Annotated in this window: 55 protein-coding genes and 9 pseudogenes (1 of these 64 cut by a window edge); 31 read left to right on the top strand and 33 right to left on the bottom strand. The window is 69.8% G+C overall.

Annotated features, from left to right (window positions below; all coding sequences use genetic code 11):
* Positions 1-972: 972 nt before the first annotated feature.
* On the bottom strand, positions 973-1305 hold the full coding sequence (locus tag ACZ60B_RS09980; RefSeq protein WP_469385513.1) for a hypothetical protein: 333 nt from the start codon (positions 1303-1305) through the stop codon (positions 973-975).
* A 320-nt stretch (positions 1306-1625) separates the two neighbouring features.
* On the opposite strand from ACZ60B_RS09980, the gene ACZ60B_RS09975 reads away from it, so the two are divergent.
* Positions 1626-1763 (top strand): transposase, encoded by a 138-nt coding sequence (locus tag ACZ60B_RS09975; RefSeq protein ID WP_469385512.1) that lies wholly within the window; start codon positions 1626-1628, stop codon positions 1761-1763.
* Here the strand turns inward: ACZ60B_RS09975 and ACZ60B_RS09970 are convergent.
* Positions 1708-1845, bottom strand: a complete 138-nt coding sequence (locus ACZ60B_RS09970; RefSeq protein WP_469385563.1) for a hypothetical protein — start codon at positions 1843-1845, stop codon at positions 1708-1710. The two genes, ACZ60B_RS09975 and ACZ60B_RS09970, sit on opposite strands and share 56 nt — an antisense overlap.
* Positions 1846-1879: 34 nt before the next feature.
* Here ACZ60B_RS09970 and ACZ60B_RS09965 point away from each other — a divergent pair, with 34 nt between their 5' ends.
* Positions 1880-3001, top strand: coding sequence for an NADAR family protein (locus tag ACZ60B_RS09965; RefSeq protein ID WP_469385560.1), 1122 nt, complete (start codon positions 1880-1882; stop codon positions 2999-3001).
* 285 nt (positions 3002-3286) lie between these two features.
* On the opposite strand, the pseudogene ACZ60B_RS09960 reads toward ACZ60B_RS09965, so the two are convergent.
* The 4 genes and pseudogenes from ACZ60B_RS09960 to ACZ60B_RS09945 form a co-directional block, all read right to left on the bottom strand.
* Positions 3287-3670: pseudogene (locus tag ACZ60B_RS09960) on the bottom strand (ankyrin repeat domain-containing protein); the annotation flags it as partial.
* Positions 3671-4027: 357 nt separating this feature from the next.
* On the bottom strand, positions 4028-6175 hold the full coding sequence (locus ACZ60B_RS09955) for a SpoIIE family protein phosphatase (RefSeq protein ID WP_469385511.1): 2148 nt from the start codon (positions 6173-6175) through the stop codon (positions 4028-4030).
* A 154-nt stretch (positions 6176-6329) separates the two neighbouring features.
* Complete coding sequence (locus tag ACZ60B_RS09950) at positions 6330-6752, bottom strand: tautomerase family protein (protein WP_469385510.1); 423 nt, start codon at positions 6750-6752, stop codon at positions 6330-6332.
* A 63-nt stretch (positions 6753-6815) separates the two neighbouring features.
* Positions 6816-8534, bottom strand: a complete 1719-nt coding sequence (locus ACZ60B_RS09945; RefSeq protein WP_469385509.1) for a PP2C family protein-serine/threonine phosphatase — start codon at positions 8532-8534, stop codon at positions 6816-6818.
* A 456-nt stretch (positions 8535-8990) separates the two neighbouring features.
* Between ACZ60B_RS09945 and ACZ60B_RS09940 the strand changes: the two genes are divergently transcribed.
* Positions 8991-9416: an SRPBCC family protein gene (locus tag ACZ60B_RS09940; protein WP_469385508.1), complete on the top strand. Its 426-nt coding sequence runs from the start codon at positions 8991-8993 to the stop codon at positions 9414-9416.
* A 374-nt stretch (positions 9417-9790) separates the two neighbouring features.
* Here ACZ60B_RS09940 and ACZ60B_RS09935 read toward each other — a convergent pair whose 3' ends face one another.
* Complete coding sequence (locus tag ACZ60B_RS09935; RefSeq protein WP_469385507.1) at positions 9791-10609, bottom strand: hypothetical protein; 819 nt, start codon at positions 10607-10609, stop codon at positions 9791-9793.
* Positions 10609-11172 (bottom strand): TetR/AcrR family transcriptional regulator, encoded by a 564-nt coding sequence (locus ACZ60B_RS09930; RefSeq protein WP_469385506.1) that lies wholly within the window; start codon positions 11170-11172, stop codon positions 10609-10611. Before ACZ60B_RS09930 ends, ACZ60B_RS09935 begins: the two co-directional genes overlap by 1 nt.
* Before the next feature lie 76 nt (positions 11173-11248).
* Here ACZ60B_RS09930 and ACZ60B_RS09925 point away from each other — a divergent pair, with 76 nt between their 5' ends.
* Positions 11249-12418: an FAD-dependent monooxygenase gene (locus ACZ60B_RS09925; protein ID WP_469385505.1), complete on the top strand. Its 1170-nt coding sequence runs from the start codon at positions 11249-11251 to the stop codon at positions 12416-12418.
* Positions 12419-12455: 37 nt separating this feature from the next.
* Positions 12456-13069 (top strand): annotated as a pseudogene (locus ACZ60B_RS09920) (transposase family protein); the annotation flags it as partial.
* 356 nt (positions 13070-13425) lie between these two features.
* On the opposite strand, the gene ACZ60B_RS09915 reads toward ACZ60B_RS09920, so the two are convergent.
* Positions 13426-13791, bottom strand: a complete 366-nt coding sequence (locus ACZ60B_RS09915; protein WP_469385504.1) for a DoxX family protein — start codon at positions 13789-13791, stop codon at positions 13426-13428.
* Between the two features lie 60 nt (positions 13792-13851).
* On the opposite strand from ACZ60B_RS09915, the gene ACZ60B_RS09910 reads away from it, so the two are divergent.
* Both ACZ60B_RS09910 and ACZ60B_RS09905 read left to right on the top strand, forming a co-directional pair.
* Positions 13852-14733, top strand: coding sequence for a LysR family transcriptional regulator (locus tag ACZ60B_RS09910; protein ID WP_469385503.1), 882 nt, complete (start codon positions 13852-13854; stop codon positions 14731-14733).
* 106 nt (positions 14734-14839) lie between these two features.
* The gene (locus tag ACZ60B_RS09905; protein WP_469385502.1) at positions 14840-15568 is read left to right on the top strand and encodes a DUF4253 domain-containing protein; all 729 of its coding nucleotides are present in this window, start codon (positions 14840-14842) and stop codon (positions 15566-15568) included.
* 250 nt (positions 15569-15818) lie between these two features.
* On the opposite strand, the gene ACZ60B_RS09900 is transcribed toward ACZ60B_RS09905, so the two are convergent.
* From ACZ60B_RS09900 to ACZ60B_RS09880, 5 genes and pseudogenes are all read right to left on the bottom strand, one after another.
* Positions 15819-16463, bottom strand: coding sequence for a hypothetical protein (locus tag ACZ60B_RS09900; RefSeq protein WP_469385501.1), 645 nt, complete (start codon positions 16461-16463; stop codon positions 15819-15821).
* Positions 16464-16989: 526 nt separating this feature from the next.
* The gene (locus tag ACZ60B_RS09895; RefSeq protein WP_469385500.1) at positions 16990-18399 is read right to left on the bottom strand and encodes a nucleobase:cation symporter-2 family protein; all 1410 of its coding nucleotides are present in this window, start codon (positions 18397-18399) and stop codon (positions 16990-16992) included.
* A gap of 229 nt (positions 18400-18628) precedes the next feature.
* Positions 18629-18964: a hypothetical protein gene (locus ACZ60B_RS09890; protein WP_469385562.1), complete on the bottom strand. Its 336-nt coding sequence runs from the start codon at positions 18962-18964 to the stop codon at positions 18629-18631.
* 66 nt (positions 18965-19030) lie between these two features.
* Positions 19031-19326, bottom strand: a pseudogene (locus ACZ60B_RS09885) (IS5/IS1182 family transposase); the annotation flags it as partial.
* Between the two features lie 262 nt (positions 19327-19588).
* A complete protein-coding gene (locus ACZ60B_RS09880; RefSeq protein WP_469385499.1) occupies positions 19589-20116 on the bottom strand; it encodes an SRPBCC family protein in 528 nt (175 codons plus the stop codon).
* 188 nt (positions 20117-20304) lie between these two features.
* On the opposite strand from ACZ60B_RS09880, the gene ACZ60B_RS09875 reads away from it, so the two are divergent.
* Positions 20305-21252: a LysR family transcriptional regulator gene (locus ACZ60B_RS09875; protein ID WP_469385498.1), complete on the top strand. Its 948-nt coding sequence runs from the start codon at positions 20305-20307 to the stop codon at positions 21250-21252.
* 192 nt (positions 21253-21444) lie between these two features.
* Here ACZ60B_RS09875 and ACZ60B_RS09870 read toward each other — a convergent pair whose 3' ends face one another.
* Positions 21445-21969 (bottom strand): MarR family winged helix-turn-helix transcriptional regulator, encoded by a 525-nt coding sequence (locus ACZ60B_RS09870; protein WP_469385497.1) that lies wholly within the window; start codon positions 21967-21969, stop codon positions 21445-21447.
* A 51-nt stretch (positions 21970-22020) separates the two neighbouring features.
* Here ACZ60B_RS09870 and ACZ60B_RS09865 point away from each other — a divergent pair, with 51 nt between their 5' ends.
* Entirely contained in the window at positions 22021-22941 is a 921-nt protein-coding gene (locus ACZ60B_RS09865; RefSeq protein WP_469385496.1) for a DMT family transporter, read from the top strand.
* Between the two features lie 114 nt (positions 22942-23055).
* Here ACZ60B_RS09865 and ACZ60B_RS09860 read toward each other — a convergent pair whose 3' ends face one another.
* Both ACZ60B_RS09860 and ACZ60B_RS09855 read right to left on the bottom strand, forming a co-directional pair.
* Positions 23056-23679, bottom strand: a complete 624-nt coding sequence (locus tag ACZ60B_RS09860; protein ID WP_469385495.1) for a DUF6000 family protein — start codon at positions 23677-23679, stop codon at positions 23056-23058.
* A 270-nt stretch (positions 23680-23949) separates the two neighbouring features.
* The gene (locus ACZ60B_RS09855; protein ID WP_469385494.1) at positions 23950-24771 is read right to left on the bottom strand and encodes a hypothetical protein; all 822 of its coding nucleotides are present in this window, start codon (positions 24769-24771) and stop codon (positions 23950-23952) included.
* 826 nt (positions 24772-25597) lie between these two features.
* On the opposite strand from ACZ60B_RS09855, the pseudogene ACZ60B_RS09850 reads away from it, so the two are divergent.
* Positions 25598-25747, top strand: a pseudogene (locus ACZ60B_RS09850) (IS3-like element ISRhosp5 family transposase); the annotation flags it as partial.
* 613 nt (positions 25748-26360) lie between these two features.
* Here the strand turns inward: ACZ60B_RS09850 and ACZ60B_RS09845 are convergent.
* A pseudogene (locus ACZ60B_RS09845) lies at positions 26361-26531 on the bottom strand (transposase); the annotation flags it as partial.
* Between the two features lie 8 nt (positions 26532-26539).
* On the opposite strand from ACZ60B_RS09845, the gene ACZ60B_RS09840 reads away from it, so the two are divergent.
* The 7 genes from ACZ60B_RS09840 (at position 26540) to ACZ60B_RS09810 (ending at position 33351) form a co-directional block, all read left to right on the top strand.
* On the top strand, positions 26540-27709 hold the full coding sequence (locus ACZ60B_RS09840; protein ID WP_469385493.1) for an RNA-guided endonuclease InsQ/TnpB family protein: 1170 nt from the start codon (positions 26540-26542) through the stop codon (positions 27707-27709).
* 204 nt (positions 27710-27913) lie between these two features.
* A complete protein-coding gene (locus tag ACZ60B_RS09835) occupies positions 27914-28792 on the top strand; it encodes a lysostaphin resistance A-like protein (protein WP_469385492.1) in 879 nt (292 codons plus the stop codon).
* A gap of 28 nt (positions 28793-28820) precedes the next feature.
* A complete protein-coding gene (locus ACZ60B_RS09830) occupies positions 28821-30038 on the top strand; it encodes a sensor histidine kinase (RefSeq protein WP_469385491.1) in 1218 nt (405 codons plus the stop codon).
* 4 nt (positions 30039-30042) lie between these two features.
* Positions 30043-30735, top strand: a complete 693-nt coding sequence (locus ACZ60B_RS09825) for a response regulator (RefSeq protein ID WP_469385490.1) — start codon at positions 30043-30045, stop codon at positions 30733-30735.
* A gap of 96 nt (positions 30736-30831) precedes the next feature.
* A complete protein-coding gene (locus ACZ60B_RS09820) occupies positions 30832-31041 on the top strand; it encodes a hypothetical protein (protein WP_469385489.1) in 210 nt (69 codons plus the stop codon).
* Between the two features lie 478 nt (positions 31042-31519).
* Complete coding sequence (locus tag ACZ60B_RS09815; RefSeq protein WP_469385488.1) at positions 31520-32059, top strand: ArsR/SmtB family transcription factor; 540 nt, start codon at positions 31520-31522, stop codon at positions 32057-32059.
* Positions 32056-33351, top strand: a complete 1296-nt coding sequence (locus tag ACZ60B_RS09810; RefSeq protein ID WP_469385487.1) for an MFS transporter — start codon at positions 32056-32058, stop codon at positions 33349-33351. The genes ACZ60B_RS09815 and ACZ60B_RS09810 overlap by 4 nt, the downstream gene beginning before the upstream one ends.
* Before the next feature lie 23 nt (positions 33352-33374).
* On the opposite strand, the pseudogene ACZ60B_RS09805 reads toward ACZ60B_RS09810, so the two are convergent.
* The 3 genes and pseudogenes from ACZ60B_RS09805 to ACZ60B_RS09795 all read right to left on the bottom strand — a co-directional run.
* Positions 33375-33667 (bottom strand): annotated as a pseudogene (locus ACZ60B_RS09805) (Tn3 family transposase); the annotation flags it as partial.
* Between the two features lie 63 nt (positions 33668-33730).
* A complete protein-coding gene (locus tag ACZ60B_RS09800) occupies positions 33731-34429 on the bottom strand; it encodes an alpha/beta hydrolase (RefSeq protein WP_469385486.1) in 699 nt (232 codons plus the stop codon).
* Between the two features lie 47 nt (positions 34430-34476).
* Positions 34477-36099, bottom strand: coding sequence for an alpha/beta fold hydrolase (locus ACZ60B_RS09795; RefSeq protein WP_469385485.1), 1623 nt, complete (start codon positions 36097-36099; stop codon positions 34477-34479).
* A 62-nt stretch (positions 36100-36161) separates the two neighbouring features.
* Between ACZ60B_RS09795 and ACZ60B_RS09790 the strand changes: the two are divergent.
* Positions 36162-36242: pseudogene (locus ACZ60B_RS09790) on the top strand (AAA family ATPase); the annotation flags it as partial.
* A gap of 130 nt (positions 36243-36372) precedes the next feature.
* On the opposite strand, the gene ACZ60B_RS09785 reads toward ACZ60B_RS09790, so the two are convergent.
* On the bottom strand, positions 36373-36540 hold the full coding sequence (locus ACZ60B_RS09785; RefSeq protein WP_469385484.1) for a hypothetical protein: 168 nt from the start codon (positions 36538-36540) through the stop codon (positions 36373-36375).
* Positions 36541-36699: 159 nt separating this feature from the next.
* Between ACZ60B_RS09785 and ACZ60B_RS09780 the strand changes: the two genes are divergently transcribed.
* From ACZ60B_RS09780 to ACZ60B_RS09765, 4 genes are all read left to right on the top strand, one after another.
* A complete protein-coding gene (locus ACZ60B_RS09780; RefSeq protein WP_469385483.1) occupies positions 36700-37098 on the top strand; it encodes an OsmC family protein in 399 nt (132 codons plus the stop codon).
* A gap of 392 nt (positions 37099-37490) precedes the next feature.
* Positions 37491-38057 (top strand): TetR/AcrR family transcriptional regulator, encoded by a 567-nt coding sequence (locus ACZ60B_RS09775; RefSeq protein ID WP_469385482.1) that lies wholly within the window; start codon positions 37491-37493, stop codon positions 38055-38057.
* A complete protein-coding gene (locus tag ACZ60B_RS09770) occupies positions 38054-38350 on the top strand; it encodes a YciI family protein (protein WP_469385481.1) in 297 nt (98 codons plus the stop codon). The genes ACZ60B_RS09775 and ACZ60B_RS09770 overlap by 4 nt, the downstream gene beginning before the upstream one ends.
* Entirely contained in the window at positions 38347-38628 is a 282-nt protein-coding gene (locus tag ACZ60B_RS09765; RefSeq protein WP_469385480.1) for a DNA-3-methyladenine glycosylase I, read from the top strand. The genes ACZ60B_RS09770 and ACZ60B_RS09765 overlap by 4 nt, the downstream gene beginning before the upstream one ends.
* A gap of 9 nt (positions 38629-38637) precedes the next feature.
* On the opposite strand, the gene ACZ60B_RS09760 is transcribed toward ACZ60B_RS09765, so the two are convergent.
* Positions 38638-39273: a hypothetical protein gene (locus tag ACZ60B_RS09760; RefSeq protein ID WP_469385479.1), complete on the bottom strand. Its 636-nt coding sequence runs from the start codon at positions 39271-39273 to the stop codon at positions 38638-38640.
* A gap of 216 nt (positions 39274-39489) precedes the next feature.
* Positions 39490-40017 carry a GNAT family N-acetyltransferase gene (locus ACZ60B_RS09755; RefSeq protein ID WP_469385478.1) on the bottom strand — a complete coding sequence of 176 codons (528 nt, stop codon included), beginning with the start codon at positions 40015-40017 and terminating at the stop codon, positions 39490-39492.
* Positions 40018-40089: 72 nt separating this feature from the next.
* Here ACZ60B_RS09755 and ACZ60B_RS09750 point away from each other — a divergent pair, with 72 nt between their 5' ends.
* Together ACZ60B_RS09750 and ACZ60B_RS09745 are read left to right on the top strand one after the other, a co-directional pair.
* The gene (locus ACZ60B_RS09750) at positions 40090-40686 is read left to right on the top strand and encodes a TetR/AcrR family transcriptional regulator (protein WP_469385477.1); all 597 of its coding nucleotides are present in this window, start codon (positions 40090-40092) and stop codon (positions 40684-40686) included.
* A 340-nt stretch (positions 40687-41026) separates the two neighbouring features.
* Positions 41027-41421 (top strand): annotated as a pseudogene (locus ACZ60B_RS09745) (aminoglycoside phosphotransferase family protein); the annotation flags it as partial.
* A gap of 160 nt (positions 41422-41581) precedes the next feature.
* Here ACZ60B_RS09745 and ACZ60B_RS09740 read toward each other — a convergent pair.
* On the bottom strand, positions 41582-42034 hold the full coding sequence (locus ACZ60B_RS09740; protein WP_469385476.1) for a VOC family protein: 453 nt from the start codon (positions 42032-42034) through the stop codon (positions 41582-41584).
* A 706-nt stretch (positions 42035-42740) separates the two neighbouring features.
* Between ACZ60B_RS09740 and ACZ60B_RS09735 the strand changes: the two genes are divergently transcribed.
* Both ACZ60B_RS09735 and ACZ60B_RS09730 read left to right on the top strand, forming a co-directional pair.
* The gene (locus ACZ60B_RS09735) at positions 42741-42947 is read left to right on the top strand and encodes an SMI1/KNR4 family protein (RefSeq protein WP_469385475.1); all 207 of its coding nucleotides are present in this window, start codon (positions 42741-42743) and stop codon (positions 42945-42947) included.
* A gap of 73 nt (positions 42948-43020) precedes the next feature.
* Positions 43021-43305: pseudogene (locus tag ACZ60B_RS09730) on the top strand (hypothetical protein); the annotation flags it as partial.
* A gap of 377 nt (positions 43306-43682) precedes the next feature.
* On the opposite strand, the gene ACZ60B_RS09725 reads toward ACZ60B_RS09730, so the two are convergent.
* Positions 43683-44279 (bottom strand): hypothetical protein, encoded by a 597-nt coding sequence (locus tag ACZ60B_RS09725; RefSeq protein WP_469385474.1) that lies wholly within the window; start codon positions 44277-44279, stop codon positions 43683-43685.
* A gap of 355 nt (positions 44280-44634) precedes the next feature.
* On the opposite strand from ACZ60B_RS09725, the gene ACZ60B_RS09720 reads away from it, so the two are divergent.
* A complete protein-coding gene (locus tag ACZ60B_RS09720) occupies positions 44635-45150 on the top strand; it encodes a hypothetical protein (RefSeq protein ID WP_469385473.1) in 516 nt (171 codons plus the stop codon).
* Positions 45151-45260: 110 nt separating this feature from the next.
* Here the strand turns inward: ACZ60B_RS09720 and ACZ60B_RS09715 are convergent, their stop codons facing one another.
* Positions 45261-45527: a hypothetical protein gene (locus ACZ60B_RS09715; RefSeq protein WP_469385472.1), complete on the bottom strand. Its 267-nt coding sequence runs from the start codon at positions 45525-45527 to the stop codon at positions 45261-45263.
* A gap of 526 nt (positions 45528-46053) precedes the next feature.
* Between ACZ60B_RS09715 and ACZ60B_RS09710 the strand changes: the two genes are divergently transcribed.
* The 4 genes from ACZ60B_RS09710 (at position 46054) to ACZ60B_RS09695 (ending at position 49136) form a co-directional block, all read left to right on the top strand.
* Entirely contained in the window at positions 46054-46491 is a 438-nt protein-coding gene (locus ACZ60B_RS09710) for a nucleotidyltransferase domain-containing protein (protein WP_469385471.1), read from the top strand.
* A gap of 776 nt (positions 46492-47267) precedes the next feature.
* On the top strand, positions 47268-47528 hold the full coding sequence (locus ACZ60B_RS09705) for a hypothetical protein (RefSeq protein WP_469385470.1): 261 nt from the start codon (positions 47268-47270) through the stop codon (positions 47526-47528).
* Between the two features lie 569 nt (positions 47529-48097).
* Positions 48098-48562, top strand: a complete 465-nt coding sequence (locus tag ACZ60B_RS09700; protein ID WP_469385469.1) for a GNAT family N-acetyltransferase — start codon at positions 48098-48100, stop codon at positions 48560-48562.
* Positions 48563-48950: 388 nt separating this feature from the next.
* Positions 48951-49136 (top strand): hypothetical protein, encoded by a 186-nt coding sequence (locus ACZ60B_RS09695; RefSeq protein WP_469385468.1) that lies wholly within the window; start codon positions 48951-48953, stop codon positions 49134-49136.
* Positions 49137-49325: 189 nt separating this feature from the next.
* Here ACZ60B_RS09695 and ACZ60B_RS09690 read toward each other — a convergent pair whose 3' ends face one another.
* The 6 genes from ACZ60B_RS09690 to ACZ60B_RS09665 form a co-directional block, all read right to left on the bottom strand.
* A complete protein-coding gene (locus tag ACZ60B_RS09690) occupies positions 49326-49679 on the bottom strand; it encodes a beta/gamma crystallin domain-containing protein (RefSeq protein WP_469385467.1) in 354 nt (117 codons plus the stop codon).
* A 920-nt stretch (positions 49680-50599) separates the two neighbouring features.
* A complete protein-coding gene (locus tag ACZ60B_RS09685; RefSeq protein ID WP_469385466.1) occupies positions 50600-51622 on the bottom strand; it encodes an LLM class flavin-dependent oxidoreductase in 1023 nt (340 codons plus the stop codon).
* Positions 51623-51774: 152 nt separating this feature from the next.
* On the bottom strand, positions 51775-52566 hold the full coding sequence (locus ACZ60B_RS09680; RefSeq protein WP_469385465.1) for an SDR family NAD(P)-dependent oxidoreductase: 792 nt from the start codon (positions 52564-52566) through the stop codon (positions 51775-51777).
* 922 nt (positions 52567-53488) lie between these two features.
* Positions 53489-53941: a hypothetical protein gene (locus tag ACZ60B_RS09675; RefSeq protein WP_469385464.1), complete on the bottom strand. Its 453-nt coding sequence runs from the start codon at positions 53939-53941 to the stop codon at positions 53489-53491.
* A complete protein-coding gene (locus tag ACZ60B_RS09670; RefSeq protein WP_469385463.1) occupies positions 53904-54923 on the bottom strand; it encodes a 3-oxoacyl-ACP synthase III family protein in 1020 nt (339 codons plus the stop codon). Before ACZ60B_RS09670 ends, ACZ60B_RS09675 begins: the two co-directional genes overlap by 38 nt.
* Positions 54920-55315 carry the 3' portion of an SRPBCC family protein gene (locus tag ACZ60B_RS09665; RefSeq protein WP_469385462.1) on the bottom strand. It continues 258 nt past the right edge of the window, so the window shows 396 of its 654 coding nt (coding positions 259-654); its start codon lies beyond the right edge, outside the window; it ends in the stop codon at positions 54920-54922. The genes ACZ60B_RS09670 and ACZ60B_RS09665 overlap by 4 nt, the downstream gene beginning before the upstream one ends.

Here is a 55315-nt window from a genome sequence, read left to right as displayed (position 1 = left end):
CGGTCGCGCCTCTTCCCCGCCACCGTCTTCCAGCGGCCCGTGACACCGGTGAGTCAGGCCATGGACGAGCCGCGGCAGCACGGGACGAGGTCTACAAAAAGTGGCCCCCTCGTCATGTGGAGGAGGTTGCCCGGATGCGGCTCGCCCGGCAACAGCCGGCCGCGGGCTCTTTCGGCGCTGAACGCGGCGCTCAGCTCACTGTGCTGCCTGGAAATTCCCGAACGGCATCGGGTGGCCCGGGCGACTGCTCCCGGTCCTTCACCTCTCGATGCCTCGGCGACTCGACCCGTGAAACGGGGTGTGCCGAGCGCCGCCCAGATGAGGCCGAAGGGTCCAACCGCGCAGTCGATTCAAGCCTGGACCTCAGCTGCGAACTGCGACGTTCTCGGTGTCCTGCTTCGCCGGCGACGCCCGGACGTCGAGTCGACGTCATCCGATGTAGATGACCACTCCGTCCCTGCCGGGCCTCCCTCTCCTGCCGGGGCGCCCATGCCTGCCGCGGTCGCCGTCCTTCCCCTTCCGCCCCGGGATGCCGGTGGGGCCGGTGGGGCCGGGCGCGCCGGAAGGGCCGGAAGGGCCGGGCGGGCCGGGGAGGCCGTGGCGGATGCTGTTCGCCTGGAGGGCGATACGCCGTGATCGAAGCTCGTCGATCTGTTGTTGGTGAGCGACGATGACGGCTTCCTGCGCGAGGAGCGTGACGGTCAGCGCTGCGCCGAGCACAAGGCGGCGTCGCGGGCTGCGCCACGCCTCTTTCATACTTCTCACGTCATTCCTCATGTGTGCGATGAATCGAAGTGGAGGGCTCTGGCAGACGATCCCGCCCCGTGACACCAGCGCGGTCCGACATGCTCCGCGGCGTCGCGGTCCCCGTCCGGGCCCCGACCGCAATTCCAACTGCGCCTGTCCGGGCCCATGAGAGGGTGGAACTCCCTCTCGCGCATGCCGGAGAAGCCGGCCGATGCGGCCGAACGGCTAACTCGGCGCCGCAGCTTCCGGTGCGACGGCGTCCTTCCCGTTCACGCCGTCCTTCCCGTCCTTGCCGTTCGTGCCGTCCTTACCGTCCTTGCCGTCCTTGCCGTGCGTGCCCCCCGGGCCGATAGGGCCGGGAGGGCCAGTGGGACCGGGCGGCCCGGACGGCCCCGAAGGGCCGGGCGCGAGGCTCTCCTGGACGTCGACGGGCTGCATCCGCAGGTCGTCGATCTGCATCTGCTGAGCGACAAGAAGAGCTGACTGCGCGACGAGCGCGATGGTCAGCACCGAGCCGAGCACGAGAGGGCGCCGCGGACTTCGCAGCACTTCAGTCACGCTTCTCACATCATTCCTCACGGTATGTGACGGTGGAAGTGTAAGGGACCAGGTCGCGGGGGGATGGACCGGCGCGGGGAGTGTCATCGCAGGGACGCCGCGCACGTCACACTTCTGCCGTCCGCGGCACCATGGCTCAGAGGCATCGTTCCTGACGGCTGTCTCGGCTCGTTGGCTTCGTGCGGTCGGCCTCGGTGAGCGGTTGGTGCCGGATGAGCCGTGGGAGCTGTTCCGACGGATGGCGCCTCCGAGGGAGGCGACACGTTCGTAAGGTGGCGGTAACCGTCGGTCCGGTGATCGTGGAGAGTTGACGGCCATCCGTGTTTGTGGCCACGTCGGGGTGCACGTGGCGGCAGTTGCCACCGGTGTTCGGCCCGTGCCGGCGGACGGTCTACCGGCGGCTCAGCCAGTGGAGCCGGGAGCGGGCCTGGGCCCGGCCTCCACCGCGTTGTGGTTGATGAGCTGGGTGCCCGCGGTGGCCCGGACCGGTCGCGCGGCCGGATCTGAGAGCCAGTTCCCAGGCGCGGCGGTCGTCGCCATGTCTTCCTCGCGGCGTCTACGCCACAATCACGGGATGCCCGGCAACCGGATCACCTATCGCATCGCGGACGGCGTGCGCATACCTGGAACCTGGCGGCACGCCTTCATCCGCAACGGTGACCGCTACTTCCTCACCGACCTGTTCATCTATGCCGACGGGCTCATCGACTGCTGGGGTCTGGTGACCATCGAGGAGTTCCGGGACAAGCTCCGCAGTGGCTGGGTGGCCACCGACCTCCCGGACGGCGCCGAGGCGTCCGCCTACGACGTGGCGCGCTGGAAGTTCAGTGAGCCGCACACCTGGATCACCCCTGACCTGCTGGTCGCCGAAGTACAGGACACCATCGACCAGCTGAACGGGAGGCCCGACTCCACGGGCCGCTGCCTTGCCGCGGTGAAGATCTTCCTCGCCGACCGGACAGAGGAGAACCGAACCACCGCCCGCACCGCGTTCCTGGCCATCCCGACGTCGCAGCGCCGCTACGCGCTGGGCGACATGGATGCGAAGGACTGGCCGCTGCGGACGCTGGTGGCAGGGCCCGGCGGACAGACCTACCACCCGGCCGATCCGTCGGTCACACAGGACACCTACGACCAGGCCGTCGCGTACTTCGAGAGACGAGTCCAGTGGGCGGCTGAGCAGCGTACGGGCGTTGCGGCAGACGGACCGCTCACTGCGCACGCTCCGGCGGTCCAGCTCGACCACTTGAATCCGACCAATCCGGTGACCGACATCGGCCTGCGCGGCCTGCGCAACGACTACCCCGCCCCGATCAGCGTGGGCAAAGTCGTCTACCCCTCCGTCGCTCACGCCTACTGGGCCCTGGCGGTCGCTCAGCCCGAGGATCGGGCGGCGATCGTGTCAGCGGAGTCCTCGGCCGAGGCGCGCAGGCTCGCGGTCGCAGCCGGGCGTCGCGATGGCTGGGAGCATGCGCGTACCGCTGTCATGACCAACCTGCTGCGCGCCAAGTACGCCCAGCATCCTGAGCTGGCCGAGCACCTGTTGGCGACAGGTGACGCGACGGTGATCTACGACGACCTGGACTCGTCCTTCTGGGGCGACAACGCCGGCCGGGGCCGCAACTGGACGGGCCGTCTCCTCGAACTCGTCCGCTCCGAACTGAATGCGCAGCAATCCGGCATCTGGCACCTGTGACCGGCGGCGCGGACGCGTGACTCTTCCCTGAGGCGGGTCAGGCGGCTGCTCTGTGTCGACGACAGGGCGGCCGGCTTCCACCCGGGGCGGCCGAGACCCGTCCGCGCGGCGGAACTCGCCGGCCGCCCCCCAGTAACACCGCCACAGCGGACGGAACTCGAACGCATCACCGCCTGAGAACCTGGTCGGCAACGGCCTGTCCAAGGCCGAGATCGCCGGCCAGCTCTCCGTCGGCGCCGCGATCGCCCGAGGGCTCACGCCATGGCCGTTGCCTCGGTCAGGGTCGGCACCGGCTTCCAGCAGCAGCCGGATCGTCGTACTGCCGCCCTGCGAACAGAACACCGCCCTCCACAGCGGCGTATTGCCATGACGGTCCGCGACATCAACCGCCGCACCCGCGGCCAAGAGGACCTCGATGGCCGACGGAGCCTGGGCCTGAGCCGCGAAATGCAGCGGCGTCCAGCCCGCATCGTCGGCTCCCCCCCCACGGAGGTGTCTCCGACCAAGAGCACCCGCAGGCCATCCGCGTCCCCATCGGCAGCCGCATGGTGCACCGCCGTCCGCCCCGACCGATCCCGATCCGTCATGCCGACCAGCCTCACTCGGCTTGACCAAACAGATAGGGGCACCCCGCGTCGCCGACCTCTCCCGTCGTGCCCACCACGTCACCACGGTTGACCACTGACGGCATCCGGTAATGACGCAGGCAGGCTCCCGCCGAGTCACGGGATGAAGCCCTCCCCGGGAGATCAGGAGCTCCGGCCGCAGCCTCCAGGGGCTGCCGTCCTCGGTCTCCACCGCGTAGCGCGGTACGACGTGTCCATCACGCTCGTCCTGTTCGACGACACACGCGACGATCACACCGCGGCTGCCCACGATCTCCGTCCCGAGCCGGCCCGGTTCCGGAATCGGTGGGTGCGGCGTCGTCAGTTCCACTCCGCTTGTGCGGGGGGCCCGGTTCGTACCGCGCGGGCGTGGCCGGCCGGGGATCACCCTCCGGCTTGGTGGTGCCGGCGGTGTGCGGGTTCAGGGCGGCGGGCTCGTGGACAGTTGCGCCCAGACCGTCTTGCCGTCGGGGCCGTAGCGGGTGCCCCAGTTGTCCGCGAGGCTGGCGATGATGAACAGTCCGCGTCCGTCCTCGTCGACGGTGCGTGCGTGCTTCAGGTGCGGGGCACATTGCGCGGCGTCGTAGACCTCGCAGATCAGGTGCCGGTCCAGGACGAGACGCAGCTGGAGCGGCGGGGCGCCGTAGCGGACCGCGTTGCCCACCAGTTCGCTCACGACGAGCTCGGTGGTGAAGGCCTCTTCCTCCTCTATGTTCCAGGCGGCGAGCTGCCGTCGGGTCGCGGCCCTCGCCAGCGGAGCGGCCTCGTTCCTGGTGGGCAGTGTGAGGATCATGACCCGGTCGGCGGGGAGCGCTTTGACACGGGCCAGCAGCAGGAGCTTCTCCGATTCGCCGCGGTCCCGCAGGGCGTACGCGACGGTGTCGCACAGCTCGTCCAGGGAGTCCTCGGCTCCTGCAGCGAGCAGGGGTCCCACCTGGCCGGTCGGCATCAGCAGGTCCTCGTTGCTGACCGCGAGGGTGGTGCCCTCGGGGAGCTCGACGGTGGTGGCGGGGAAGGGGGCGTGGCCGGGGCCGGCGAGCAGCGGACCCTCCGGCACGGGCACCGCGGCCGCTTGGCCGTCCGGATGGACGACGTAGGGGTCCGACAGGCCCGCGCGCACGATCGTGCAGTGCTGGTCGACCGCGTCGTACACCGCGATCACACACCCCGCGGTGAGCGGCTCGGCGTGGAGGCTGTCCCCGGCGGGCAGCGCCGCGCGTTCGACCGCCAGGCGGGCGGCGGTATCGCTGAGCCGGGCCATCAGCTCGTCCGGTTCCAGGTCGAGGGCGGCCAGGGCGTGGATCACGGTCCGCAGCTGTCCCATGATCGTGGCGGTGGCGACGCCTCGGCCGGCGACGTCTCCCAGCACGAGGGCGGTCCGGGCGCCGGAGAGCTCTATGACGTCGGACCAGGCGCCGCCCGTGCCGGGTCCGGGCAGGTGCAGGCGCGCGATGTCGACCGTCGAGGTGGCGGCAGGCCGTTGCGGGAGCAGCCGGCGCTTCAGGGTGGCGGCTATCGTGCGTTCACGTGTGTACCGGCGGGCGTTGTCGATGGACAGCGCGGCGTGCGCGCACACGTCGACCGTCAGGTCGAGGTCCCTTTCCTCGAAGGGTTCCTCGGTCCCCCGACGGTAGAAGCTGACGATTCCCATGGCCCGGCCGCGCAGCGCTAGCGGAGCGACGATCAGGGAATGGGCGTCCGACTGCGCGATCGAGGCCGCCCGAGCCGGGTCGGCCGCCAGCCAGAGGGCATCGGGCGTCACGCGGACGAGCCTGGGCCGCAGGTCGGTCAGCACCCTTGAGAACGGCGTGGCGTCGGGCAGCCGGCTCACCCCGCCCACGGGATGAGCCGAGACCACCCCGCGGAACGCGGCTCGCAGCAGCTGTACGGCTCCTTCGACCGGCACCAGTGGCGGATCCTCGCCCCGTACGACCCCGTCGATCACCTCCACCACCGCGATGCCGCAGAATCCTGGTACGACCGTGTCGGTCAGGGCCCGGCAGACGGCGATGACGTCGAGCTGTTCGCCGACACGTTCGCGCACCGCTTCCAGGAGGGTCAGGCGTTGCACAGCCCGTACCCGGTCGGTGACGTCGAGAGCGAGGACGACCAGTCCCCTCACGTCGTCGTGCAGGTTGTCCACTCGTATGTACGACAGGGAGTAGTGCCGGGCCCGAGGGGCGCCGGGCACGCGTGCCCGCACCACGTGGTCGAGCACCGGCTCACCCGACCTCAGCACACCGCGCGCAACTTTCTCCTCGGCGGGCGCGGCAAGTCCGTAGACCTCGGGGAACACTCCACCCGTCTCGGAAACCGCGCATGCCGGCCCCTCGACGGAGACACCGCCGATCTGAAGGACGCGCAGTTCGGCATCCAGCACATGGAAGATCATCGGCGAGCACGCCGACAGGGCCTCCAGGACGGCGAATGGCCACCGGCCCTCGCCATTGACCGCGCGCGCCACCAGCTCCCCGATGTGACTGCCCACGGCCTCCTGCGCGGACCACCCGAAGGTCTCCTCGGCCGAGGCGGACCACTCGATCACCCGTCCGTCCTGCGCGACCAGCATGAATGGTCCGTCACCGGACACGGCAAACACCTCCAGGGCGGTCAGTGTCCCGAAGCCACCCCGAGCTGCCCCCCCCAGAATTCTGCCCGGTTTCAGCCCATAGCGCCCTCCGAGCGCTTCGCGTGCGGCAGGAATGGGTCCGTGCTCGGCGACGTCAGGTGGTGGTAGGACTCAACCATTTCTTCTCCTCGCCGGGTTCGGGCAGCACGCGGCCGCCTTCGACGGCGGACCGGGCAGGGCCGTCCTGGACCACGATCATGGTCCGGCTCTCGTCGGGTCCGCAGATCCGGGCGAGCGCCGAGGACGGCTCCACGGCGAGCCGTGTTGCTTCGTCCTGCGGGTGACCGCGCCGCACCCAGCCGGTGAGGACGAGCGGTGCCGCGGGCTGCCCGCCCGCGAAGACGCTGTCGGTGGGGAGTTCGCAGAAGACCACGTCGACGTGGGCGGGAGACACGTGGTTGGTGGCTGCGTGGATCCGGATGATCTCGGCAGCCAGGCGGGCTTTCACCTCGCTGGTCAGCGTGTCTCGGGCTGCCGTGCAGGTGTCACCGGCGAACTGCTCGACGTGCCGCAGCACCGCATCCCGCGCCCAGGCCGGGGGCCCGCAGTTGACCGGTTCGGCCCCGGCGGTCCAGCCAGGTCATGCCGGGGCAGGTGTCCGCAGGGCGAGGAGGGCGACGTCGTCGTCGTTCTCGGCGGGCCGGACTCGGTGCAGCAGTTGGTCGGTGAACGAGGTCAGAGGGCGGTGGGCGAGGGCGGCGGCGTGCCGACGCAGCCGTTGCAGGCCGTCGTCGAGGGTGTGGCCGAGTTCTTCGATGAGGCCGTCGGTGTAGAGCACGAGGGTGGATCCGGGCGGCAGCAGGACGGTGGCGTCGGGGCGACGGCCCGCTTGGACGCCCAGGAGGATGCCGTGGCCGTCGGTGAGGTACTCGGCCAAGCCGTCGTGGCTGATCAACAGGGGCGGCGGATGGCCGGCGTTGCTCCAGGACAGCTTCCAATGACCATGACCCTCCTCCTCCAGGCGGGCGAGGACCATGGTGGCCATGGTGACATCGGTGATGTGCCGGATCGCTTCGTCGAGCCGTTCGATGATCCGGCTGGGGGGCTTCGTCTGGGACCAGGCGTAGGCGCGCAGCATGTTGCGGACCTGCGCCATGCCTGCCGCGGCTTCCAGATCGTGTCCCACGACGTCGCCGATGGCAAGGGCGGTGGCGCCGTCGGACAGCGGGAAGGCGTCGTACCAGTCGCCGCCGACCTGCGAGGCGTCGGGCGCGGGCAGGTAGCGGACGGTCATCTCCAGACCGGGCACGCGCGGCATCTGGGGCAGCAGATGGTTCTGCATGGTCTCGGCGACCTTGCGCTGGCGCTGGTAGAGGCGGGCGTTGTCCAGGGCGAGGCCGGCCCGGCGGGTGATGTCCTCGATCAGGGGCAGATCGGTGGGGGTGAAGTCCGCCCGATCGTCGGCGCGTCCCAGGGTGAGGGCTCCCAGGACCTCGCGGGGGCTGCGGATGGGGGTGATGGCTGCCGAGCGGATACCGGTGGCGTCGAACAAGCGGCGCTGCTCCACCGCGATGCCGGAGTCCGGCTGCCGCTGGTAGGTCTGGGGTCCGGCCAGAGCGGACGCCACTCCGCGCAGCGCCCGGGACAGCGGCATCGGGGACTCCTTGGGGATCGGCGGCATCGGGCCCTGGAGGTCCTCGTGATAGACCAGCGTGTCGCCCTCGGCGTGGACGACTGCCTTGCGCCAGACCTCGTCGTGCTCGGTGATCAAGTCGATGACGGTCCAGTCCGCCAGTCGCGGTACCACCAGCGCCACCAGCCGGCGCAGCGTCTCCTCGACGTCCAGGGTCGAGGTCAGCCGCGTGGTGGTCTCCGCCAGCAGGGCGAGCCGCTCCAGCTCCGGCAGCGGCCCGTCCACCGCCTCCGGCCGAGAACCCGCTTCCGGCGCTCGGGCGGAGGCCTCGAAGACCACCAGGGTGCCGCTCGCCTCGCCTTCGATGTCGTAGGGGGTGATCGTCCAGGAGATCGGCAGCACAGATCCGTCTCCGCGTACGAAGTGGTCCGTCTCCGCCTGGGCGACGCGGCGGGCGTGGAAAGCCTGCCTCATACGGCACTGTGTCGCCGCCAGAGGACGACCGTGGGCGTCCCTGTGCAGCAGGTCGTGTGCGTCATGGCCGAGCAGGTCGCCGGCCGGCCGGGCCAGCAGGTCCTCGGCGTGGGCGTTGACCGCGATGATGCGACCCCGCTCGTCGACGATGTACGCCCCGGCCCTGATGGCCTCCAGAGCCCTCGTGAGCGCGGCAGAGTGTGCGGCCGCGGGAACTCTTTCGTCGGGCTCCCCGTGCTCCGGCGCTGCCATCCTTCGTCCCCTTGCTGATCGGCTGCTTCCTGCTGGCGAAGCAGGGAGTTCGCTGTACGGTCTTCGCTTTCCGCGAGTGCCCCAGCTTCGCCGAATCCTGCCCTGCTCTCAAACACGTCCGGTAAGCCTTGGCGCCATATGCAGCAGGTGCTTCCTGGCGGACGCGGCTGGAGCGTCCGGCCGCCGCGACCTGGGGGCGACCGCCCTCCGCGGTGAGTGCCGGGCCAAGGCGAGCAAGGCCGTCCGCTCCTGCGGAGTCCGGGCGGCGTCCCGCGGCTCCTGCCGCCGGGCCGAGCATTCTTGCCGCCGGGCCTGCGAGGGGCGCAGGCCGTGCCGGCGGAATCGGAGGAATCGGCGGTGCAGGGGAGTGCCGTATGAGGCGCACGCGCGTGGGTAACCGGGTTTCACCGATTCGTCGCCGCCCGGCGTCGACCCGAGGACGAGAGAGGTATCTGCGTGTCTGCTTCCCTGGTGGAGACCGTCGACATCCAAGCCCCCGTGTCCGTCGCCTGGGACTTGTGGAGCGATGTGACGCGGTGGCCCGCCTTCCTGAGCCACGTCCGTCTGGTGGAGCCGCTGGGCGAAGGCCGCTTCGCCTGGCAACTGTCCTTGCCGGGGGCGGACAAGAACTTCGTCGCCGAACTGACCGAGGTGATCCCCGCGGAGCGGATCGCCTGGCACACCGTCCAGGGCGTCCACCATGCGGGTGTCGTGACGTTCCACCGGCTGAGCGACACCTCGAGCCGCGTCACCCTGCAGATCGAGTACGACCCGAAGGGATTCGTGGAGCACCTGGGCGCACTCACCAACCTCGACTCCGTCCTGGCCAACTACGACCTGGGTGAATTCCAGAAGCTCGCCGAAACCGCGGCCGCCACATGACGGCTTCGCGGCGTCCGGGCGTCGAACGCCGTCCGGAGGTACTCGAGTTGGCGGCGAAGGGCCATCGTGGAGCGTTCGTCCTTGACATACCGACGTGAAGCCGAGCGCTGGGCACCGCACTGACCAGCACCGTGCCAGGACACGTGACGCCGGCGGTGGGCTCGAAGTGGCCCACCGCCGGACCCCTTCCCGCCGTCTCCATGCGCGGGCCTGGGTGAGTGCGTCGACGAACGGCATGTGAACGATGCGCCGTTCACGGTCGTCGAGTTCCGCGACGAGAGAGGCGAGGGCGTCGAAGTCCTCGACGAGTTCGGGGGCGGGGGCGTCGGTGCCGAGACAGCGAGAGCCGTCTCGCCCTCGTCGCCGGTACTGATTCAAGCTGACTCGAACTTGATCACCGCGTCGCCCGCGGCTGCGGCCGCAGCGAAGAAATCCTTCAGTTCCTTCAGGTCGGCAACCAGATCCGCTGCCCATTCCTGGCTCCAAGGCGTGGCGAAGCCCAAGGACCTGACCTCCCCTGCCAACGCGACGTCCAGGCCCTTCACCAGGTCGTCGACCGCGACATGACGCAGAAAGGCCGAGGCGTCCCGAACCTCGTCGCGGCGAAGCACCCTCAGCTCCATCTCGACGACCCCATAAGCAGCGACTTCCTTGCCCCAGGCACGTTGCTCACCCCCGAAGACCGGCAGCTCCGCAACGTCACCCGAGGTCGCACCGCCCGCCGTCAACGCGAAGTGCATCAAGCAGCCGTTGCGCTCCACGGCCATCACCATGCCCGCCTCGCGGAGCGGCTTGAACTCCGAATCGAACCAGTGCGGCACCAGCGCGCCCAGCTCCTTCGGCGAGAGCTCGTCCAACGACTTGCCGGACACACGCCGCCAGAAGAAGTCCACGCTCATCTCGTCACCCACTCCAAAGCTGATGCCCGGCATTCCCTGTGATGCCGACCGGTTCGCGGACGGCCGGGCGATGGCTTGCTCCGTCCCCGGCCCACCCGGCATCGTCCACAACCCGCAGTCGAACACCCTCGCGCGATCGTACGCATCCTCACCACGGCCCTGACCGCGGCAGTCGCCGACGCCACCCGCCACCACCTGCAGGACGACGCCGCAGCCATGTGCCTGGACCGGTGCGGGCCCCGGCGTGCGGACCGTGACGCGGACGTCGGGCTGGGCAGGTGCCGGCCGCTGCATCAGGTGGGGGGACGGAGGCCCTGCAGCAGCACCGTGAGGTAGGCGTCGACGAGTTGCCGGGAAGACGGCTGAGCGTGGGCGATCGCGAGGGCGGTTCGGCCGATCAGGCTGGTCGTGACAGCGGGATCGATGTCGGTGCGGACCGCGCCGTCGCGCTGAGCTCCTTCGACCATCTCTTCCATCACGCGGGCGAGGTCGCCGCGCAGGGCGTTGGTCGCGGGCATGTTCAGGCCCCCCAACTGGTCGCTGACGGAGTGGTGTGCGGCCTGGAAGGCGATCAGCTCGGGGAGGAAGAGGTCCAGGGCCTGTGCCGGCGTCGTCCCGGCGAGCAGGTCGCGGGCACGCTGGACGACCGGGGCGAGCAGAGCGGAGACCGCCGCGTCGAGGAGGGCGTCCTTGCCGCCGAACGTGCGCACGACGGTGGCTGCCCCCAGCCCCGCCCTCCTGGCGATGGTCTCCACGGTGAGAGGTGTGCCGGGTTCGGCCAGCAGAGCGGTCGCCGCGTCGAGTGCGAGCCGGCGGTTGCGCAAGGCGTCGGCCCGGCGCGGGGTTCCGGAGGACATTGACAAGTGAAACGCGCCTTCCACATAATTTATTGGAACGCCTATTTCACTTAGTCTAACGGGAAAGCGGCCGCCCATGAGCGAGCAGATCCTGATCTGCGGAGCAAGCATCGCCGGTCTGACCCTGGCCCACTGGCTGGCCCGGCACGGCTTCCGGACCACGGTGGTCGAGCGGGCTCCGGCACTACGCACCGGCGGCAACGGGGTGGACGTACGCGGCCACGCCGTCGAAGTCGCCGAGCGGATGGGGATCATGTCACGGGTCCGCGAGCTGGCCACCGACGTCCAGGGGGTGAAGTTCGTCGACTCCTCGAACCGGACCGTCGCCCGCGTCGGTACACGCGACGCGGCCTCCGTGGAGATCATGCGAGGCGACCTGGTCCGGCTGCTGGATGAAGTGACCGTCACCGAATACCTGTTCAACGACTCCGTCCGGTGCCTGGAGCAGGACGACGACGGCGTGCTCGTCACCTTCGAACGAGCACCCGCCCGCCGCTTCCACCTGGTCGTCGGCGCCGACGGAATGCACTCCACCGTCCGACAGCTCGCCTTCGGGCCGGAGGAACGGTTCGTCCACTTCAAAGATCACTACTTCGCCTTCGCGGACGCCGACGCCTCCCTGGGTGAGGACCGCTGGGTGACGATGTTCAACACTCCGGGCCGCATGACCGGGATCTACCGTTCCGGAAACCACACCCAGGCCAAGGCCTATTTCATGTACCGCTCCGCGCCGCTGAAGTACGACCGTCGAGACGTCACCGAACACAAGCGCCTGATCAGCGAACGGTTCGCCGGTGACAGGTCATGGCGGACCCGGGAACTTCTCGACTCGGCTCTCGCCGACCCGGAGTTCTACTTCGACGCCCTGGGCCAGGTCAGGATGACATCCTGGCATTACGGCCGCGTCGCGCTGGTCGGGGACGCCGCCTGGTGCGCGTCCCCCGCCTCGGGCGCAGGCGCGGAACTGGCCCTCGTCGGTGCCTACCGCCTGGCCGGGGAGCTGGCCGTCGCAGACGGCGACCACCGCATCGCCCTCGCCCGCTACCACGCCGTCCACCGCCCGCTGGTCGACCGCAGGCAGCAGATCGGGCCCAACGTCCGCATGATGATCCCCAGGACCGCCGGCGGCCGGTTCGTCCGCGACACCTTCGCCCGCCTCCCGCTCATGAACGCGCTCGGGGAACTGGACCGCCGCTTGCAGGCGAGGAACACCGCCTCGCTGCCGGACTACTCCCGGCCCCTCTAGGGCGGTTCTCTTCGACGGCTCGATCGGTCGATCGGATGTGTCTGTCCGGTTAGTGATCACTGATGCGATGTGGGACCGGATCGAGCCGTTGATGCCGGCCGATCCTGTCCGTGGACGACGGCGGGCCGACCACCGTCTGCCGGGCTCACCAGCATTCGGCCGGAGCCGGGAAGAGAGGGCGTCCGGTCGGTTCGAGCCCGAGGATCACGCGCTCGGACGCTCCCGCGGCGGTTTGCGCACGAAGGTCCACCTTGCCAGTGACGGCCGGGCACGACCTCCGTCCATGTCACAGCGGGACAGGCCGGTGACGCGCCGGCCTTCGAGGCGGTCATGGTCGGAATCCGGATCCCGCGGAGCGGACTCGGCAGGCCAGGAAGCCGCGCTGCGGTCGTCCTCGCGGATCGCGCCTGCTCTTCCCGCGCCATTCGTCGACACCTCCGTCGACGCGGTATCCGTGCGGTCAGCCCGCAGCCCGCAGCCCGCAGCCCGCAGCCCGCAGCCCGCAGCCCGCAGCCCGCAGCCCGCAGCCCGCAGCCCGCTGACCAGATCGGCCACCGCCTGCGGCGGGGGCGCGCCGGTGACCGGCCGCCCGGATTCGACGCCGAGGCCTGCAAGGAGCGCGATGCAGTCGAGCGGTGCATCGCCCGAGTCCACCCGCTGACACCGACGCCGGAGGCCCGCGCTGCCGCCGCCGCGTTGGTCGCGTTGCGGGCAGCAGCCGCACAGCCCGGTGGCTCCCCGAACACTTGCTGTGCCGGGGCCCTGGTCGGTCGTGGCGACGGCCGCTCCGCGGCGCGCGTACCGTCGGCGCCGCACGGCCCACGGGTGAGCGCCTACGCGGGCGAGCGGGCCGGTCGGCGTTCTTCGAGCTGGGACAGGGCACGGACCAGGTCGGGCAACGGGGGCCGGGGATTCCCGAACGACTCGGGTGACGGAAGGGGCGCTGTGGGGCCGCCCGGCACCTTGCCCGGCGGTCTTCGAGAGAACGAGGGTTTCGGGTGCCGCCATCAGGAGGACACCGTCAAGGCCAGCGAGGCCACGGCGGTGGCGAGGTAGAAGCCGGGAAACGCGAGGTTGTGGAGTACGCGGGCGCGCAGATGGAAGCCGAGCGCGCCCAGGTACAGCAGGACGAGGCCGCCGGCCGCGACGACACCCAGGGGGCGCGGCGCGGCCTCGAAGAGGCCGAGGAGGAGGCCCGCCGCACCGGCCAGCTTGAGGGCGGCCAGCCGGGGCAGCCAGGACCGGGGGACACCCACGTGCGCCGAGTTGGCCAGCACGAAGCGTGCCCCGGCGAGGTCGGCGGCGGCCATTCCGATGTTCATGGCGGCGGTGAGCAGGGTGACGATGAGGAGCGCGAGCTGGGTACCGGTCATGCCTTCAGGCTCCGCGGGCCCTGCGACACCGTCCAATACCTGCTTCTATAACCTGGCGGCATGGATGTGCACACGCGTTTGCTCCGGTACTTCGCCGCGGTGGCGGAGGAGGGCAGCCTGACCGGGGCGGCGGATCGGCTGTTCGTCTCGCAGCCTGCGCTGACCAAGCAGATCCGGCGCCTGGAGGACGATCTCGGGGTACGGCTCTTCACGCGCTCGCGGTCGGGGATGGCGCTGACCGAGGCCGGTCGTGAACTCGCCTCGCGGGTGCCCGAACTGCTGCGGGGCTGGGACGAGGCGGTGCGGGCAACCGGCCGGGCGGCGCGGGTGCTGCGCCTGGGCTTCCTGGACGCGGGCGCATTGGGTGCCGTTTCCGAGGTCATCGCCGAGTTCCGTCAGGCGCAGCCGGAGTGGCGGGTGGAACTGCGGCAGTTCGACTGGTCGGACCCGAGCGCCGGTCTGGCCCGGGGCGATGCGGATGCGGCAGTGGTGCGTCTGCCGTTTCCGGGGCAGGAGAGTTTTGCGGTGCGGGAGTTGTTCGTCGAGGAGCGTGGGGTGCTGCTACCGGCTGGGCATCCGCTGGCGGCCGGCGAGACGGTGGAGTTCCGGGAGCTGTGGGACGAGCCGTTCGTCGCGGCCGGAGCGGAGGCCGGGGCCTGGAGGGAGCACTGGCTGGCGGCGGAGGAGCGGGACGGGCACCCTGTCCGGGTCGGCGCTGTCACCAACCGTCCCGACGAGTGGCTCGGAGCGGTGGCCGGCGGCTGCGTGGCGCTGGCCCCGGCGTCGGCGGCCCGTTTCTACTGTCGTCCCGACGTGGTGTTCCGTCCCGTCCGCGGGGTCTCACCGAGCCGGGTGGGACTGGCCCGGCCCGAGGGGCGGACGCACGAGGCGGCGCTGGACGAACTGCTGGAGGCCATCGCACGGTGCCTGAGCCGGAGTTGACGACGGGGCGGACAGACCGCCGGCGCCACCGAGGATCGCGTCGCGGGGGAGACCTCGAGACATCGTTTCCGATGGCTCTGTCAGAGGTGCCGCGTAGATTCCGGTCATGCCCGAGCCCTTGAGCGAAGATCACAGACAGCTGCTGGACGACCTGCCGCCCGGCCGGCTGATGGGACCGTGTCACGCCCCATATCCGGTGATGTGGATGAGCGACGGACCGGTCATGGACGCGGCCGACCGGTGGAAGCTGCTGTACGCCCGTCGCCGTGAGACCGGCCTGTATCCGCTGTTGCTCGAGTACCCCGACGACTCGTTCGAGCCCGTGGGCGGTGGCTACGGGGCTGACGCCGATGCCACCTCGTACTTCCGGAGCGAGTGGACGGACGATCCCTGGCCCTACCTCACGGAGTGGCCCGGTCTCGCGTCGCCTGCCGCGGCGGTGACCGACGTGGACGTGTGCGCGGGTGAAGCGGCGACCGCTGTCGTCCGCGACGGCCGAGCCCGATGTCTCGCACTTGTCCAGGTCACGCGGGGTGCTGATGCGCCCGCCGCCCTGAACTGGCGCGGGATGACGAATCACATGACCGCGCGCGAACTGTCGGCGGTGCTGCGCTCCTGGGAGGACCGGTTCGGTCTCCGTGTCGTGGGCTTTGGGCACGGAAGCCTGTACGTCTCGGTCGCTGCCCGGCCGGCGGACCTTCAACAGGCCCAGATCCTCGCCGCGGAGCACTACCTCGCCTGCCCGGACGTCTTCCACGAGGACCCCGACCTGGACTGGTCCACGTATCACGAGGACCTCATGAAGCGTCGCGAATGGCGGTTCTGGTGGGACTGAGGATCCTCTGCCTGCCGAGGCGGCGGTGGCAGATGAGCGTGGCGGCGATGCCTGCGAAGGCGAGGAAGCGTCCGGGCCCCGGCAGAAACCGAGGGTCAACTGCCGACCCCTCATCGAACACGTCGGCCAGGACCTCCCGTTCGTCGACGATCGGTCGTCATTTCACGGCGCGGTGCCGGCTTCCCGGCGGTGGCACGAGGACAGGAAGGGACAGCACGTCCGGTTCTGCGGTCCTTGACCGATGCGGTCTTCAGCCGAGCTTGCGGAGCACGTCAGTGATGTTGGCCCGGTACGTCCGCAGCGCCTGCAGCCCTGCGGCGTAGCGGTCGCGGTGCTGTGTGATGTCCACGGCCTGCTTCTGCGCCTGTACGGCGTGCCAGAGTTCGGCTGTATGGTGGCGCCGCTTGCAGGCGACGTCCACGACGGCGGTGGCGCGTTCCCGCTGCGTATGCCGGGTGTTGCCGGTGCCGTCCCGCTGCCAGGCGGTGTCCGTGTACGCCGTGACGGGATCGGGATAGTGCGGGAATCCCTGTTGTGCCATACAGCGGGACCACTTCGTCCAGGCCGCGCGGAGGCGAGGGTCGCGCTTGACCGCCTTGTCGACCTCGATCGCCCGTGTGGTTGCGTAGAGCCAGTCCCGCTCGAGGTCGATGCCGCGCAGGAGCCGCCGGTTCGCGTCGGCGTTGCAAGCGGGGAGGTCCGCGTACTCGGCGTTGGTCATCCGGCGGCCCTTCGGCTGTGGAACCAGGGGCTTTGCCGGGTCCCAGCCGTAGCCCCAGCGGCGGGCGGCGGCGAGATCCAGGACGCCGTAGCTGGTGCTGACGGCGGTGACGGCGATGGGGTCGCTGGGGTAGCGGGGGTCGAGCGGGAAGCCCGGGTGACCATGCTCCGACATGCACTGCCGGAGCAGCAACGCCGTTGCCCGCTGCGATCGTCGATAGTCCTGTGACGTGTAGTCGTAGCGGTCGGCCGGGAGGGGGCCGAGGTCCGACGCCGTGCGGATGACCTCCGGGCGTGGTGGACCGGAAGCGCAGATCGCCGCCAGCAACGCAACGGCACCCAGCCGCCACCCCCGCCTCATCATGCGAACGAATGGTAGCGGGCGGTGGGTAGCCGCCGGTCACGGCCCCCAGCAGCTCCAACATCTGGCGGCCGCACCTCCTTGCTGTCGATTGTCGACGCCGATCCAGGAACAGGATGAGGGGGCTTGCGACCATGTCGCGGATGACGACCGAGAGGGAAGCGGCGGGCGTCGCCCTCGAGTTCGGCATCGGCGCGCAGAGACGGCGGATCGGATCTGCCGGTCGAGCAGACCGTTCGGCTGAGCTGAGCTGAGCTGAGTTGAGCGGGACAGGCACAGGCTCAGGGAAGAGGCATGCTTCCCGGAGCCTGTGCCGATGTCCACTGCCGCGGTGCCGGGCTCAGGGAGCGGGAGCGGCGTCAGCGGCAACCGTCTCGGCAGGCCCGGACTCAGGTTCCGGCACGGCCTTCTTCCTGCCAGGAGTGTGGTTGAACAGCAGGTTCAGCAGGAACGCGGCGACGGTCGCGCTGGTGATGGCGCTGCCGCCGATGATCTGCACCCAGGTCGGGAAGGCGTGGTAGAAGGACGGCGCGACGACCGGGAGCATGCCGACGCCTATGGAGACGGCGACGACCAGCAGGTTGCTGGTGCCCTCGAACTCCACCTTGCGCAGGGTGTCGATGCCGACCGAGGTGACGGTGGCGAACATGACCAGTCCGGCGCCGCCGATGACCGGCCCGGGCAGGGAGGCCACGATCTCGCCGAGCTTCGGGACGAGGGCGAGGGCGACCAGGATGCCGCCCGCGACGGCAGCGACGTAGCGGCTGCGGACCTTGGTCATGCCGACCAGGCCGACGTTCTGGGCGAAGACGGTGTCCAGGAAGCCGTTCATGATGCCGCCGAAGATGCCGGAGACACCGTCGGCGGCCAGGCCGCGGGCCAGGTCCTTCCGGGAGAGCGGGCGTCCGGTCATCTCGCCGACGGCGAGCATGTCGGCGGTCGACTCGGTGAACGTCACCAGCATGACCACGCACATGGAGATGACCGCCGCGACGGGGAAGCGCGGGGAGCCGAAGTGGAACGGGGACGCCAGCCCGAACCAGCCGGAGCCGCCCACGGAGGAGAAGTCCGTCAGTCCCATGGGGACGGCGACGAGCGTGCCGACGACCAGACCGAGCAGGACACCGAGCTGGGAGAGGAAGCCGCTGGTGTAGCGGTTGACCAGGACGATCAGCAGCACGATGCCGCCGGCCAGCGCGAGACGGCCGGGAGCGGCGTAGTCCTTGGCCGTGGAGTCCTGCCCGGCGATCAGTCCGGCTGCCACCCCGATCAGCGACAGCCCGATGACGGTGATGACGGAGCCGCTGACCAGGGGTGGGAAGAACCGCACCGCGCGGGCGAAGGGGACGGCGACCAGCAGGCCGAAGACGCCGGCCGCGATCATCGAGCCGTAGACCGCCTGCATGCCGTACTCGCCCGCGATCAGGATCATCGGAGTGACGGCGGTGAAGGTGGCCCCCGCGACCACCGGCAGCCGCACGCCCAGCACCCTGCCGACGCCGAGCGCCTGAAGGAGCGTCACCAGACCGGCCACCAGCAGATCGGCGTTGATCAGCAGGCCGATGGTGGAGGTGTCGAGCTCGGCCGCCGCTCCGAAGACCAGCGGGACGGTGACGCAGCCGGTGTACATGACCAGCACGTGCTGGAGACCGAGCAGACCGAGCCGCGCGGGCGGCAGGACCTCGTCGACCGGGTGCCGGGCGGGTTCGGTGGCGGGTTCGGACGCGGATGCGTCAGAGGGCTGGGACACAGCGAGCCTCCGGAGGCGAAGCGGAGCTTCAGGACAAGGGAAGAGCAGCAGCCCCCGAGGGGGTGAGGAACCGGACGGGGTGTGGGGCCCGTTGGCCGGAACAGCGGTTCAACTTTTTGTTGACGGAGTTTCACCCGCATTTCCATGGCCGAACAGCGGTGTTGCTTTTGCTGTGGCCGGGCATTCACGATCACCCGTGCCGCATGGGCAACCACTCTTGGAAGTCATCTCATTTGGCGTCGGGCGTAACCGAAATGAGCAGGGCGAGTTGGTGCAAGCGCTTGTAGTACCGCCGGCCTGATGGGTCGCTGATCTGCGGAATCACTCGATCCAAGTCTTCGATGCAGATCTGGAGGATGCGCCTGTGCCGTGGATCGAGGCCGCCACCGTTGTCGAGCCAGGTGCAGGCGCAACCTGCGGTGTCCGCATCGAGCAGCACCATGTCGATGTCTTCGAACTCGACGCCCCGCAGGTCGGCGGGGAACTCCGCATCGCGGTGTTCCTGCCAGAGAAGGGCTGCATTCTGGATCTGCTCGGATCTGATCACCAGGCCATACTCCTGCACGCGGCAGTGTCTGAGGGGTGTGCTCAGGAGCTCATGCGGCGGTAGCGGACGAGCGTGCGGGCAAGGAAGGCTCGTGCAGGCGAGGGAGTGTTCGGCCTTGCGCTCGTGACCGCGGCGGAGTCGGCGGCAGCCGGAGAGCCTGGCCATGGTCCGTTCGATGGTCCGGCGGTATCGACCCATCGCTGTGAGGTCTCGCCGCCCCTGCGGGCAATGCGGTGCTGGATCCCTCGCTGTGGCAGCCGTTGCCGCAGGTGACGGCAGTCGTGGCCGTTGTCGGCATGGAGCCTGTCGGGCTTGCGCCGGCGAGGGCCTCGGCGGGACCGGATCGGAGGTATGCCCTTCATGGGCGGGATCAGGACCTGACGCGTGGACGTGTCGCCCATGATGTGCCACGGGCCCGTGACGCGGTACGTGAGTCGGCGCCGTGGCACGAGATCCCGGACCGCGGCGCGGACGGACCAGTGGTGCCCCATCACGACGAGGAGGCGTACGGCTCGACCTCGCCGGGCCCAGCAGGTGGCAGCGGCACCTCCTGGGCCCCCGCAGCCGCCACAATCCCGCGGTCTGCCCGCCTTCGCCAAGGGGAGCAGGCGCCCGCGCCGCTCCCGGTTCTCGTGGCTGCGGTCAGTGGCCGAGCTTGCCGGAAGCGGCGCGGACCAGTCCGTCCAGCCATGCCTGGTGACCGTTGAGCATCGGGTTCGGGAGCTGTTCGGCCAGTTCCGCGGCCGGCCGACCGATCTGGGTCTCCTGGGTGAGGATGCGTACCCGGTCGCCGGGCAGGTCCTCCACCAGCCAGGCGTGCAGCACGTCGAGCTGCTCATCGGGGGTGCCGTCCTGCTTCGCGGTCCAGGACAGGCGGCCGGGGACACCGGCGGCGGGTGCCTGGAACTCCACGACGCGGGCGTCCAGGGGCGGGAAGCCGAAGGTGCCGAAGCCGAAGAGGAGGCCTTCCCCGAGGACGGGACCGTCGCCGCTCGGGAAGGAGATGTCCGCGACGTTGTCGTAGTACGACTCCCAGGTGGAGGTGTCGGTCAGGAAGCGCCACACCTGGGCGGCGGTGATGCCGCGGACGACGACCTCGTTGGAGACGAAGTTGTCACCGGTGCCGGGCAGGTACTTCTCGGGCCAGTTGATCGCGTTCTGCGTGGTCATGGGGGCTCTCTCCAGGAGGGGTCTGCGAGGGGCTCTCGCCGGGCGTGGCTTGCCGCTCTCGCGGTTCGTCGTCTCCGGCCGGACCGGTGACGTCTTCGACAGTAGGCCTCCCGTCCATATGGATACCAATAGGGAAGGCTATTTCTGATATCGGCACTCCGATGGCAAGTCTCGCTAGGGTGGAAGCCGTGAAGAACCAGTCGCTCACGCCCGGCACAGCCCCTGCCGCCGACGGCCACCCCCTGCCCCCGCACGCGGACCTGAACCTGCTGCGCACGTTCCTGGCCGTGTACCGCTCGGGATCGTTCACCGCGGCGGCGCCCCGGCTCGGCCTGTCCCAGCCCACCGTGACAGCCCAGATCCGCACCCTGGAGCAGCACAACGGGCGCGAACTCTTCACCCGGCTGCCGCGCGGCGTGGAACCCACGCCCTACGCTCACGAACTCGCGGCACAGATCGCCGCCCCGCTCGACGAGCTGGCCTCACTGGAGCACTCCAAGGCCGCGGCGGCCCCCGTCCACCTGGCCGGGCCTTCGGAACTGCTCTGCGTGCGTGCCCTGCCCGCCCTCGCACCGCTGGTCACCGACGGAGTTCAGCTCCGCATCGCCCAGGGCCTGCCCGAGCCGCTTCTGGAGGAGATGCGCTCGGGCCGGCACGATCTCGTGATCACCACCCGCCGGCCACGCGGCCGGGCCCTGGAATCGTTTCCCCTGGCTGACGAGGAGTACCTGCTGGTCGCGAACCCCGCCTGGGCCGAAAGCGCCGCCGGGCACTCCGGGACCGACGCCCTGTGCGCGGCGCTGCGTGGCGTCCCCCTGGTGACGTACGCCGAGGACCTGCCGATCGTCCGCCGCTACTGGCGCACCGTCCTGGGCAGACAACTCACCGCCCGCGCCGCCGTCACCGTGCCGAACCTCTACGCCGTCCTGTCCGCGGTCAACTCGGGCGCCGGATACAGCGTGCTGCCCCGTTCCCTGTGCCAGGAGTACATCGACTCCGGCCGCCTCGCCCTGCTGCACGACCCGCAGGAGCCGCCGCTGAACACCCTCTTCCTGGTCCAGCGTCCGGGCGCCGACGCCAATCCCGACGTCCAGCGCGTCCGCGACCGCCTCCAGACCGCGGCCCGCACCTGGTAGCCGCGCCGGGGGCGGAGCCCGCAAAGAAACGCTGTAGGCAACACCGTCACGCGCCTGGTCGGTCCCTCCCCGACCCGGCGCCTTCGGCCGCAGGACCGACGCCGACGACGAACGGGCCGACGACGAACGTCGGCAACAGGAGCACGAGTAAGCGCGACCACCCACCAGGGCGGACTCGTCGCGGCGGGCGGGTCACCCGCGCCCGGGAGTGCGCGGATGCTCCATGCCGGAGAGCCAGGTCGTGAGGAGCGTTTCGAGTGACTCGGCCTCGGTGGGCGTGAGCAGGTCCAGCAGGTGGCGTTCGTTGCGCATGTGGTCCGTGAACGCTTCGTCGATCAGTTCGCGTCCGGGTCCGGTGAGGGCGACGATCCGGCCGCGCTGGTCGTCGTCGGAACGGCGGCGGGTGACGAGTCCGGCTCGCTCCAGGCGGTCGATTCTCTTCGTCATCGCGCCGGTGGTGACCATGGTGTGCGCGGCGAGCTCGCCGGGTGCCCGCTCATAGGGATCCCCGGCCCGGCGCAGGGCGCACAGGACGTCGAACTCGCCCTCGCTGAGACCGTAGCGGCCGTAGACGAGGCAGAGTTCCTCGGTGAGCCGGTCGGCCAGGCGGTGCAGTCGGCCGATCACGCCCTGTGGGGCGATGTCGATGTCGGGGCGCTCGCGGCGCCAGTCGGCCTGGATGCGGGCCACGCGGTCCAGCGGTTCATCCTGCTCCATGTGCCCATATTAGCTTCCCGGGAAGTTATATTAGCTTCCATGGAAGCTAATATGCGCTGGGTAGCACTGACCGCAGTCGCGCCGGTGGCCTGGGGGACCAACTACTTCGTCACCCACGAGTTCCTGCCGGCCGACCGCCCCCTCTACGGGGCCGCCCTGCGGGCACTGCCCGCGGGCCTGGCGCTCCTCGCCCTGCGCAGACGGCGGCCGCGCGGCGCGTGGTGGTGGCGGTCCGCCCTGCTCGGACTGCTCAACATGAGCGTGTTCTTCGTCCTCGTCTACGTCGCCTCCCAACTGCTTCCGACGAGCATCGCCTCGACCGTCATGGCGGCGTCCCCGCTGACGATGATGCTCATCGCCTGGCCCCTGGTGTCCGAGCGCCCCCGGACCACCCACTTGACCGCTGCCGGGATCGGACTCGGCGGGGTCTGTCTCATGCTGCTCACCGGGGTGAAAGGCGCGAGCGTACCGGGAGTCCTCGCCTCGGCCGCCGCCATGCTGGTGTCGTCCTTCGGCCACATCCTGACCAAACGGTGGAGTGCCGACACCGATGTGCTCGCCTCGACCGCTTGGCAACTCACCGCCGGAGGTCTGTTCCTGCTCCCGGTCGCCGCAGCAGTGGAGGGCCCACCGCCCGCGCTCTCCACCCCGACCCTCCTCGCGTTCGGTTACGTCGCCCTGGTCGCCACCGCGCTGGCCTTTGCCGCATGGTTCACCGGGCTGCGGCACCTGCCCACAGGGACGGTCGGACTGATCGGGTTGCTCAACCCCGTCACCGGCGTGCTGCTCGGTACGGCAGTGGCCGGAGAGGTGCTGACCGTTCAGCAACTGTGCGGACTGGTCCTGGTGATAGCCGGAGTCGTCCTGGGTCAGCCCAGGCGCGCGGGCCGACGCGACAGCAGTCAGGTGTCTCCCCACCTGGTGTCCGACGGGCGTCCCGCGCAAGCGCCCTCCCTACGCGATCGCCCGTGAGGATCAGAGAGTCGACGTACGGGTGGAGAGTCGGTCGACTGCGATCCGGCTCGGCACACCTGGCTCTACCGAGGGGTCCGAAGCAGTCGGCGTCCAGCCGTCGGGTCGGGAGGCTCAGCGCCTGGTTTCCATTCCGGCAAGGAGTTCAGCGCACTCGCCCGCGAAGGAACAGAGCCGGCCCACGACCTGCCGGTACTCCTGCGGATCCCGCACGGTGTTCGGCGTGGCGGCGGTCCACTGCTGCCATAGTCCGCCGGCCGCGAGGTACGGGGCTGCTCGCTCGGTCCCAAGGACGGCATCGAGGTGGAGCAGTGTGCTGAGAACCCCGGTCTGGTCCCGGACGAGGTCGGGTCGAGGCAAGTAGCGATCAAGGTGTCTGCAGAGCAGATCGGCGTCCGCGCTGGTGCCGAAGGTGGCAAGAGCGATGCAGAGAGCCCCGTGGTACGGGCCTGCGCTGGCCGGCAGGAGCTCGCCGATGCGGCTGCGGAACTCGGTCCTGCCGGCCATGGCGACCAGCCAGGAGGCGGTCCTGCACTCCCGCCACCCGCCCTCGAAAAGGAGGCCGAGTTCAGCGGGAGTGATCTCCCCGGCAGCCTGGGCCAGCTCCCGCACGAACAGGTCGCGCTCAGGCCCGCTCAACCGCAGTGAGCCTCCACCCAGCCGCAGGTACCGCCGACCGGGCGTGACGAACCGACGGACCACGTCCGTCAGCTCGGGGTCGGCGCCGGCATCACGCATGGCTGCATCCTCGTGAGGACAAGCCCCGGTTGCCAGCGGTTTTCCGGGCCCCGAGTAGCGATCGCTGGTTCGGAGAAGCGTGCATCCGCTGTTCGCTCCTGGGGCCTGATCCGGCCCGGACGCCCCGCCCCGCCTCGTCTCGCCTCGCCTCGCCTCGCCGAGACCTCATCAACCTCGATGCACGCATCGCCGAGGCCCGACGCGAAGGCCGGACCGGAGAAGCCGAAGGCCTCGAAGTCAGCCTGTCCCGTTCCGCGCGAACCGACATGCTCACGACGGATCGCCGATCCGGTCTTGCCTGCTAGTGATGTCGAGGGCTCCATCGCGCAGCACGAAGTGGCGGGCCGCATTGTCGTCGACGGTGACGCGGGGATGGCCGGCGCCCTGGAATGCCTCGGTCCGCAGCTGGAAACGGGCGGGGTCGGCACCCTGCACGGCGCGCAGACGCCAGGGGGCGTCATCAGCGCTCTCGGGGCGGGGCGGCACGGCCAGGTGCAGGAGGGCGGAGGCGTTGTGGCGAGTGCCGTAGCGCGTGTGAGCCGAGGTGTACGTGGCCGATCGGAGCTCGGCCGACGGCGGGCCGGGGGCCGTCGAGGGGTCCGGAGTGGGCTGCTGTGGTGCGTCGGCGGCTGAGTGCGATCGGGCGGCCCGGGCACGGAGACCGGCGAGGAAATCCGTTGGATGGGCCGTCTCTGACAGCACCGTGGTGAACCAGTCGGCGAGAGCAGGGCCACCGCGCTGGGCCCAGGTCTCGATGAGTTCGCGGAAGTCGGCTTCACGGTGGTGGGACGTGCGGTGCGCGCCTGCGGCGAGGATCGTCTCGCCCGCTCCGGCGAAGGCCCGTAGGAAATCGTGCACCGGGACGCGGTGTGCGTGCCCGGCGGAGCGGGCCATGCGGATGTGCAGCATGGCGCGGTGAAGGAGGGTCGCGGCGGCCGTGGCGTTGGCGCCCAGGCGTCCCTCCTGCGGGGAGCTGGGCAAGGCAGGCCGGCTGTCGCGGGGCGGAGTGGTCGCGTCAGCCCGGCGTCCGGCGGCGGACAGGTGCCAGCAGCGGTCGTCCGGGCGGAGGTCGGCCATTGCTGCACGGAGCATGCCGTGGGCTCCGAGGCCGACCGATACACCGTCTGCTTCTGTTCGGAAGGCGACGCCCCGGGCGTCATGGGAGTCGAAGCGGGCCTCGGTGATGCCGCGCAGCCGCATGTCCAGCGTGACGGCCTCTGAAGAGGCGACGTCGTCGACGGGACAGGAACGGGCACAACAGCCAGTTCGAGATGGCCGATGAGACGGCTGCCGGCCCGTTCGACCTGCAGGTGGCGCACCTCGGCCGACGGCAGGTCGTAATCGGTGGCGAGGAACTCTGCAATCTGCGGCGTCACCACCGTCACCGGGGCCATCACCCGCCCCAGACGGTCACGACCTGGAACGTACGGCTTCGCCGGCGCCAACAGCTCGTCCAACGAGTGACCGGCGACCGAGGCCTGGTCCCGCATCCAGGCCCGCCTTTCCTCACCGAAGCCGGCCATCCACTCCAGGACCGCCTGCGCACGACGCTCGCGCCCGCTGACCGTGCCGGCGGTCGCCGCCCGAAACAGCGGAAAGGCGCTGTTGTCCCACACGTCCGCCGCCACGCGGATGGCCTCTCGGTCGAAGCCGCGCGCATCCGAGGAAGCCCCGGCGATCTGCACCAGCGAGCGGTCCAGCAACGCGCCCAGCACGGTGACTGCGGAACTCCGTCGAACCGGCGCCGCTCCGCGCAGCCGATCCGTACCTGCACGGCGCCATGGAGAGGAAGCATCGAGGTCGGCCATGCCGGGATCGTCGCACGAAACACGATCACTTCGAACAGGGGCCTGGACACGTTCCTTTGTCGAGTCGGGCGGGGAAGGTCTGCGCGGAGCGATGTTCCACAGCGACAACGGGCCGCGAGCGCTGGACCGGAGCCGGCGAGGCCCGTCTCTCGGTCTTCCGCTGGGCGATCCGCTGCAACACCCGCCGACGGCGCTCCCGCCTCGGCCGGATCAGCCCGATCACCTACGGACAACGATCAACTGCGCCGGCCACCACCGCATGCCAACCGGTGTCCACGATCACGAGGATGACCCCGCGCTGGGTGGCAGTCGTCATCATCCGGAGTATGCCCTTCGGGACGAGATCACGGGCAGGGGCGGTCCGAGCCACGTTCGTCACGAACCGGGCCCTGTCCGGCCGTGAAGCAGCCTCAACTACTCGTGCTGGGACGGCAGTTCTGCGGCAGCGGGAAAGCCCAACGCATCCAGCAGGTCGAAGAACACTTCCTCCGCGAAGACTTGCTTCGAGCGCAGTACCTCCTCTATTCGCGCCTGCAGGTCCGGCACTGCAACACCCGCCGAAGCGGCCCAGGCAATGGCGCTTGCGGCGACGTCCGGCACCTCTGCGTCGAGTTCCGCGCGTATGAGTCGCGCCGCCTCGGCGAACTCGGGGCTGCTCCACCAGACGCTGCTGTCGTCCAGGTCCTCGGGATCTTCGACCATGAGTGCAGCGGCAATGTCCAGGTGGAGCGTGGCCTCCCACCGAAGGCCGTTCGTTGCGAGGCCGGTCACGTGGGCCATGTCGCTGTCGTGGATCCACGCGGTGCAGGCCGGTGCACCGGTCCATTCGGGTCTGCTGCACGATCGGGGCAGGTCATCCGAATCGCTCGGCTCCGCGCCGAAGTTGGTGCACACGGCCCGCATGATCTCTTCGCAGCGCCGAAGGATCTCGTCGGTGAATGGTCCGCGCCGGTACTTGGGCGTGAAGACCAAGTGGGCGTGGAGGGTGCAGACGACGCTAGGACCCCTGCGGATATCGGGGTTTGGCTCCCACCGTGGTGACATAGAGCCATATGATCAGGCCTGTGAAGATTGTGACGCAGGTCAAGCTCATGCCGGACGCCGTGCAGGCATCCGCGTTTGAGCGCACCCTGCGCACGGTCAATGGCGCCGCGAACTGGGTGTCGGAGGTGGCGTTCGCCCATGGCGTGCCGCGTGAGTACGAGCTGCGCAAGCACACCTATGCCGAGCTCAAAGCGCGGGGGCTGGGAGCGCAGGCCGCGCAGCACGTCATCAAGAAGGTGCGCGACGCGTACACCACGCTCAGGGCCAACATCCGGGCCGGGAATCTCGGCAAGGAAGGCTCGAAGCGTCGCCACAAGGCCGAGTCCAGGCCGATCACGTTCCGGCCCCAGGCCGCGCAGTCGTATGACGACCGGTGTCTGAGCTGGCAGTACGACCAGCAGACCGTGTCCGTCTGGACCGTGGGCGGCCGGGTCAAGAACGTGCGGTTCGTGTGCTCCCCGGACGCGTTCAGGATGCTCCGGGCGCACCGGCAGGGCGAATCCGACCTGATCGAGCGCGACGGCGTCTTCTACCTCGTCGCCACCTGTGACGTGCCCGAGGCCGAGCAGTACGAGCCGGACGGCTTCATCGGCGTGGACCTCGGCATCGTCAACATCGCCACCGTCTCCACCGGCTACCGGGCCGCCGGGCGTGGTCTCAACCGCTACCGCAAGCGACAGCTCACCCTGCGTGCCAAGCTCCAGAAGAAGCGCACCAAGAGCGCCAGGCGGCGGCTCAAGGCCCGTGCCCGCAAAGAGGCGCGGCACGCCGCGAACACCAACCACATCATCGCCAAGACGATCGTGACCGAGGCTGAACGCACCGGGCGCGGCCTGTCCCTCGAAGCACTCAAGGGCATCCGCAACCGGGTACGGCTCCGCAAGCCCCAACGGGTCGCACTCCACTCCTGGGCGTTCGCCCAGCTCGCAGACTTCATCGTCTACAAGGCCAGGCGGGCAGGCGTGCCCCTGGTCTTCGTCGATCCCGCGTACACGTCGCAGACGTGTGCCCGGTGCGGCCACGTCGACCGGCGCAACCGTGTCGGCCAGGGGCTTTTCATCTGCCGGGGGTGCGGGGTCGTTGCCCACGCCGACCGGAACGCTTCCCACAACATCGCCACCCGTGGCGAGAGCGTGTGGAACGCGGGGCGTGAGTCACGCGTCCCAGACACCCCATAGAGGTGTCCGGACGGAGGAGTCAACCCAGCAGCCGGCTGGGCACTACCTCCAAGCCCGACCCTTCAGGGCCGGGTCAAGTTGACGAGGCGCATCCCCCGTGAGAGCTACAGGGGTTGTCCATGTGCGGGTGATTCGCGTGCGTCGGCGGTCTTACTAGCGTGGTCGTCAGGTCGCCGCAGGTGCGACCACTACGGGGAGGCCACCATGGACACGACGTCCGTCACACAGCACGACACAGGCTCCGGCCCGGACAAGGACCGCGACGGACGCGGCGGCCGTTTCGGCCGGATCGCGCGCTCTCCGCTCGGCTGGATGCTGACGGGGATGGTCGGCGTCGGCCTGGTCTCGGGCCTGACCGCGACCGGGCCCGGCCCGGTGCCGGTGCTGGGCGCGGCCGCCGCGGTGGCCGTGTACTGGTGGGTCATGCGCCGTGTCGCACGACGCTCCACGCCGGAGATCGCCCGGCGCGGGGCCGGCCGGGAGGCGCTGCTCGGCGGCGGGATCGGCCTGGGCTTCATCCTCGTCTCCGCCCTCCTGATCACGGCGTTCGGAGGCTACTCGTTCTCCTGGGCGGGCAACGGCTTCATGTCGGTCGTCTGGACCACGGTCGTCGTGCAGATAGGCGCCGCGGTCGCCGAGGAGTTGCTGTTCCGCGGTCTCGCCTTCCAGGCCCTGGAGCAGCTGTGGGGCAGCCGGGCCGCGATCGTGATCACCTCGCTGTTCTTCGGCGTCGCCCACCTGGGCGCCCCGGGAGCGAGCGCGCGGAGCACACTGGCGATCGCTCTGGAGGCGGGCGTCCTGCTTGGAGCCGCGTTCCTGTGGCGGCGTAACATCTGGTTCGTCGTGGGTCTGCACTTCACCTGGAACGCCACGGAGCAGCTGCTCGGCATCCCGGTCTCCGGACACACCCCCGAGGCTCTGTTCACCGTCGACACCCACGGCTCCGCCCTTCTGACCGGCGACAGTTTCGGCCTGGAGACGTCGATCGTGCCCATCCTCATCGGTGTGGCCCTCGCCGTCCCGATGCTCGTCCTCGCCCACCGCAACGGTGGGATCAAGTCCCGCCGACGCGTGGGCAACTGAGAGCGGTCGACTGGAGGAAACGGAAGTGATGTCCCGTCAGGCGTCCTGGAGCCTCCCGCTGCTCCAGGCGCCGCTCGACTGGTGGCAGGAGCGGGATGCTTTCCTCAAGGACGGCATCCTCGCGTTGACGCTCACCCTGCTGGCCTTCGTGCCGACCCTGTCCCACCTCGGTGCGCAGATCGGTGATCTGCCCGAGCGGCCGGCGAACCTGCTGAGCGTCGGGCTGGCCCTGGCCCAGACCCTGCCGCTGGCCCTCCGGCGCAGGTGGCCCGCAGCCTGCCTGGCCGGTGTCGCGGGCGCGTTCGCCGTGCACCAGGCGCTGGGCTTCGCGACGACGTTCGCCAGTATGGGGCTGTATCTGGCCCTGTACTCCGCCGGCGCCCATCAGGTCCGCTTCCGCCCCGCTCTGGCCGTCGTGGCGAGTGTGGGCTACGCCGGGTTGGCCGCCGTCCTGGACCGCCTCGGCTCACCGCTGTCCATGCCGGACTATCTCGCGTTCTCCCTGGCTCTGGCCGCGGCCTGGCTGCTGGGCAGTACGGTGCGCACGCGGCGGAAGGAAGAGGCGAAGCGGCGGCGACTGGCTGCCGAGATGGCCACGGCCGCGGAGCGGGCGCGGATCGCCCGCGAGTTGCACGACGTGGTCACCCACCACGTGACGGCCATGGTGGTCCAAGCCGACGCGGCGCAGTTCCTGCTCACGTCCGCGCCGGAGCGCGCCGGCGAGGGACTGACCGCCGTCAGCGAGACCGGTCGTCGGGCGCTGACGGAACTGCGTTACCTGCTCGGCGTCCTGGAGGCGACGGGCGAGTCGGCGTCTGCGGACCTGGCGCGTGCGGGCCGGGCACCCGCCCTGGGACGGGTGGGGGACCTGGTCGAGCAGGCCCGCAGGTCGGGTCAGCCGGTCGAGTTCAGCGAGCAGGGCGAGCGGCGGCCGCAGAGCGTGGACGTGGAGCTGGCCGCGTACCGGGTGGTGCAGGAGGCGCTCACCAACGCCATGAAGTACGCCGCCGCCAAAACGACACGGGTCCTGCTCCGGCACGGCGACGAGCACATCGAGATCGAGGTGCGCACCGACGGACCCGTCGCCGCACCGGTCACGCGGAAACCTGGTCCCGCGGGCGGACGAGGGCTGGCCGGGCTGCGTGCACGGGTGCGGATGCTCGATGGTGAACTGGAGGCCGGTCCCCGGCCCGAGGGCGGGTTCGAGGTCCGCGCCACGATTCCGTCCAAGCCCCTCCAGGAGTGATCCCGTGAGCGATGCGCCGCCCCCGATCCGTGTGCTCGTCTGCGACGACCAGGCGCTGGTGCGGACCGGCTACGTCACCATCTTCTCGGCGCAGCCCGACATGGAGGTCGTCGGCGAGGCCGACAACGGCCACGAGGCGGTTCAAGCCGCGCGGCGGCTGCGCCCCGACGTGGTCGTGATGGACATCCGGATGCCCCTGCTCGACGGCATCCGGGCGACGCGAGAACTGGCCGGTCCCGGTACCGAAGGCGCGCCGAAGGTCCTGGTCGTCACCACGTTCAACGTCGACGCCTATGTCTACGACGCGTTGCGCGCCGGCGCGAGCGGCTTCCTCCTCAAGGACGCGCCTCCGGCAGAGCTGGTCAACGGCATCCGGACCGTCGCCCGGGGCGAGGCCCTGCTGGCCCCCGCCGTCACCCGCCGCCTCATCGGCCACTTCGCCCAGCATCTGCGACCGGCCGACACCGCCCGGCCGGCCAAGCAGGACGTCGTGCGTGCGCTGACCCCTCGCGAGCTGGAAGTGCTCCAACTGATCGCCGAGGGGCTGTCGAACGCGGAGATCGCCGCGGCGATGTTCATCACGCCCGAGACCGTCAAGACCTACGTGTCGCGCATCCTGGCGAAACTCGGCCTGCGCGATCGCGTCCAGGCCGTCGTCCTCGCCTACCGGGTCGGACTGGTGCCGGGCACGCCGTGAACCGGCATGGTCGTGTGCCCGAGGTACGGCGCTGCCCACCCGGCAGACCGGGCGGAGCCCCAGCCCGTTCCTTGGTGGTCTCTCCGACCCGCAGGCATGGACGGGAGCCTGTTCCGCGACTGCTCGCACCGGGCCGCGGCGGTGGGCAACAACGGCGGGGTGCTGATCCAGGCCGTGTCGGTGGCCTTCGGGTCGGGAGCCGTGGTTGCGCGGTCGATCGTGGTGTTCTCGGTGCTGAAGTTCGCAGGCGCGCTGTATCTGGTCTGTCTCGGCGTCCGCCTGGCTCTCACTGGGGATGACGCGTGACTCCGCAGCGGATACTCGTAAGAGCTGCGCGGTTCGCTGGCCACTGAGACAGGCTCCTGGCCGCCGCGGTCCTCGTCGAGTTCCACGACGAACGGATCGCGTTTTCCACGACGAACGGATCGCGTTCCTCCGCCGCTGCCCTCCGTCGAGGGCATGGACAGCCTCTGTCCGGGCGCCTCCACCTGCCGGCCCTGGACCGCCGAGTGATCAGCTACGCCCCCGCAGGGGACATGGCCCGCGTCCGCCGATCAGGCCGCCTACGCGCGTGGCCGCCGGTCCGAGCAGGTGAAGCTCGCCCAGCGACCGGTTCTGCGTGCACTGGTGGAGGCCAAGCGGGCTCCGTGCTGGTCTGTCGAGCAGATCGCGGGGTGGCTGCGACGCCGGTTCCCCGGTGACGCCTCGCGCGCCGGACAGCGCATTCCGGGAGTCCGCGCGAAACCTCTTGCCCAATGGTCAAGAATCGTTGACCATTCCGTGCATGCCTGCCGATGACCTTCCCGAGACGTTTCACGTCACCACCGACGAACAGCTGCGCGCCGTCTCCAATCTCACGCGTCACCGGATCATGGCCGTGCTCCGCTTCGAGCCCGCGACGATCACGCAGATCGCCGAACGCGTGGGCCTTGCGAAGGGGAGTTCCAGCTATCACGTACGGCTGCTGGAGCGGGCCGGCCTGGTGAAGGTGGTACGGACACGGAAGGTGCGGGGGGTCACCGAGCGGTACTACGCGATGGCCGCGCGGTCGATCGCGCTGCCGGACCCGGGCGAGGGAGGGCCGGATGTGCTGATGCGCCATGCGGTGGCGGACCTGGAGGCAGCGCCCGCAGACGGCGAGCGGCACGTGCGGATGGCGCATCTGCGGCTCACCGAGGAGCAGTTCGCGCAGCTGGGAGCGCGGCTTCAGGCACTGGCGGACGAGTACCAGGAGCTGTCCGATCCGTCGCTGCCGGACGCGTCACTCGTCTTCGCCCTGTTCCACCCGGCACCGCGCCAGCAGACCGAGGAGAGCGCCAAGTGACCGCAGACATTCGGAAGTTGCCGACCGGGTTCGGACGGCTGTGGACCGCGCAGACGATTTCGTCGCTCGGTGACGGGGTGACGCACGCCGCGCTGCCGCTGATCGCGTTGACGTCGACACGGGATCCGATGGCGCTCGCCGTCGTCACCGCGGCCGGGACGCTGCCGTGGTTACTCCTCGGGGTGCTCGGCGGCGCGCTGGTGGACCGCTGGGACCGTCGGCGCACGATGTGGGTCGCGGACACGGCACGTGCGGTGCTGCTCGCGATACCCGCGACGGCGGCCGCGCTCGACGTGCTGAGCATCGCGCTGCTCGCGGCCGTCGCCTTCCTGCTCGGTCTCGGCCAACTCTTCTTCGACACGGCCGCCACGGCCTATCTGCCGGATCTGCTCCGCCGCGACCCCGTACTGCTGGAGCGCGCCAACTCCCGCCTGCGCGGCGCTCAGACCGCCATGTCCGGCTTCGCGGGGCCGCCTGCGGGCAGTGCCCTGCTCGCGCTCGGGCGGGCGGTTCCGCTGCTGGCCGACGCGCTGTCGTTCATGCTCTCCGCACTGCTCGTCCGTACGCTGCCCGCGATGCCCCGGCCCGTGCCGCAGGTCCGCGAGTCGCTGCTTCGGCAGGCGCGGGCCGGGGCCTCGTACGTCTTCCGGGACCGGGTGCTGCTCGGGCTGGCGCTGCGCCCGGCGGTCGGGAACGTCGCCTTCCTCGCTGTGGAGACCGTCCTCGCCCTCTTCGCGCACGACCGACTCGGCATCGACACCTACGGCTTCGGCCTGCTCCTCACGGCGGAGGCCACCGGCGGCCTGCTCGGTGCAGGCACCGCCTCCTACCTCGGCCGACGCCTCGGCACCGGCACCGCCCTGACCTGCACAGCCGCCGTCGAAGGGCTTGCCATCCTGGGCCTGGCCGCTGCCCCGAATCCGTACGTGGCCGGGCTGGCGCTCGCCGTCTGCGGAGCCGGCATGGGCGCCACCATGGTGCTCGCGCCCTCCCTCCGGCAGGCGATCGTCCCCGCCCACCTCATGGGCCGCGTCGCCTCCACCTCCCGCATGCTCGCCATGTGCGCCGCCCCCATCGGGGCTTTCCTCGGCGGCTGGCTGGCCACCGCCTACGACATCCGCACCCCGCTCTACGCCGCCGCCGGCCTCCTCCTGGCGATGACGGCCGTCACGGCATCCATGACCAGCAACCGCCGGGTCGAAGCCGCGCTGCGTGCCGCCGCTCCGGCCGGCGATCCGGATTACCAGGCATCCATGGATCCCGCCCAGGAGAGTGCCCCCGACTTGTCGTGACGCCTGCCGCGATCGCGCCACAACAAGCGGACGGCGTCGTCGTCCTCGATGCCGTGGCCCTCGGGACGGAGCCGGGCAACGGCGGCGTCCGGGCAGTGGGTGTTCCACAGGACCACGGCGTCGAGGACCAGGCCGAGAGCGGCGGGCCGGCCCTCCCGGCAGGCCCGTCGGATCTGACCGCGGCCGCGGTGGCACATCGCGCGGGCGAGCCGGTGGCGGGACTCCCGCACGGTGAGCTGCCGGTTCATCAGACGCCGGTGGGCGTCACATCGACCGGGTCGACCTGGACGAGCAGGCGCATGGTCCTGCGCGACCGACTGCGCACCAGGATCGCCGTCGAGTCCAGCACCCGATCACGCAGTTGCCTGTACCCGGGCCGTCAACGAGCAGTCGTGACCCCTTCACCCGGCTGGCGCGGGGGATCGGCGGCGAGCAGTTCCCGCAGGAGTCCGACGACGAGCTCGGGCCGTCCTACGAACGGGGAGCGGCCCGTCTGCCACTCGCGCACGTCGGTGCAGCGCGAGGCCGTCTTCCGCTGCAGGGCCCGGTCGATGGCCCGGTCCTGCGCGCAGATGACGTAGGTCGAGGGTGTGTGTTTCCAGCTGTGGCGCTTCGGGATGCCTCGCCCGCAGCCGGAGGCTTGCGCACGCAGGAGGCCGGTCGCCCAGGCGGCGAGAGGTCCGGGACAGTCGCCGTAGAGGGTGTCGGCAGCCCGGTCGGGGTGCAGGCTGGTCGAGCCGTCGGGCTCGGGTTCGATCGCGTCCTGGGGCTGCGGGGACGCGCCTCCCGGACCGTCCGCGCTCTCGCCGACATCCGGCACGAAGGCCGCCGGATAGACCAGGTGCCCCGCCCCGCGCACCCCGGTGATCACTGACCCGCCGTAGGAGTGACCGAGCACAGTGGGAGGCTCGGGCAGCGAGTCGATGACAGCCTGGACCGCGGCTGTGTCAGCCGACAACGAGCCCCGGTGAAGCTCGGGAACGAGGACCTCGGTTCCTGCGGTCCGTAGGCGTTCTGCCGCCGGAGCGAAGTGTTCGGGACGGTGATACGGGCCATGGACGAGCACTACGGCGGCCAACGCGCGCGCCTCCTCGGGACGGTGTCGGACGAGTGACCCAGGGCCGGTCAGCCGTGTCGTTGCAGCAGTCCGTCCACGTACGCCTCCAGCCGTTCTCCCAGGACTGCGGACGTCAGATCGTCCCGCCCGAGGTCACGCCACGGCCCGGCCGACTTCGCCGCGTCGGGGCAGTAGTGCAGGGCGTCGAGCAGCCGCCAGTACAGGTGGTCGGGGTCGTCGGCGAGGTCCCGGCCGCCGTGTGCCTCGTAGCGCTCGCGGAAGTCCAGTCCGTACGCCGGCCCGTGCAGCAGCGCGAGCGCCGTCGAGCAGTGCGCCACGTCCAGGTCGGCGGGTCCCCACGAGGTCTCGACCCAGTCCACGACACCGCTGATCCGCAGCTCCGGTCCAGCTCCCGTGAAGAGGACGTTCCCGGGGTGGAAGTCGCGGTGCAGGAAGCAGCCGTCGTACGGCGGCGGGTCGCGGCGGATCACGTCCACGGCCCGCTCCCACAAGGGGCCGTCCGGGGCACGGACGCGCTCCGGTGACGTCCACGCCTGGTAGGTGCGCGGTCTTTCGTCCGGTACGACGTCGTGGACGCGGACGAGTTGGGCCGCGAGCAGGTCCAGGCGCCGGTCGAGGTCGTCCTCGTCGACGCGGACGCGGCCCGTCAGCGCGGACATCAACAGGGTCGGGTGGTCGCAGTGTTCGGCCGTGGCGTCCACAGCGACGAAATCGGGTGCCGGGATGCCTGCCTCCCCGGCGAGCAGCGTCAGGATGGACGCCTCGCGGGTCAGCAGCCCGGGGCCATGGTGGCGGAAGAACGGTTTTACGAAGGTGCGTTGCACCAGGGCCGTGCCGTCGTCGAGCGTGAGCCGGCGCATCTGGGAGCTCCAGCCGCCGGACAGCAGCTGCGAGTCGGTGACCGTGCGGCCGTGGCCGAGCTGCTTGGCCACCCACGCGCGCGTGGCCGTCCAGCCACGGTCGTCGAGGCCGAGCAGCACCGCCTCGACGAACTCCCGCCGGTCTTCGTCGTTGTCGCGGAACCACATTCCCAGCTGGTGCTGTGCGTCCGGAAGTTCGAACCGCGTGTACTGGGCGCGCGCGGCCAGCGCGTCCTGTACGGCCTCGGTCACCGCCGACGGGATCACCGTGTCCGTGCCCGGCACGGCGAGCACCGCCCGGCCCTCGTACGCCTCCAGCACCTCGAGCGCGGGCGCCTCACGCCAGCTGTCCGGCCGCCGGATGATCCCGCTGAACCGACCGTTCCCGTCCCCGAAGGGCACGTCCCACGCCTCGGCGGTGTACACGGCGGGCGCGCACAGCCCCAGCGCGGCCACTCGATCCCCGTAGTGCCGTACGAGATCGGCCACCGTCTGTCCGCTCATGCTGAAACCCACCAGGACCAGCGGCCCGTCCGCGCCCGCGTACGCGTCGATCACCGCGACGGCCTGCTCGAACCGTCGCCGCAAGGTCAGCTCACTGAGCTTTCCGGTGCTTTCGCCGTGCCCGGAGAAGTCGAAGGCGATCCCGCGACAGCCGTGGGCCACGAACTCCCGCACCAGCGGAAGCAGTCGCTCCTTGCTGCTGGTGCCCGCGCCGTGCAGCACCACGGCAGTGACCCCGGAAGGATCACCGTCGTACACACCGCTGAGCCGTTCACCGTCGTGGTCGTGCGTGAAGTCGAAAAGCATGCCTCCTATTCACTCACGCCGTAGCCTCCGTCCTTCGGGAAAGTCACCGCCCGCATCCGCCCCTGGCCGTCCGTGACGATCGCCGTTTCCGCCGGGGTCTGCGGCTCTCCCGACCGCTGCACCACAGGACACTCGACGAGTACGGACAGACGCCCCGCGAGTGGCAGACGCAGAACGGGACCCGGAGCGGGCGGCCGCCGATCCGCACGGCCGGAACGGGCGCCTGGAGTTGCCGCACCTGCCAGATCGCACAGAGAACAGTGCATCTCAAGTTCAGGGAGTCAGAGCCAGCGCAAGTGCCAGGTCGGGTATCTGACCGTGGACCATCCCGCCGTCGGCTGTGCCGCCGTCGGCTGTGCCGGGGTCCTCGGCCTTGACGTTGATGGTGTCGCGCACCGACCGTGGGCCGTCGTTCACGTCGCGCGTCGCGTTGCTCTCCACTGTCCCAGCATGTCAGTTCGGGACAGACGTGTCATGGGGACGAGGTGTTCCGGGTGGGCGGTCCATTTCGGCATCGGCTGATGACGTCGAGTTGCGCCATGATGCGTGGACGGATCGGAGTGGGGCTGAACCTGCGTGAGCGGTCAGAGGAGGCGGGTCATGGATGAGCGGTTCGCGGTGGTGGCGAGCGCGGGGTCGTTTCTGGAGGAAGACGGCGACGACGTCCGGCTTGCGCATCGGTGGACGCCTGGTGGTGTCGGGGTGCGGTCGGCGTTCACGGGTGGTCACGTGCTGAACCTGGCGGTGGCGGCGTGCGTGCTGAACGACCTCTACCGTGAGGCCGAGGCGGGCGGGGTGGAATTGCGGGGTGTCCGGGTGCGGGCGGAGGGCGGCTTCGAGTCCTCCGGATGGAGATCGACCGGCATCTCCTACGCCGTCGAGGTCGACAGCGACGCGCCACAGGCACTGATCGCGGCACTCGTCGCAACTGTCGACGAGGTCGCCGAGATCCCGCGCGCCCTGCGCCAGGGTGTGGCGGTCGTCCGCTCCACGGAGTGAGACGCAAGACGAGCCCCGACATCCACGGCTGCATGCCGCACCGGAGGGGGTGGTCCCGACACCGATACTCAGACCGAACGGGGGGCAGGCCGAGGTCGCGTCCGTGGTGATGCTGCCGGGGGCCATCCCTGCGGGTGCGGGAGCCCGGGTCCTGCTGCCGGGCTGACGGGGGACAGGCGCTGATGGAGAGGGCGGCGGGGTGGAGGAGCTGACGCCCGTATCGGGGCGGGCGTGGTCGCTGACGATTTCGATCGCAAGGAACTTCCAGCCGTTCCGAGACAGCGGTGGGTTTCGCGATGATCAGGCCGGCGGTGTCAACGCCTTGACGGTCTAGGACGGTTGACCTACGTTGTGGCTCTAGGTCGACCGTCCTAGGGCGTGAGGAGATCACTGTGACCGCTGTGGCGACCCGTGAACAGATCGTGGCGGCGGCCGACCGGCTCTTCTACCATCACGGCTACGAGCACACCTCGTTCGCGGACATCGCCGGAGCCGTCGGACTGTCGCGGGGCAACTTCTACTACCACTTCAAGTCCAAGGACGCGATCTTGGACGCGGTGATCGATGCCCGCCTGGCCGACACCCGGCGGATGCTGGAGCGGTGGGAGGCCGAGGCGTCCACCCCGGCCGGCCGGATCATGCGGTACGTCGAGATCGTGCTGACCAACCGCGCCGACATCCAGGACTACGGCTGCCCCGTGGGCACCTTGACCACGGAGCTGGCCAAGTTGGAGCACGCCATGCTCGGCCAGGCCGGCCGCCTGTTCGCCCTGTTCCGCACCTGGCTGCGCGAGCAGTTCGCGCTGCTCGGGCAGGCCGAGCAGGCCGACGAACTGGCGATGCACGTGCTCGCCTTCAGCCAGGGCGTCGCCGTCATGGCCAACGCCTTTCGCGACGAGGCGTTCATTCGGCGCGAAGTCGAGCGGATGCGCGTCTGGCTGCACACCTACGAGAAATGAGAGATCGCATGTTCGTGGTCCTGCTCCGGTTCTCCGACAACAAGGCAGCCGCCGGCCAGCACATGGCCGGCCACCAGGAGTGGATCGAGCGCGGCCTGGACGACGGGGTCTTCCTGCTGGTCGGCAGCATCCAGCCGGGCCTCGGCGGCGCGGTCCTCGCCCATGACACCTCGCCCGAGGATCTGCAGAAGCGCGTCGACGAGGACCCGTTCGTCGCCCAGGACGTCGTCACCGCGGAGATCATCGAGATCGCGCCCGGGATGACGGACGAGCGGCTGAACTTCCTGCTGTGACGGAGCCGTTCGCCGGCCCCGACGGCGAGCCGCGCTGCCCGTGGAGCGCAGCCGCCCCGGATTTCCTCGCCTTCCACGACACCGAATGCGGCTTTCCTGTCGATGACGACCGTCGCCTGTTCGAGAAGCTGAGCCTGGAGGGCTTCCAGTCCGGGCAGAGCCGGCGCACGCTCCTGGCCAAGCGCGAGAACTTCCGTGCCGCCTCTTCCGTCTCGCCCGGCTCGATGGCGTCGAGCTGCGTGGTGCAGTCGGCCGGGCGTCATCGCCCGGGAGGCTGAGGCTTGGCGTCATACTTTCCGTTCTCCGGCCTTGAACGGGCCGGTCGCGGGGGCTACGCACTTGTCGACGACGGTCTCCTCGCCGGCCGCCGTGCCGTCCAGGCAGAGCCGTCCGCCCTGGTCGCGCAGGTCGAGATAGAACCGCGTGGTCGTACCGGACTGCTCGAGGCCGTGGATGCGCCCGTCGATGTAGCCGAGGCCGTTCAGGACCGCCCTGACCTTGGCGGGGGTGGGATCCGCCAGATCCCACAGCGCCCGGGCGATGCGCTCTTCATGGAGGTTGCCCGCGCACCAGTCGCGAGCGTTCAACTCCACCTCCGGCCCAGCCGTGGGGGTGATCGGCTCCATCGCATCGCTCGGCGCCATCTCCCGGGACGGCAACGCCTGCGCCGGACCGGTCGGCGGCGCCTTGGGCGAAGCGCTCGGGGGGCACGGCTGCGCCACCTTGCCCAGCATCTGTGTGAAGCCCGCGCTGGCCCGGACCCCGGCGCCGTCGGCAGCGCTGCCCTGCGGTCCGCTGACGCCCGTCTTCTCGCTGCCGCAGCCGGCGAGCGCCAGCGCGGCGAGAGTTGCCGTCGCGAGCATGGGTACCGGGCGGCGCGGGGAGCGGGTGGTCGTGCCGGTCGGGGAGGGGGTTCGTCTCATGCGCCAAGTCTGCGATCAAGCCTTCGCCTCGACGTGAGTACGGGTACTCAGGTGAGTGGGGGCTGGCTTGCTCAACTTCGGTGAGACGCGAGCAGACTTCAGTGAGACGAGACAACTGGTGCTGCCGGTTCGCGTGAACATCGGCTTCGCATGAGACGCCGGCGGACGCCGGGTGGGAGTGGTTGAGGCGCCGGGAGCTCTCCCGGCGGCTCGAATTCAATTCGCCGGGCTGTCGGAGAGGTTGAGGTCCCAGGTCTGGCCGACAAGTTCGTGGCCGAACCCCTGGTAGGGCTTCTCGTCGGTGAGGGTGAACCCGAAGTGCTGGTAGATCCTGCGCGCGGACCCGAGGTTGCTTGTGGTCCACAACGTGACGTGCTGGTAGCCGGCCGTGCGGGCGAATGTCAGGGCCTCCTCGACCAGGCGTGTACCCATGCCGAGCCCCCGGGCGCTCGGGGTGACGAGCAGGACGCGCAGCTTGGCCGTTTGCGGCCGGTCGTCGGCGACGAGCATCACGCAGCCCGCTCGTTCGCCGTCGACCTCGGCAATCCAGGCCGCCTGCGCCGCCGGCGAGGTTCGTTCCGTGGCGTAGTCGGCGACGATCTTCGCCACGAGAGCCTCGAAGTCCCGGTTCCAGTTGAACTGCCGGTCGTACAGCTCGCCGTGGGCCATCACCATCCAGCCCAGGTCACCGGGATGGCCGGCGCGGCGAACCGCGACGTCTCGCTGGCGTACTCCGGCCGACATGCGCACTCCCTGAGTTCGTCTCGTGACTAGTTGCTACTGACACAGTCGTGTCAGTGGCCGTAGGGTAGGCACATGCCTCCGAGCACCGCAAACCCGTCCGCCCGCCAGACCGAGCTACTCGAGGCCGCCTACCAGTACGCCCTCACGCACGGCCTGGCCGACATCTCCCTGCGCCCGCTGGCCGAGGCCATCGGTTCCAGCACCCGCGTGCTGATGTTCCTGTTCGGCAACAAGGACGGACTCCTGAAAGCCCTGCTGCAGCGAGCCCGTACGGACGAGCTGGCACTTCTGGACAAACTCCGCCGACACGAACAGCCCATCGGTCTCGCCGCCGCCACACGGGGCGTGTGGGCGTGGCTTGCCGCTGACGCCCACCGCCCGCTGCTGCGCCTGTGGGCCGAGGCGTACGCCCGCTCCCTGGTCGAGCCCGACGGTCCCTGGGCGGGGTTCGCCAGGAGCACCGTGGACGACTGGCTCAGCGTGCTCGCCCACTGTCAGCCGCAAGCCGAACGGGACAGCGAGGTGGGGGCCGCCCACCGCACCCTGACGCTGGCCGTCCTGCGTGGTGCGCTGCTCGACCTGCTCGCCACCGGCGACGGGACGAGGGTGACCGCCGCCGTCCACCAGCAACTGACGCTTCTGCGCAAGGAAGAGCGCGCCGGCGGCTGACCTCCGGTGCCGGAAAGCTCACGGAGCATCGTCCTGCCTTCTTGGGCGGCGCTCCCGACGTGGTGCACATCGAACAGCACACCGAAGTCGCGTACCCCAGTGAGGCCTTGCCCGGGCGGTCATGTCCGGAGCCGGACGACCAGGGCTGCCGCTGCGGTGGTTCCGGGGAAGACGTGGTCGCTCACGTGATCGGCCCGAGAAAGTCAGGCCCCGTGCAGGTTTTTCCTTGCGATGCTTGTGGCGGTGTCCGGGTTCGGGCGCCGCACGAGGTACGGGAAGACCTCAGGGCGCCGCTGGTTTTCCCTGACGCGTACGCGCCCACGACGACGGGGAGAGGTGCATGGAGCCATGGGAACTCTGCCGCGCAGTTGAGGCAGGACGGGCGGCCGCTTCGAAGCCGGGCCTCCAGGTCGACGATGCGGTCGTCATCCACAACTCGGATCGCGTCGCGCTGCGCCTGGTCCCTTGCGGTGTTCTGGCTCGGGTCGCACCCTTGGGGCATCTGGCTGATTCCGAGTTCGAAGTAGAGGTTGCCCGCCGTCTCGTCGACGTCGACGCTCCGGTGGCCGAGCTCGAACCGCGGGTCGACCCCCGGGTCCATGTGCGTGGTCCTTTCACCGTCTCGCTCTGGACCTACTACGAGCCTGCGGAATCAGTGATCGCGCCCGCCGACTACGCGGACGCGCTGCTACGGCTTCATGCAGCCCTGAGCGGACAGATCTCGACGCACCGCATCCCGCCCGGCCTCGTGCCCGCGTGACAGTCAGGCGCGGACTAGTCACATGATCGGCCGGACGCGGAACCCCGGGAGGTGTCACCTGGTGAGACAGCCTGAGCAGTGATGTGAGTCCCGAACTGTGCCCAGGACGCCGGATGTCTGCCGGTGGAGGACCTCTTAGTGTGTGCCGGCGGGCGGGTCGGCGTAGACGCCCTGCAGCATGCCGGTGGCCTGACCCACTTCGATGAGGTAGCCGTCCGGGTCGCGCAGGTAGCACCGCAGTTCAGCCTTGCGGTCGATGGGCGGCGTGAGGAAGCGGGCGCCCCTGGCGGTCCATTCGCGGTGGCAGGCCTCGATATCGGCGACGCGGAGGTTGAGGAAGCTGCTCACGGTGCCCGGGTCGGTGGGTGGGCGCAGGGTGACGTCCGGCTTGTCCGGGGTGGGGCCGCCGCCCGGGTTCATGATGATCCATCCGTTGGCGAGCTTGATGGTGCAGGGGTTCTCCTCGAGCACCACCTCGCCACCGAGAACGTCGGTGTAGAAGGCGCGTGATCGCGCGACGTCGGTGACGGTCAGGAAGTGGGTGAGCAGGAGCCCGGAATCCGGGGCGGGAAAGCCGTCACCGTGCATGCTGGACCTCCGGCCAGATCGGATGTTCCACCCATAGTGGTGGATGACGGCGCGTGGACCCGGATCAACACGGCCGACTGGGGAACCAGCCCGGCGGTTCGTGAGCGCGAGGGGCGGCCGCCGGTACCCGGATGCAGGCGCCGGTGCCCCGTGGATGGTGGTGCACCGGCCGCATGCGGCCACCCTGATACCGGCGGTCCAGGAGGAGTCCTGGCCGACGCCGTCATCCGCACGTCCGTACTGCTGTGGATCTCCACGCTGAGGGCGGGGCGTGTCTGACGCTCACGGTGCTACCGCGGCAGGTCTGACCACGGTGGCGGTGCTGATCTCCGCGACGTTTGCGCCGGGGCGCGGGACAGCCGCTGTTGATCCCTGCCCAGCACGCGATGCAGTCCGGGCTGGTTGTGCCGGGCTCGACGCGGCGATTCGGCGTGAGCACCGTGGCGGCATGTCGATGTGGGAGCTCGAGCGCAGGCACAGCGTGACCTGGCGGACGGTGCGTAAGGCGGTGCGCGACCATTGTCGACCGCCTCACCTTCAGCGGCACCGTCGTCGAGACCGGCACGGTCTCCCGTCGCTTCGCTGGCTCACGAGCCCGGCTGAGGAACCCGCCGAGGTCGACTGGGTGCGACAGCTGCAGGTCTTGACGTGAGCGACGATGGGATGGGGGACACCGGAACGCAATCCGGTGCTAAAAGATGGTTGCATGTGGGTTCAGCGAGTGATCGAACTGACCGGGTGGGAGCCGCTCGGAATCTCCGTCGACTGGGCGGCGACCGAGGGAGAGCTGGGGGTTGTGCTGCCGGCGGACTACAAGGAGCTCTACGAGGTGTTCGGCGGCGGCGTCTTCAGTGATTCCGTCTACTTTCTGGGGCGCGACGAGGGTGTCGCGTTCGACTTCCTGACACAGTGACGGGTCTCCCTGTCGGCCGATCAGGACAGCATGCTCGGAGATGTCTCCGCCGTCGATCCGTATGCGGTCTACGCGCCGGGCGGATGCCGAGTGCCCGGACCTGCGGGTCTGGCCGACCGCCGATGTGCTGGCGATCTTCCGGTTCCACGCCGACGGCGAAGTCGACTTCGAGGTCGACCTGCGGGAGTTGCAGGGCCAGGACCGACTTGATGTGTTCTGCGGCTTCCTCCGGGAGATCGGGCGGCGTCTGGGCAAGCCGGTACTCATGGACCCGGAGGGCGAGTACGGCAATCCGGTGCTCGGCTTCGACGCCGAGGCTGATCGAGTCGTTCTCCTTGCGGACCCGCAGGTCAGGTGACAGGACTGACGGCCGTGGTCCGTAGAAGGCCCCATTGCGGAGCCAATGAAGACGGTAGCGGGGGGCGAGCCGGAGGCCGCACCACTTTCGACATTCGGCCCGCACACTGGCTCGGCACCGCCAGCACGGCTCCTACCCCGACCTGATCGCCCCTGGCCGGCCGCCGGGCGGGTCCGGACTGCCGTCGACCTCTCCAGGGACCTGGGCCGATGGGGCGACGAACAGGCCGCCGCTCCGCTCGCTCACCACAGATCTGGCTTTCAGGAACTTGGCCTCCAGCCCCCGGTGTGAGCCCAGCCCGCGGTGGTCACCGGTGACCATCGCAGCCGGTTGTCCGTGGTGCGGGCTGGTCATCAGGCAGGCGAGCCATGCTGGAGTCACATCCAGGGAAGACCGCTCGCGTAGGTGACGGGCAGGTCGATGCCGGTAGCCCACGTCCTCCACCAGAGGGCCTTCGCCACGGCGGCGTCGACCGCGGCGAACCTGTCCGCCGCGAACCCGCCGCCCTGCGTACCGCCCTGGGTGCTTCCGGTGCCCGCGCCTTGCGTGCCGCCCTGGGTGTTTTTGTTGCCCGCGCCCTGAGTCCCGCCCTGGGTGTTGCGGTTGCCTGCGCCCTGGGTGCCGCCCAGTGTGTTGCGGTTGCCTGCGCCCTGGGTGCCGCCCAGCGTGTTGCGGTTGCCTGCGCCTAGCGTGCCGCCTTGGGTGTTGCGGTTGCCCGCGCCCTGGGTGCCGCCTTGGGTGTTGTGGTTGCCGATCTGGGTGCCGCCCTGCGTGTTGCCGATGCCGCCGCCGCGGGTGTCACCGATCTGGGTGTTGATGATGTTGTTGTTGCCGTTGTTGAAGATGATGGTGGTGGCTCCCGCGGGAGATCCGAGATCGTCCCACGGGTCGGCGGATGCCTGGCTCGTCATGGTGCCCGTCAGGGCCGCAGCGGCGACAAGGGGCAGGGTGGCGTAGATACCGAACCGCTTCACGGTATTCCTTTCACGCGTCAGGCCGGGATGGGGCTGTGCGGACCAAACTCTCGTGACGTCTCACTTGCCGGCTCCAGCGACACGGTGTTGTCACCCGTACAGAGCGTCGGCCCGGGGTGGAGGGCCTGCACCGTCAGGGGGACACCATGTCCGCTCCAACCGCTTCCTGAACAAGCAAGGGGTGGAACTCACCCACGCGACGCGTAGCGCGGTTGTCCTCGTGCGGACGGTCACGTAATTCCCCATGGGCCGTGGTCACGTAATTCCCCAGGTCCCCTTGCATCCGTATCCTGTGATTCCGATGCTGCCCTTCGGCCGGCACTCGGGTTCGTCGGCGCGAAGGGTGAGACTCACTGTGACCGGTCTTGAGGCCACTCGCGCTGCGTTGCGCGAGCTGGAGGGGCGGCCGTTCACGGCCATCGGCCGGGCCGCGACGCTTGTCTGGCTCACCTTCGGTGACGACGTGCCATGGGTGGACCACCGTGGCGAGCACACAGTCCGCCCGGAGATGTCGCTGCACTTGCAGTGCCGCTGGCGGCTGCTCAACGGCGTCTCCGCGATGGTCCAGGAGGGCGATCTCTATGTTCCGGGCGCGCGGGCCGGAGCTGGATTCGAGGCTGGGGGCGACATCGGGACGAGCCGGTTCGACGACCGCGTCGAAACCGTCACGCCGCTCATCGCAGCAGATGCTCCCGTCGTCGACCACGTGCGCATCGGTGACGAGTTCGACCTTCAGTTGATGCTCTCGTCCGGCATGTCCTTGGAGGTGTTTCCGGCAGGGCGCCCGGGGTGGGAGGACTGGCGGTTCCTCAGCTCAGGCGAAGAGCGTCCGCACTACGTGGTGGAGAACGGTTCGGTGTTCAAGGCGTGAGTTCGCCTCGCGCTCGCGGGCCCGTCGCCAGGACCCGCGACGGCCAACGTGAACTACATGATCAGGACCTACTCATCCTTCTTGGTAAATCCCCTCGGGCGCTTGTTGGGTTAGTAGCTGGGGCCGTTCATGATGAACTGGTGGCTGGTGTTGACGATCTGGGTCAGCCGCCGGCTGGCAAGCTCGGGAAACCAGCTCTCGATCACCTTCGCCCGGTCCGCCTCACTCGTCGGCGGCCCGCCCGGGGTGATCCCGACAGCCTCAGTCGGCGCCAGATACTTCCTGATCCCCTTCCGGCCCACCCCCGGCGAGGCGGCCAACTGCATCTTCGACCGGCCTGCCTGCCAGTGGACATAGATCTCGATGATGTCGACCACGGTGAACGTTCGCCTTGCCGTCCGTAGCGTTCCTCGGTGAGGGCAACCAGGCGCCGTGGACGGCCGAAGCAGTCACGGGGTCCGTCCGGTGGGTCCCTCGGCTCCCGTCCCGCCAGCACCTCGACCGGTCGGCGGGCGTCCAGGTCAACCAGGACGGTGGCGTACGAGTCTCCCTTGCGCAGCGCGAAGTCGTCCGCGCCCAGGACGCGTACTGGTCCTTCGGGAGGATCAGACACGGCCCTCAGCAGGTTCAACAGGGTGTCGTTCCCACTTGCCCTTCAGGGGCGGGCTCGATCACAAGATCTTCGACAGAGCCCGCAATTCCGCCCCGCTGCGGTCACGTGATTTCCCAGGGTGCGAGCTGTTGCCTTGCGTGATGCGGAGCGAGTTTGCCGGCGTGCGGCTGTGCCGTCGTGCCCCCTGCCGTCGCCGATGGTGGCTGTCGGGGCATCGGCCTGAGAAGCTGTCCGATGCCGGTACGGCTATCTGGCGAGGGACATTCGAAGTGCATCGCGACGATCAGTCAGTGAATCTTCCAGCGGTGCTGTCGCGGGAGCGGGCCGCTGAGATCAACGAGGTCATCGACCGGATCACACGGTGGGCGAGGGGCCGTGAAGACGTCGTCGGCCTGCTCTTGGTGGGATCTTGCGCCCGCAACGCCGCGCGAGCGGACTCCGACATCGACGTCGTCCTGCTCACAACGGATGAGTCGCGATATCTCCTTGAGACTGCCTGGGCCGTGGAACTCGGGTTGGGCGAAGTGATCCGAACCCGGTCATGGGGACCGATCACGGAACGGCGCTGTTCCACGGCCTCCGGCCTGGAAGTCGAGTTGGGCATCGGCTCACCGGGCTGGGCACAGACGGATCCCGTCGATTCGGGGACGCATCGTGTCGTCGCCGACGGCGCCCGGGTGTTGCACGACCCGGCAGGCATTCTCGCCGGTCTTCTTGCTGCCTGCTGACCGGCCGGCCGCGCGCCGGTCGGGCCCCTGGGCCGATTGTCAGGTCGGTAGCCGGGGCTATTCATGATGGCCTGGTGACCGGCGTTGACCAGCCGGTCCAGCAGCGACTCGGCGACAACCGGGTCGGGAAGAGGGGACACCAAGCGTTGGGCGCCCTGTTGCTGGGGTGATCAGAGACCGGCCCTGCCGCTCGGAGACGAGTTCGTAGAGGTCGTCGGCCTGGCACGCGGACAGCCGGCGCATGACGAAGTCGTCGGGGACGAGCAGGTCGTATCGGATGAGTTCGCGCACGTGCTTGTCCCACGTGCGGTCCGCGCGGCAGCCCGCTCTTGACAGCCGCCTCGCCGTCGCGGCTGCGGCGCGCCGGGACGGTCATCCGCTGGCCGGACTCTCGCCGAGCTCGTCGGCCGCTGGGACAACGGCATCGCGTACCACGACGCCTGTGACCGGAACATGCGGTGCCTGAGCTGCCGGGCGTGCCTGCTCGCCGGACGCCAGCGGCATGGTGGGTTCGGCGCAGCTCATCCGCGGGCTGTTCGCCGGGGACGCCGGGGCGGGGCCGGCAGGAGCCGTCCGTTGAAGAAGTCGGTCATGCTGAGCTGCGATCGTCGAGCGTGCCCGGAGCTGACCCGGCCCCGCGCCCGGACAGCCGGTGGCCCGGCGGGGCAAGGCATGGGGAATCCTGCCGGGTTGGTGGTCCGGTCGCCGGGGCCCTCAACGAGCCGTAACCGGACCGGCGTTATCGTGTCCAGGACCGATTTCACCAGGAGCATCGTGTGAAGAGAGCCGACGGCCGCCGGTGGGCGAGCGTTGAGGACCTGGTCGAGCACAGCGGTTGCAGCCGGGCCTTTCTCGGTTCGCTGTGGCGTGACCGGCAGGCCAATGGCCACCCCCAGGCCCGTTACCTCGGCGGAGTCATGCACTGGGACCTGCGGGCGTGGAGCACCTGGTTTGCCAAGCTGCCCGAGCGGTCCGGGAACCTGCCCGGGGTGGAGCGCAGCGGCGGCCCGGACGAGGGTCTCCCGGCGGGAGGGTAGGCCCATGTCGGTCGGCGTTGATGCGGCTCGCAACAGCCGGTACGCCACGATTCCGCCGCCCGGGTGACCCGACCCGGTCCGCGTGGCCGTGGGCGCTCTGCCCGCGCGTCCGGTCGGCCGCCGAAGCGTCGGCCGCCGCACCAGGACAAAAGGTGGTCGAAGTGGCCGCCACCCTGGCCGGTCGCCACGGCCAGTCGGTGGACACCTGGAAGCGGATCAGCACCCCAGGGCTGCAAGCCGGGCCGGCAGCAGGAGGCCCCGCACCGGACGATGGCAGGCACGACCCGGCCCGGGCGCGTGGGACGTCCTCGTTCCCGGCGCCCCGCGACCTGCCTTCAGGCCCGGGCGTCGGCCCGCGCGCTCCGCGGTGCGCTGGTGAGCAACGGGACGCCGTCGGCCGGGATGAGGGCCGACTGCCCGAGGCCGACGAGCGAGGAACTCGCCGCGGCCCTGACTGCGTAGGGCGCCCAGGGGGCGCGGGCATTGGGCTGGTGCGGGGTGCGCGCCGGATCCTGTCCGGAGCCGGCGGCCTCCGGAAATCGCTTGCAGCACCTGCTTAGAGTGCGGACATGCCAACTTCACCGCACCTGCAAGAGATCACCCCCGACAACTTCGAGACCGCTGTCAACCTGAGGGTCCGCCCCGACCAGGAACACCTGGTGGCACCGGTGGTGAAGTCGCTTGCCGAGGCATACGTCCACCCCGGCATCGCATGGCCCCGGCTCATCTGCGATGACGACGAAGTCGTCGGGTTCCTCATGGCCTTCTTCGACATCGACTGGACCGGCAAAGGCACCGACTTCCGCTCCGGTCTCTGGCGTCTCAACATCGCGGATGGCAGGCAGGGCCGAGGCTACGGACGCTTCGCAGTACAGTCCGTGGCCGACGAGATCCGGCGCCGAAGAGGCACACGACTTACGACCACCTGGCATCCCGGAGCGGATGGCCCGACGGGCTTCTATCTGGCGCTCGGCTTCCAGCCAACCGGAGAGACCAGCGGAGACCAGACGGTGGGCATGCTGGAACTGAACTGAACCCGCGCTTCTGCCACACCTGCACGGACCACGCACGACGATCTCCGGCCAACCGGGAACCCTTACCGGCCGCATCCGCCGGACCCGGGGCGGACCACGGTCGGCGCGGTCGTGGCCGCCCGCCTGCGCGCTGCCCGCCGCCTTCATCGGCCACTGCCGTGCCCCGGGGGGCCTGCACCGTGTCTCGGCGGCCCGTACCGTGACCGAGGCGCCGGCCTTGCGGGCGCTCGCCGGGTGTGCCGGCTGTGGTGTGCCCGCCACCACCCCCTGCGAGGACCTCTGCCCGGCGTGCCTGAGCTGGCCGCTGTGCCGCGCTCAGCGCCTCGCCCCGCGCCTGGTCCTGTGCCGGTCGGACCGGTGTCGCGCATGCCGTGTCCGTCTCGGTCCGGTGTCCGTGCAGGCTGCTGCGGCCGTCGCCCCGGTCCTCGGCGTCGGCGCGGTCACGCTTGTGATCGTCCATGGCATGCCTGTCGGCATCGTGCTGTCGGCGGCCGTCTTGACCCTGCCGGTCGTGGAGCACCTGTCCGGCCGGCTCGATGCCCGCGTCCGCGGGAGCGTCCCCGCGTGCCCGTGACCATGGCCGTCCCAATGTTGCGGGAGCAGGCCGGTGCAGGCCGCGCGGAAATCGCGTGACCTGCACCAGTAGGCCGGGGGAATTCAGTTGATCCCCGCGTGGAATTAAACTTTACGCGGGAAAGGAATTCGTAGGTGGGAAGGGTACTGGGTCAGTACGGCCCTTCCCGGGGAGTCGGCCGCTCGTCCGCTAAAGGATTTCGATGTCCTTGACCTTCGGGGGGCGGCTCGGGAAAGTGATGTCGGTCCACCGGTTGATGCGCACCGAGTCGCCGTTCGCGTCGTAGTAGATGAGATCGTTGTTGCCCGTCGAAATGCGGTCGACCCACCAGGAGCCGAAGTTGGTCCGGCCCTTGTTGGCGTAGCAGTCCACGCTGGACCTGCCGTCCAGGTGCGACCAGATCTTGAGGAAGTTCTCCCCGCCACGGCACTCGACGTGGTCGATGGCGAACGCGTTGCCCGTGGGCATGGCCATCGTGACGGTCACAGTGGCCACTGCCGCCACGGCCACGGAGCGGGCGACCCTCAGCGTCCTTGAGATCACGACTTCTCCTTCATTCAGCATTTGAAAGGGGAGAGAACGTCACGGTCGGACGCGTGAAGGCTCGCCGAAAAGATGTCTGCCTGCCTCCGTGCGTCCCTTTCCCTCGTCTCGTCTCTCGGGCTTGCCCTATGAAGATCCTGCAAGACGGATGCATGTGGCAAGGATCCATGACCCTCTGGGCCGGAATGCGCCTCTGAATGTCTAGATCGGACCACGCGAAACTGGGTGAAATCTTGATTATCGGCCGCCCGTGGGCCCCCTTTTATTTGAGCTTTTGGCGGTCGAGTGTGGCGTACATGTGAATCGGCGTGCCGATACGGGGCGGAAGGGCCTGGGAGCTTGGGAGCTTGGGGGCTTGGGGGCTTGCGGCGGATGCGGCAGACCGTGTGCCTGCCCGTTCACCAGGAGAACTTGCGCGATGACTTGCTCATGTTCAGTCGCGACCGGTCCGACTCGCCGCGGAAACCTCTGGCCTCGCGCTGCCACGAAGCGGATCGTCCGACGGATGGCCAGGTAAGCGAAGAGCGCCTCTGACCAGTAAGAATGAGGGAGTCGGGGCCGTAGGGGTCGGCCGTGTCGATGAGCTGGGTGCCGAGTTCCGTGGCGCGGCGGACGGCGCGGCGCATTCGGCGCGGTCGTGGGGTTCGCCCCGGATGCCGAAGCCGGTCAGGCGTATGGCGCCTAAGCCGGGGCGGGCGACCTTCTTCCCGGCGGTCTCGGAGGTTTTGGCGGCGCGCGGGCGTGTTTGGCCGTCCCCTCGCGGTGGGCCGGGTCGTCTGCGTTCACCTCGAAGAGGGCGTACGGGCTGTCCCTGGAGCGGTGAGGGACGGCCCGCCCTGGTGACTGCGTACCACGGCATGCCGGCCGCTTCCCCCTGGGGACGGAGCTGGTTGCTTAGGAGCGCCTCGGCTGGGCCGTCGTCACCGCCAGCCGAGCGACGGGGCGACGTGGGTGAGAATGCTGTCGATCACGTGGGTGTTGTAGTCGACCCCGAGCTGGTTGGGCACGGTGAGCAGCAGCGTGTCGGCGGCGGCGACGGCCTCGTCCTGGGCGAGCTGCTTGGCGAGTACGTCGGGTTCGGCCGCGTAGGAGCGTCCGAAGATACTGCGTGTGTCGGCGTCGATGTAACCGATCTGGTCCTTGGAGTTGCGTTCCCGGCCGAAGTACATGCGGTCCCGGTCGTCGGTGAGCGCGAAGATGCTGCGGCTGACCGACACCCGCGGTTCGCGGGTGTGGCCCTCGGCCCGCCACGCCTCGCGATACGCATCGATCTGCTTGCGTTGCTGGACATGGAGCGGCTCGCCGCTCTCGTCGTCCTTGAGGGTGGAGCTCTGCAGGTTCATCCCGAGCCGGGCGGCCCAGACCGCGGTGGCGTTCGAGCCCGACCCCCACCAGATGCGCTCGCGCAGTCCCTCGGCGTGCGGTTCGATGCGCAGCAGGCCCGGCGGGTTGGCGAACATCGGGTGGGGTTCGGGCTCCGCGAAACCCTCGCCCGTGAGGACCTCGAGCAGCCGCTCGGTGCGCGCCCGTGCCATGTCGGCGGCGGTCTGGCCCTCCTCGGGCAGGTGACCGAAGTGCCGCCAGCCGTCGACGACCTGCTCCGGGGATCCCCGGCTGAGACCGAGCTGGAGCCTGCCGCCGGAGATCAGGTCGGCCGCGCCCGCGTCCTCGGCCATGTACAAGGGGTTCTCGTAGCGCATGTCGATCACGCCGGTGCCGATCTCGATCCGGCTGGTGCGCGCGCCGACGGCCGCGAGCAGCGGGAAGGGCGAGGCGTACTGCCGGGCGAAGTGGTGGACCCGGAAGTAGGCGCCGTCCGCACCCAGTTCCTCCGCGGCGACGGCGAGGTCGATCGCCTGGAGCAGGGAGTCCGCCGCGGAACGCGTCTGCGAGTGCGGCGACGGCGCCCAGTGGCCGAAGGACAGGAACCCGATCTTTTTCATGCAGACTTCAACGATCTGGGGCAGGCTTCATTCCCCGATGACCTGGCCCACGGCGTTCTGTCGGTCCGCATCCTGGGTGCGGTGGCGCCTCATCTGACCGAGGATGCGGACACGCCCGGGGCTCGCTGCTGCCGACGCGGCGCCGGTCGTCGTCAGGGGATGATGCTGCTCAGCACGCCGCCGTCGACGCGTAGTGCGGCGCCCGTGGTGGCGGAGGCGGCGTCGGAGGCGACGTAGTGGACGAGGCCGGCGACCTCTTCGGGGCGGATGAGCCGGCCCAGGAGCGAGGTGGGGCGTTCCTCGGCGATGAAACGGCGTTCGGCTTCGTCGAAGGGGACGTTGTCGCCGACACGGTCGGCGATGAATACCTCCACACCAGGGGTGAGGGTGGGGCCCGGCAGGACGGAGTTGACGGTGACGCCGGTGCCGGCGACCTCCTGGGCGAAACCGCGCGAGACGGCCAGCTGGGTGGTCTTCGTGGCGCCGTAGTGGATCATTTCCTTGGGGGTGTTGATGGCCGACTCGCTGCTGATGAAGACGACGCGGCCCCACCCGCGCTGCACCATGCGGGGAGCGTAGTGGCGGGTGAGCCGGACACCGCTGAGAACGTTGGTCTCGAAGTACCGGATCCATTCCTCGTCCGTGATCTCGAACGCGGGCCTCGCCTCGAAGATCCCGGCGTTGTTGACGAGAACATCCACGTCCGGCACAGCGTCCGTCAGGATGCGGACGCCTTCCGCGGTGCTGACGTCGGCGGCGACAGCGCGGATCTCACCGTGTGCGGCGGCGGCGCGGACGCGCTCGGCAGCGGCGTCGGTGCGCTGGGGGTCACGGCCGTTGACGATGACGTCGGCTCCGTCGCGGGCGAACGCGGCGCAGATCGCCTCGCCGATGCCGGAGGTGGAGCCGGTGACGAGTACGGTGCGGCGGGGTGCTGTATTCACGGGAGTGTCCTCTTGGGCTGGTGGAAGTCGTCCGGGCTTCCCGAGCTGCACCGGGTGCGGCTTTGACCTCGGCGAACAGCCGGCGCGGCTGCCCTCGGCGGCGCAGCCCACGTGAGGTGACGCTAGAGCGCCGCAGCGAGGGACGCATCCCGGACGCGGGGGTGGAGCGGGCGCTGCCTTGATCACGCTGCTGGTCGGTGGCGTGCCCGATCCAAGGACCCGTACCGACCGGTCCGGACAGGGCTGGCGTGGCGATCTCCTTCGCGGACCGACTGGCCGGCACACGCATCACGAACGGGCGCGGCTCGATGGGCCCGGGCTCCTCACGGGTCGAAGCCACGGCCGGCCACCCTGGCCGAGGGAGCCGCTCAGCCGGCGCGGTGGTCGCAGCCGGGCAGGTGCCCATGCGTGCGGCTGTTCCTGCGGACACCTGCCCGGACAGGGGTGCCCGTTCTGCTTACGGGCCAGGAGGATGACGCGCCCGTCGTGGGCCCGGCCGCCGCTCCGGCCGAGTTCCCTGGATGTGGGGGAGGCAGGGTGCGGTGTCACCGTGCCATGACCGTCGAGGCGGGCGCGCACGGGTTGGTCAGGATCATCCAAGGGCTCCCGGCATGAGCCTGACCATGAGAGGTCGCTGTCTGCCCGAACCTCGGTGGATCGTGCTGGTCGGACATGGGATTGCGGCTGTCGCGGAAGCCTCGGCTCGATGCTGGTCGAGTTGCCGTGAGGGTGGCGGATGCCGTCGCTGCGGGCGGCTCGGGAAGCGTGGCGTAGTGCCGCAGGCCGGCCGAGGCGCTGACGGGCGCCGTGCCCGGCGTGGGAGCTCAGGATCAGGCGAAGGCGGCCCCCACGTCCAGGCGAATGCCCGGGTGAGCACCCCAGTTCGACGGACGGTCCGAGCAGAAAATCAGGCGAGATATCCCTACGCTCCGGGCTCTTGCTCGGTCCGTAGGTACCGACCCCAAATCTGGGCCTTGCGGTAGGGACCGGCCCCGTCGCAGCCGTACTGGGGTGCGTCAAAGGCGACCCGGTACAGCAGCTCGCCGCTGAGCGACTGGGCATGTTCGTTGGCGAACGGCTGGTTGTTGACGCGTGCGGTCACCTCGGGAAGGACATGATGAAACTTCTCCTCACCGACTCCGGCATCAAGAACGCGACCATCCAGGATGCGCTGGTCGACCTGCTGGGTGAGCCCGATTGCTTCCCGGCGCCGCAAACGGGCCTGTTGGCAAGATGCGTCAAGCGCCTTTTGCTCGGTGTCGGTGCGGATACGGTCGACGAGGGCGTCATGGAACGAGGGAATTGGGCTGGCGGTGCAGCCGTTGGCACTCCGTCGGTCAGCCCCGTCCGCCGTGCCATCGGACCGCGACGGCACCGGCGAAGTCGCCGGCGTGGGCGAAGCCTCCGAGCACCACCAAGGCGCCGTCCTCGACCTGCCGTGAGCGGATCGCGCGGTCCAGTGTGACCGGGATCGCCGCGCCGAACAGATTTCCGTACTCCTCGAAGGTGTTGAGGTGCCGTTCGGCGGGGAGTTGCAGTGCCTCTCTCCAGTTGCGCAGGAAGGTGCGGTTGGGCTGGTTGGTGATGAGGGCGTCGATGTCGGTCGTCGCGACGTCCAGGCGTCGGCACAGATCCGTGATCACCTCGGGTACCAGACGGTTTCCGCGGGCCAGCACCTTGGCGAGACTGGCCTCGGTGAAGCCGATCCGTGCCTGGGATTCCCCCGGTTCCCAGTACTTGCGGCCGTCGTCGAGCGCCACCGTCATGTCTCCGGCGTACTCACCGATGTGCCGCGTCTCCAGGTCGAGGACAGGGCTGTCGGCCGACGTCGTCAGGTATCCCACGCCGCAGCCGTCGCCCGGGATTGCGGCCTGGGCGAGTCTGCGCACCTCGGGCTGGGTGAAGCACTGGCCCGCTGCGCTCTGCGCGTTGCAGATGAGTGCGGTCTTCGCGTCGGTCGTGGAGAGGATCTGCCGGGCCAGCTTCATCATGTACACGAAGGACGCGCAGCCGGCGTTGGCCACGTCGACGAGCCATTCCGGGCTCAGCCCCAGTCGGCGTGCCACCTCGGTACCGGCGCCCACGAACGGCAGATCCGGCAGCTGGCTGTGGACCAGCAGCACGTCGACGTCCCGGATCTCGCTGCGGCCGTGCCGCTCGATCAGGGGCTGCACAGCGCGCTCGACCATGTCCGCGTTGGTCTCGTCCGGGGCCACGTGGTGCCGTGCCGGTGGCGCCTTGAACATGGGGTGGCTGCGTAGTCTGTCCTCGGCTCCGGGGTAGTCGGTGTAGAACGTGGCGGGGACCGGTCGGCCGGGCAGGTAGCTCGCGACGTCGGTGAGGCTGACGGTGGTCACCCGGTCACCGTCCTCGCCGGTGCCGTGCTGATCGGCAGGCCGTTGCGGTGGCGGTATTCCAGGATCGCCTTGAGGTTGTTCATCTCCACGGTGTGTCCCGCGTAGAAGAGGTCCCAGAAGTCGCCCACCCAAGCCCTGTCCGGGCGCGGAGCCTTGTCGGGGTGGGGGTTGTCGTCGTAGTAGGGGTGTCGGCAGTTGGTCCAGGTGATCACCGACCCCGGCTCGCCGAGCACCAGCGAGGCCGGCACCACACGCATGAGGTAGATCATCCACAGTGTTTCGCCCTGGTCCCACGAGCAGTGGTAGTCCACCGTCAGGGCCTCGGCGTTGGCGACGACTTCGCAGTAGATCTTCGTGTCGTCCTCGAGCCGGTCATGGCCCACCCAGAGCCC

Source organism: Streptomyces sp. NPDC104096 (assembly GCF_055584385.1).
Note: the sequence above shows the minus strand (reverse complement) of the source record. Positions and strands in the feature narration are given on the sequence as shown.

Coding starts and splice junctions, on each gene's coding strand:
- ACZ60B_RS09795 (WP_469385485.1), bottom strand. CDS start 36,099: ATGCTTTTCGACTTCACGCACGACCACGACGGTGAACGGCTCAGCGGT.
- ACZ60B_RS09750 (WP_469385477.1), top strand. CDS start 40,090: ATGCCTCCGAGCACCGCAAACCCGTCCGCCCGCCAGACCGAGCTACTC.
- ACZ60B_RS09865 (WP_469385496.1), top strand. CDS start 22,021: ATGCGCTGGGTAGCACTGACCGCAGTCGCGCCGGTGGCCTGGGGGACC.
- ACZ60B_RS09930 (WP_469385506.1), bottom strand. CDS start 11,172: ATGTCCTCCGGAACCCCGCGCCGGGCCGACGCCTTGCGCAACCGCCGG.
- ACZ60B_RS09700 (WP_469385469.1), top strand. CDS start 48,098: ATGCCAACTTCACCGCACCTGCAAGAGATCACCCCCGACAACTTCGAG.
- ACZ60B_RS09735 (WP_469385475.1), top strand. CDS start 42,741: ATGTGGGTTCAGCGAGTGATCGAACTGACCGGGTGGGAGCCGCTCGGA.
- ACZ60B_RS09755 (WP_469385478.1), bottom strand. CDS start 40,017: ATGTCGGCCGGAGTACGCCAGCGAGACGTCGCGGTTCGCCGCGCCGGC.
- ACZ60B_RS09685 (WP_469385466.1), bottom strand. CDS start 51,622: ATGAAAAAGATCGGGTTCCTGTCCTTCGGCCACTGGGCGCCGTCGCCG.
- ACZ60B_RS09965 (WP_469385560.1), top strand. CDS start 1,880: ATGCCCGGCAACCGGATCACCTATCGCATCGCGGACGGCGTGCGCATA.
- ACZ60B_RS09820 (WP_469385489.1), top strand. CDS start 30,832: ATGGACGGGAGCCTGTTCCGCGACTGCTCGCACCGGGCCGCGGCGGTG.
- ACZ60B_RS09855 (WP_469385494.1), bottom strand. CDS start 24,771: ATGCTCCGTGCAGCAATGGCCGACCTCCGCCCGGACGACCGCTGCTGG.
- ACZ60B_RS09900 (WP_469385501.1), bottom strand. CDS start 16,463: ATGTCGGAGCATGGTCACCCGGGCTTCCCGCTCGACCCCCGCTACCCC.
- ACZ60B_RS09830 (WP_469385491.1), top strand. CDS start 28,821: ATGTCCCGTCAGGCGTCCTGGAGCCTCCCGCTGCTCCAGGCGCCGCTC.
- ACZ60B_RS09760 (WP_469385479.1), bottom strand. CDS start 39,273: ATGAGACGAACCCCCTCCCCGACCGGCACGACCACCCGCTCCCCGCGC.
- ACZ60B_RS09740 (WP_469385476.1), bottom strand. CDS start 42,034: ATGCACGGTGACGGCTTTCCCGCCCCGGATTCCGGGCTCCTGCTCACC.
- ACZ60B_RS09860 (WP_469385495.1), bottom strand. CDS start 23,679: ATGCGTGATGCCGGCGCCGACCCCGAGCTGACGGACGTGGTCCGTCGG.
- ACZ60B_RS09780 (WP_469385483.1), top strand. CDS start 36,700: ATGGATGAGCGGTTCGCGGTGGTGGCGAGCGCGGGGTCGTTTCTGGAG.
- ACZ60B_RS09915 (WP_469385504.1), bottom strand. CDS start 13,791: ATGACCGGTACCCAGCTCGCGCTCCTCATCGTCACCCTGCTCACCGCC.
- ACZ60B_RS09925 (WP_469385505.1), top strand. CDS start 11,249: ATGAGCGAGCAGATCCTGATCTGCGGAGCAAGCATCGCCGGTCTGACC.
- ACZ60B_RS09835 (WP_469385492.1), top strand. CDS start 27,914: ATGGACACGACGTCCGTCACACAGCACGACACAGGCTCCGGCCCGGAC.
- ACZ60B_RS09935 (WP_469385507.1), bottom strand. CDS start 10,609: ATGCAGCGGCCGGCACCTGCCCAGCCCGACGTCCGCGTCACGGTCCGC.
- ACZ60B_RS09905 (WP_469385502.1), top strand. CDS start 14,840: ATGCCCGAGCCCTTGAGCGAAGATCACAGACAGCTGCTGGACGACCTG.
- ACZ60B_RS09870 (WP_469385497.1), bottom strand. CDS start 21,969: ATGGAGCAGGATGAACCGCTGGACCGCGTGGCCCGCATCCAGGCCGAC.
- ACZ60B_RS09770 (WP_469385481.1), top strand. CDS start 38,054: ATGAGAGATCGCATGTTCGTGGTCCTGCTCCGGTTCTCCGACAACAAG.
- ACZ60B_RS09840 (WP_469385493.1), top strand. CDS start 26,540: ATGATCAGGCCTGTGAAGATTGTGACGCAGGTCAAGCTCATGCCGGAC.
- ACZ60B_RS09880 (WP_469385499.1), bottom strand. CDS start 20,116: ATGACCACGCAGAACGCGATCAACTGGCCCGAGAAGTACCTGCCCGGC.
- ACZ60B_RS09815 (WP_469385488.1), top strand. CDS start 31,520: ATGCCTGCCGATGACCTTCCCGAGACGTTTCACGTCACCACCGACGAA.
- ACZ60B_RS09970 (WP_469385563.1), bottom strand. CDS start 1,845: ATGGCGACGACCGCCGCGCCTGGGAACTGGCTCTCAGATCCGGCCGCG.
- ACZ60B_RS09945 (WP_469385509.1), bottom strand. CDS start 8,534: ATGGCAGCGCCGGAGCACGGGGAGCCCGACGAAAGAGTTCCCGCGGCC.
- ACZ60B_RS09955 (WP_469385511.1), bottom strand. CDS start 6,175: ATGCTGGTCGCGCAGGACGGACGGGTGATCGAGTGGTCCGCCTCGGCC.
- ACZ60B_RS09910 (WP_469385503.1), top strand. CDS start 13,852: ATGGATGTGCACACGCGTTTGCTCCGGTACTTCGCCGCGGTGGCGGAG.